51 protein-coding genes and 1 pseudogene (1 of these 52 running past the window's edge) are annotated in these 57,671 nt (G+C 68.7%); 24 read left to right on the forward strand and 28 right to left on the reverse strand.

What is annotated here, in order from left to right; genetic code table 11:
• A partial coding sequence (locus tag AD72_RS09995; RefSeq protein WP_031466168.1) for an Ldh family oxidoreductase occupies positions 1-883 on the forward strand: 883 nt, incomplete at its 5' end.
• 3 nt (positions 884-886) lie between these two features.
• Here the strand turns inward: AD72_RS09995 and AD72_RS10000 are convergent.
• From AD72_RS10000 to AD72_RS10010, 3 genes are read right to left on the reverse strand one after another with little or no spacing between them, the layout of a single operon-like run.
• Positions 887-1,612 carry a sulfite exporter TauE/SafE family protein gene (locus AD72_RS10000; protein ID WP_051898402.1) on the reverse strand — a complete coding sequence of 242 codons (726 nt, stop codon included), beginning with the start codon at positions 1,610-1,612 and terminating at the stop codon, positions 887-889.
• Positions 1,609-3,084: a sodium:solute symporter family protein gene (locus tag AD72_RS10005; protein WP_037345300.1), complete on the reverse strand. Its 1,476-nt coding sequence runs from the start codon at positions 3,082-3,084 to the stop codon at positions 1,609-1,611. Before AD72_RS10005 ends, AD72_RS10000 begins: the two co-directional genes overlap by 4 nt.
• Positions 3,081-3,311 carry a hypothetical protein gene (locus AD72_RS10010; protein ID WP_037345301.1) on the reverse strand — a complete coding sequence of 77 codons (231 nt, stop codon included), beginning with the start codon at positions 3,309-3,311 and terminating at the stop codon, positions 3,081-3,083. Before AD72_RS10010 ends, AD72_RS10005 begins: the two co-directional genes overlap by 4 nt.
• Positions 3,312-3,488: 177 nt before the next feature.
• Between AD72_RS10010 and AD72_RS35535 the strand changes: the two genes are divergently transcribed.
• Entirely contained in the window at positions 3,489-4,001 is a 513-nt protein-coding gene (locus AD72_RS35535) for a SpoIIAA family protein (protein ID WP_082468872.1), read from the forward strand.
• Here the strand turns inward: AD72_RS35535 and AD72_RS10015 are convergent.
• Positions 3,940-4,290, reverse strand: coding sequence for a VOC family protein (locus AD72_RS10015; RefSeq protein WP_031466172.1), 351 nt, complete (start codon positions 4,288-4,290; stop codon positions 3,940-3,942). The two genes, AD72_RS35535 and AD72_RS10015, sit on opposite strands and share 62 nt — an antisense overlap.
• Before the next feature lie 55 nt (positions 4,291-4,345).
• Here AD72_RS10015 and AD72_RS10020 point away from each other — a divergent pair, with 55 nt between their 5' ends.
• Positions 4,346-4,861: a TetR/AcrR family transcriptional regulator gene (locus tag AD72_RS10020; protein WP_037345354.1), complete on the forward strand. Its 516-nt coding sequence runs from the start codon at positions 4,346-4,348 to the stop codon at positions 4,859-4,861.
• Positions 4,862-4,877: 16 nt separating this feature from the next.
• On the opposite strand, the gene AD72_RS10025 is transcribed toward AD72_RS10020, so the two are convergent.
• Positions 4,878-6,041, reverse strand: a complete 1,164-nt coding sequence (locus tag AD72_RS10025) for a hypothetical protein (RefSeq protein WP_031466174.1) — start codon at positions 6,039-6,041, stop codon at positions 4,878-4,880.
• 104 nt (positions 6,042-6,145) lie between these two features.
• Between AD72_RS10025 and AD72_RS10030 the strand changes: the two genes are divergently transcribed.
• Entirely contained in the window at positions 6,146-6,757 is a 612-nt protein-coding gene (locus tag AD72_RS10030; RefSeq protein WP_031466175.1) for a class I SAM-dependent methyltransferase, read from the forward strand.
• Between the two features lie 57 nt (positions 6,758-6,814).
• On the opposite strand, the gene AD72_RS10035 is transcribed toward AD72_RS10030, so the two are convergent.
• Positions 6,815-8,140 (reverse strand): FAD-dependent oxidoreductase, encoded by a 1,326-nt coding sequence (locus AD72_RS10035; protein WP_031466176.1) that lies wholly within the window; start codon positions 8,138-8,140, stop codon positions 6,815-6,817.
• Between the two features lie 196 nt (positions 8,141-8,336).
• Here AD72_RS10035 and AD72_RS10040 point away from each other — a divergent pair, with 196 nt between their 5' ends.
• Complete coding sequence (locus AD72_RS10040; protein ID WP_037345304.1) at positions 8,337-9,806, forward strand: MFS transporter; 1,470 nt, start codon at positions 8,337-8,339, stop codon at positions 9,804-9,806.
• A gap of 10 nt (positions 9,807-9,816) precedes the next feature.
• Here AD72_RS10040 and AD72_RS37535 read toward each other — a convergent pair.
• Positions 9,817-10,071 (reverse strand): annotated as a pseudogene (locus AD72_RS37535) (MerR family transcriptional regulator); the annotation flags it as partial.
• A gap of 211 nt (positions 10,072-10,282) precedes the next feature.
• On the opposite strand from AD72_RS37535, the gene tdh reads away from it, so the two are divergent.
• From tdh to AD72_RS10055, 3 genes are read left to right on the forward strand one after another with little or no spacing between them, the layout of a single operon-like run.
• Entirely contained in the window at positions 10,283-11,311 is a 1,029-nt protein-coding gene (gene tdh / locus AD72_RS10045) for an L-threonine 3-dehydrogenase (RefSeq protein WP_031466178.1), read from the forward strand.
• Positions 11,312-11,324: 13 nt separating this feature from the next.
• Positions 11,325-12,500 carry a glycine C-acetyltransferase gene (locus tag AD72_RS10050; RefSeq protein ID WP_031466179.1) on the forward strand — a complete coding sequence of 392 codons (1,176 nt, stop codon included), beginning with the start codon at positions 11,325-11,327 and terminating at the stop codon, positions 12,498-12,500.
• Between the two features lie 9 nt (positions 12,501-12,509).
• Complete coding sequence (locus AD72_RS10055) at positions 12,510-13,394, forward strand: LysR family transcriptional regulator (protein WP_031466180.1); 885 nt, start codon at positions 12,510-12,512, stop codon at positions 13,392-13,394.
• 85 nt (positions 13,395-13,479) lie between these two features.
• Here AD72_RS10055 and AD72_RS10060 read toward each other — a convergent pair whose 3' ends face one another.
• Together AD72_RS10060 and AD72_RS10065 are read right to left on the reverse strand one after the other, a co-directional pair.
• Positions 13,480-14,910 carry a sugar porter family MFS transporter gene (locus AD72_RS10060; protein WP_031466181.1) on the reverse strand — a complete coding sequence of 477 codons (1,431 nt, stop codon included), beginning with the start codon at positions 14,908-14,910 and terminating at the stop codon, positions 13,480-13,482.
• A 60-nt stretch (positions 14,911-14,970) separates the two neighbouring features.
• A complete protein-coding gene (locus AD72_RS10065) occupies positions 14,971-15,822 on the reverse strand; it encodes a DMT family transporter (protein ID WP_051898405.1) in 852 nt (283 codons plus the stop codon).
• A 79-nt stretch (positions 15,823-15,901) separates the two neighbouring features.
• Between AD72_RS10065 and AD72_RS10070 the strand changes: the two genes are divergently transcribed.
• Positions 15,902-16,753 (forward strand): LysR family transcriptional regulator, encoded by an 852-nt coding sequence (locus AD72_RS10070; RefSeq protein WP_231644776.1) that lies wholly within the window; start codon positions 15,902-15,904, stop codon positions 16,751-16,753.
• Positions 16,754-16,771: 18 nt separating this feature from the next.
• Here the strand turns inward: AD72_RS10070 and AD72_RS10075 are convergent, their stop codons facing one another.
• Complete coding sequence (locus AD72_RS10075; protein ID WP_156365123.1) at positions 16,772-17,962, reverse strand: NAD(P)-binding protein; 1,191 nt, start codon at positions 17,960-17,962, stop codon at positions 16,772-16,774.
• A gap of 159 nt (positions 17,963-18,121) precedes the next feature.
• On the opposite strand from AD72_RS10075, the gene AD72_RS10080 reads away from it, so the two are divergent.
• Entirely contained in the window at positions 18,122-19,546 is a 1,425-nt protein-coding gene (locus AD72_RS10080) for a purine-cytosine permease family protein (RefSeq protein WP_031466185.1), read from the forward strand.
• A 6-nt stretch (positions 19,547-19,552) separates the two neighbouring features.
• Here the strand turns inward: AD72_RS10080 and AD72_RS10085 are convergent, their stop codons facing one another.
• The 5 genes from AD72_RS10085 to AD72_RS10105 are packed head-to-tail and all read right to left on the reverse strand — an operon-like array spanning position 19,553 to position 25,714.
• A complete protein-coding gene (locus AD72_RS10085; protein ID WP_031466186.1) occupies positions 19,553-20,893 on the reverse strand; it encodes an MFS transporter in 1,341 nt (446 codons plus the stop codon).
• A 5-nt stretch (positions 20,894-20,898) separates the two neighbouring features.
• Positions 20,899-21,546: a hypothetical protein gene (locus tag AD72_RS10090; RefSeq protein ID WP_031466187.1), complete on the reverse strand. Its 648-nt coding sequence runs from the start codon at positions 21,544-21,546 to the stop codon at positions 20,899-20,901.
• Entirely contained in the window at positions 21,543-22,514 is a 972-nt protein-coding gene (locus AD72_RS10095; RefSeq protein WP_031466188.1) for a membrane dipeptidase, read from the reverse strand. Before AD72_RS10095 ends, AD72_RS10090 begins: the two co-directional genes overlap by 4 nt.
• 60 nt (positions 22,515-22,574) lie before the next feature.
• A complete protein-coding gene (locus tag AD72_RS10100) occupies positions 22,575-24,236 on the reverse strand; it encodes a hypothetical protein (RefSeq protein WP_031466189.1) in 1,662 nt (553 codons plus the stop codon).
• A complete protein-coding gene (locus AD72_RS10105; protein WP_082468843.1) occupies positions 24,233-25,714 on the reverse strand; it encodes an aldehyde dehydrogenase family protein in 1,482 nt (493 codons plus the stop codon). Before AD72_RS10105 ends, AD72_RS10100 begins: the two co-directional genes overlap by 4 nt.
• A gap of 106 nt (positions 25,715-25,820) precedes the next feature.
• Between AD72_RS10105 and AD72_RS10110 the strand changes: the two genes are divergently transcribed.
• Complete coding sequence (locus AD72_RS10110) at positions 25,821-26,717, forward strand: LysR family transcriptional regulator (RefSeq protein ID WP_031466191.1); 897 nt, start codon at positions 25,821-25,823, stop codon at positions 26,715-26,717.
• Positions 26,718-26,753: 36 nt separating this feature from the next.
• Here AD72_RS10110 and AD72_RS10115 read toward each other — a convergent pair whose 3' ends face one another.
• Positions 26,754-27,179: a DUF1707 SHOCT-like domain-containing protein gene (locus tag AD72_RS10115; RefSeq protein WP_037345306.1), complete on the reverse strand. Its 426-nt coding sequence runs from the start codon at positions 27,177-27,179 to the stop codon at positions 26,754-26,756.
• 229 nt (positions 27,180-27,408) lie between these two features.
• Here AD72_RS10115 and AD72_RS10120 point away from each other — a divergent pair, with 229 nt between their 5' ends.
• Complete coding sequence (locus AD72_RS10120) at positions 27,409-28,920, forward strand: alpha/beta hydrolase (RefSeq protein ID WP_037345309.1); 1,512 nt, start codon at positions 27,409-27,411, stop codon at positions 28,918-28,920.
• 4 nt (positions 28,921-28,924) lie between these two features.
• On the opposite strand, the gene AD72_RS10125 is transcribed toward AD72_RS10120, so the two are convergent.
• A complete protein-coding gene (locus AD72_RS10125) occupies positions 28,925-29,602 on the reverse strand; it encodes a FadR/GntR family transcriptional regulator (protein WP_156365124.1) in 678 nt (225 codons plus the stop codon).
• A 174-nt stretch (positions 29,603-29,776) separates the two neighbouring features.
• Here AD72_RS10125 and AD72_RS10130 point away from each other — a divergent pair, with 174 nt between their 5' ends.
• The 4 genes from AD72_RS10130 (at position 29,777) to car (ending at position 36,352) form a co-directional block, all read left to right on the forward strand.
• Positions 29,777-31,546, forward strand: coding sequence for a 2-isopropylmalate synthase (locus AD72_RS10130; protein WP_031466195.1), 1,770 nt, complete (start codon positions 29,777-29,779; stop codon positions 31,544-31,546).
• Between the two features lie 33 nt (positions 31,547-31,579).
• Positions 31,580-31,999, forward strand: coding sequence for a PPOX class F420-dependent oxidoreductase (locus tag AD72_RS10135; protein ID WP_031466196.1), 420 nt, complete (start codon positions 31,580-31,582; stop codon positions 31,997-31,999).
• Positions 32,000-32,059: 60 nt separating this feature from the next.
• Positions 32,060-32,668: a TetR/AcrR family transcriptional regulator gene (locus tag AD72_RS10140; RefSeq protein WP_031466197.1), complete on the forward strand. Its 609-nt coding sequence runs from the start codon at positions 32,060-32,062 to the stop codon at positions 32,666-32,668.
• 180 nt (positions 32,669-32,848) lie between these two features.
• Complete coding sequence (car, locus tag AD72_RS10145; protein ID WP_031466198.1) at positions 32,849-36,352, forward strand: carboxylic acid reductase; 3,504 nt, start codon at positions 32,849-32,851, stop codon at positions 36,350-36,352.
• Between the two features lie 20 nt (positions 36,353-36,372).
• Here car and AD72_RS10150 read toward each other — a convergent pair whose 3' ends face one another.
• Positions 36,373-37,263, reverse strand: coding sequence for a hypothetical protein (locus tag AD72_RS10150; protein ID WP_031466199.1), 891 nt, complete (start codon positions 37,261-37,263; stop codon positions 36,373-36,375).
• Positions 37,264-37,503: 240 nt separating this feature from the next.
• Positions 37,504-38,586, reverse strand: a complete 1,083-nt coding sequence (locus AD72_RS10155) for an HAD family hydrolase (protein WP_231644777.1) — start codon at positions 38,584-38,586, stop codon at positions 37,504-37,506.
• 194 nt (positions 38,587-38,780) lie between these two features.
• On the opposite strand from AD72_RS10155, the gene AD72_RS10160 reads away from it, so the two are divergent.
• The 4 genes from AD72_RS10160 (at position 38,781) to AD72_RS10175 (ending at position 42,582) form a co-directional block, all read left to right on the forward strand.
• A complete protein-coding gene (locus AD72_RS10160; protein ID WP_231644778.1) occupies positions 38,781-39,350 on the forward strand; it encodes a TetR/AcrR family transcriptional regulator in 570 nt (189 codons plus the stop codon).
• Between the two features lie 67 nt (positions 39,351-39,417).
• Positions 39,418-40,062 (forward strand): RraA family protein, encoded by a 645-nt coding sequence (locus AD72_RS10165; protein ID WP_031466202.1) that lies wholly within the window; start codon positions 39,418-39,420, stop codon positions 40,060-40,062.
• Positions 40,059-41,201 (forward strand): pyridoxal phosphate-dependent aminotransferase, encoded by a 1,143-nt coding sequence (locus tag AD72_RS10170; protein ID WP_031466203.1) that lies wholly within the window; start codon positions 40,059-40,061, stop codon positions 41,199-41,201. Before AD72_RS10165 ends, AD72_RS10170 begins: the two co-directional genes overlap by 4 nt.
• Before the next feature lie 34 nt (positions 41,202-41,235).
• Positions 41,236-42,582, forward strand: a complete 1,347-nt coding sequence (locus AD72_RS10175; protein ID WP_197284917.1) for an MFS transporter — start codon at positions 41,236-41,238, stop codon at positions 42,580-42,582.
• Here AD72_RS10175 and AD72_RS10180 read toward each other — a convergent pair whose 3' ends face one another.
• Complete coding sequence (locus tag AD72_RS10180) at positions 42,583-43,221, reverse strand: O-methyltransferase (RefSeq protein ID WP_031466205.1); 639 nt, start codon at positions 43,219-43,221, stop codon at positions 42,583-42,585.
• Positions 43,222-43,355: 134 nt separating this feature from the next.
• On the opposite strand from AD72_RS10180, the gene AD72_RS10185 reads away from it, so the two are divergent.
• On the forward strand, positions 43,356-44,060 hold the full coding sequence (locus AD72_RS10185) for a helix-turn-helix domain-containing protein (protein WP_231644779.1): 705 nt from the start codon (positions 43,356-43,358) through the stop codon (positions 44,058-44,060).
• Positions 44,061-44,063: 3 nt separating this feature from the next.
• Here the strand turns inward: AD72_RS10185 and AD72_RS10190 are convergent, their stop codons facing one another.
• Complete coding sequence (locus tag AD72_RS10190; protein ID WP_031466207.1) at positions 44,064-45,995, reverse strand: MFS transporter; 1,932 nt, start codon at positions 45,993-45,995, stop codon at positions 44,064-44,066.
• A gap of 57 nt (positions 45,996-46,052) precedes the next feature.
• Here AD72_RS10190 and AD72_RS10195 point away from each other — a divergent pair, with 57 nt between their 5' ends.
• The gene (locus AD72_RS10195) at positions 46,053-46,562 is read left to right on the forward strand and encodes a MarR family winged helix-turn-helix transcriptional regulator (RefSeq protein ID WP_031466208.1); all 510 of its coding nucleotides are present in this window, start codon (positions 46,053-46,055) and stop codon (positions 46,560-46,562) included.
• A gap of 414 nt (positions 46,563-46,976) precedes the next feature.
• Here the strand turns inward: AD72_RS10195 and AD72_RS10200 are convergent, their stop codons facing one another.
• The gene (locus tag AD72_RS10200) at positions 46,977-47,843 is read right to left on the reverse strand and encodes an SAM-dependent methyltransferase (RefSeq protein WP_082468845.1); all 867 of its coding nucleotides are present in this window, start codon (positions 47,841-47,843) and stop codon (positions 46,977-46,979) included.
• A gap of 136 nt (positions 47,844-47,979) precedes the next feature.
• Here AD72_RS10200 and AD72_RS10205 point away from each other — a divergent pair, with 136 nt between their 5' ends.
• Entirely contained in the window at positions 47,980-48,675 is a 696-nt protein-coding gene (locus AD72_RS10205) for a TetR/AcrR family transcriptional regulator (RefSeq protein ID WP_051898412.1), read from the forward strand.
• Positions 48,676-48,681: 6 nt separating this feature from the next.
• On the opposite strand, the gene AD72_RS10210 is transcribed toward AD72_RS10205, so the two are convergent.
• The 6 genes from AD72_RS10210 to AD72_RS10235 form a co-directional block, all read right to left on the reverse strand.
• Entirely contained in the window at positions 48,682-50,799 is a 2,118-nt protein-coding gene (locus tag AD72_RS10210) for a N,N-dimethylformamidase beta subunit family domain-containing protein (RefSeq protein WP_051898415.1), read from the reverse strand.
• A gap of 19 nt (positions 50,800-50,818) precedes the next feature.
• Positions 50,819-52,306 carry a sodium:solute symporter family protein gene (locus AD72_RS10215; RefSeq protein ID WP_051898418.1) on the reverse strand — a complete coding sequence of 496 codons (1,488 nt, stop codon included), beginning with the start codon at positions 52,304-52,306 and terminating at the stop codon, positions 50,819-50,821.
• 3 nt (positions 52,307-52,309) lie between these two features.
• Positions 52,310-53,326, reverse strand: coding sequence for an aminotransferase class IV (locus AD72_RS10220; protein ID WP_031466213.1), 1,017 nt, complete (start codon positions 53,324-53,326; stop codon positions 52,310-52,312).
• 16 nt (positions 53,327-53,342) lie between these two features.
• Entirely contained in the window at positions 53,343-54,848 is a 1,506-nt protein-coding gene (locus AD72_RS10225) for an APC family permease (RefSeq protein ID WP_031466214.1), read from the reverse strand.
• Between the two features lie 110 nt (positions 54,849-54,958).
• A complete protein-coding gene (locus AD72_RS10230) occupies positions 54,959-55,864 on the reverse strand; it encodes a LysR family transcriptional regulator (protein ID WP_037345316.1) in 906 nt (301 codons plus the stop codon).
• A gap of 67 nt (positions 55,865-55,931) precedes the next feature.
• Positions 55,932-56,993: a methyltransferase gene (locus tag AD72_RS10235; protein ID WP_197284918.1), complete on the reverse strand. Its 1,062-nt coding sequence runs from the start codon at positions 56,991-56,993 to the stop codon at positions 55,932-55,934.
• Between the two features lie 279 nt (positions 56,994-57,272).
• On the opposite strand from AD72_RS10235, the gene AD72_RS10240 reads away from it, so the two are divergent.
• Positions 57,273-57,671 carry the beginning of a sialidase family protein gene (locus AD72_RS10240; RefSeq protein WP_031466217.1) on the forward strand. Its footprint extends 1,317 nt past the window's final position, so only the first 399 of its 1,716 coding nucleotides appear in the window; it begins with the start codon at positions 57,273-57,275; the stop codon falls past the right edge of the window.

Genomic DNA, 57,671 nt, shown 5'->3' on the forward strand with positions numbered 1-57,671 from the left:
GCGGCGGCTGCCGTACTACCTGCGCCGCATGCTCGCCGGCGGTTACCCCGCCGATGCCGAGCTGGAGGTCGTCACCGATTCCGGCCCGCTACTCGCACTGCGCGGTGGCGGCGGACTCGGGCACTGGCAGTTGTGGGAGGCCGCGGCGGAACTGACCGACCGTACGGCGCAGTACGGCATCGCGGCGGTCAGCGTGGCCGATTCCGGTCACTGCGGGGCGCTCGGTCTCTACACCGTTCCCGGGCTCCGCCGCGGACAGTTGACCATCGCCTTCTCCAACGGGCCCGCCGTGATGCCCGCCTGGGGCGCCACCGAACCACTGCTGTCCACCTCCCCCATCGCCGCGGGCATCCCCGCGCGGCCTCGTCCATCCATTGTGGACATGGCGACGAGCACGGTCGCGCGGGGGAAGATCGCCGCCCGCGCCGCCTCGGGTACCGAATTGCCGGAAGGCTGGGCACTCGATGCCGAAGGCAGGCCGACCACCGATCCGACCGCCGCGCTGCACGGCCTACTCTCCCCGCTCGGCGGCGCGAAGGGGTTCGCCCTCGCCTTGCTCGTCGAAGCGTTCGCCGGCGGTGTCGCGGGGCCGAATCTCTCCGCCGAGGTCCCCGATATGTTCGCTCCGGAGGATTCGGCGCAGCCGCAACGGATCGGGCACATGTTGATCGCCGTCGACCCGGCACGGTTCGGCGGCCCGGAGGCGGCTCTACGGCTCGACCGGCTGGCCGCATCGGTACAAGCGAGCGGTGGCAGGCTGCCGGGCGGATCCCGTGTCCTCCCCGAGGAACTGGCCGAGCGAACCCCGTTGGAACTGGCCGAGAACACGGCAGCGGAGTTGTCCGCATGGGCACGGCGGCTCGGCGTGGCGATACCCGCCTGAGCCTCAGAACGCCCCGATGACCGTCACCAGACCGGAAACCACGATCAGCGCCACCACGAGCCTGCGGAACAGCACCGGTGGCAGCCGTTCGCCGACGAATCCGCCGAGCAGATTGCCGAGCACCGCGGCCCCCGTGAGGACGGGCAGCGCGGGCAACAGCACCTCGGCGGGAACCGCGCCCTGAAAGGCCAGCACCGCGAGGGAGATCGCGTTGCAGCAGACGAAGAAACCCGCGAGATCGGCGAGGAAGTTCCGCTGCGGCACATCGGATGCGGTCAACAGCAAAGCGGGCGGTATCCCGTTCAGCGAAGTGGTCGTGGACAGGTAACCGCCGATCACACCTGCCACGACCGGACGCACCCGCCCGCCGCCTGCCCGGGCGGGCATCCTGATCAGCATTCGCAGTCCCGCCAGCACCACGAGTACGCCCGCGGCGATCTTGAGGTACCGGGCCGGAACCAGGTGCACGGTCAGCGCGCCAATGCACGCGCCCGGCAGACTCGCCACGCCGAGCAGCGCCACCCTCGGCCAGTTCACCGAACCACGCAGCCGCACGAGCACGGCGAGCCTTGTCACGAGGGTGGCCGTCAGGTTCAGCGGAACCACCTGCGGCAGGGCGAATCCGGCGAGCAGCAGCAGTGGCGTGGACACCAGGGAACTGCCGAAGCCGGTCGCCCCACCGAGCACAGCGGCGAATCCCATCAGGACCGCGGCGAGCGTGAGGTTCACGCCGACTCCGCGGCCATCTCCTCGACCGTATCCGCGAACCGCTGTGTGTTCGGCGAAGGCGCGGTCAGCAGGCTCACCACCACGAACACCACGATGTTCGCGGCCAGCGCAATCAGCCCGGCGTTGATCCCGAACACCGGATCGTTCCCGCTCAACAGCAGCACTCCACAGAGCACCCAGCCGGTGAGCAGACCGGCGAGCATGCCCTGTTTGCTCGCCCGCCGCCAGAAGATCCCGCCGATCACGACGCCCGGGAACAGCTGGGTCACCAGGGCATACGCCACCAGTAGCACGTTCACGATCAGCGATGGCGCGAGCATGGTCAGCACCAGCGCGGCCCCGGTCAGCGGAAACACCAGCACCTTGGTCAGCCAGAACACCGAACGATCAGTGGTCGCCGGGCGCAGGACCTGCACCACATTGCGGGAAAGCAGGCTCGCCGAGGTCATCACGATCGGCCCGGCGGGCACGATGGCCGAGAGCATCGCGGCGACCACGATCAGCACCAGCGCCCAGTCCGGGAACAACTCCCGCATGATCCGCATGACCACATCGTTTCCGGCAAGGCCCGTGCCGAACGCGAGCACCGCGGCGAATCCGACCGTCAGCACCGCGACCTTCACGATCTGGTAGAAGGGCATCAGGACCGCCTGCCGCTTCAGCGTGCGCGGTGTCGCGGCGGTGAACGCGGTACCGAACCACTGCGGCCACATCCACTGCCCCATTCCGGTCATCAGCACCGTGGTGATCAACCACAACGGGCCGAGATCCTTCGCGGTCGCCGAGGGAAGCTCGAAGTAGTGCGGGATCTTCGTGCTGAACGCGGTGAACATGTCTCCGAAACCGCCGAAGAAATGCACCGGCACCACCACGAAGACCGCGACCACCGCGGCGAACATCAGCAGGTCCTTGGCCACCGACTGGATCGCGTTTCCCCGGATCCCGCCGATGAATATCGCGCACGCGAGCACCGCGAAGGCCAGTACATTGCCGACGATCGGTGATATCGAACCGTCCCCGAGAACTCGGAAAATGGCGGCGAGACCGGTGATGTTCAGATCGATGTAGGCGATCATGATCAACGCGGTGGACAGCGCGACGAAAACACCGAGCGCCTTGCTGTTGTAACGGTGCGCGACGAAATCCGCCTGCGTCACATAGCCGTACTTCTTGCCGAGCACCCAGATACAGGGCAGGACCAGGAACGCGATCGCGTAGGCCACGTCGTTCTGCGCGACGTTGTAGAACCCGGCGGCGCCCTTCGTGTACGAATACCCGGCGAGTCCCTGGAACGTGAAGGCCGTGTAGATCTCACTGCCGAGCAGGAACCACAGCAACACCGAACCCATGCCCCGGTGATCGACGAGCCAGCCTTCCAGATTGTCGGTCTTGCGCCGCCCCGCGTAACCACCGGCGACCAGCACGCCGAACGTCAGCACCAGACCGAGCAGCAGAATCAGCAGTGGGCTCATCGTGCACCCCCACGCCGCACCGCGCGCATCAGTCTGCGATCGACCAGATACAGCATCGCCATCAAGCCGGGGATCGTGATCGGCAGGAGGGTGAACCAGAACAACATCTCGGGCATCCCGAGAATCCGTCCCGCACCGTCGTTGAACAGCAACGGCGGGATCACCGTGTACAACACGAGCACGACAACGTTCAGCACAAGCCAGGCGCCGACGATCTTCAGGCTCATCCGACCTCCACATTGAGGACTGAGGTCTGACCTCTTTTGATCAACGTATCCGCCGTCGAAGGTCCGGGTCAAGGTCTGCCGCGGCGCGACAAGCTACTCGAGAAGATACCGGCGAGCCGAGACACGCGTAGAATGATCCGCCTGGCTCCACTCGATCGCTGGCGGAGGGAGACCGTGATGCTGCAGCGACTGAGCGAACTTCCCCACGGGGTACAGGCCCTGGACGCGCTCGGGGTGGTCACCGGACACGACTACGACGAAGTCTTCACACCCCTGGTCGACCAGGTGACCGGCACGGGAACGCGGCTACGCCTACTGTACCGCTGTGGGCCGGAATTCCGGCGGCTGACCGCGGGAGCTCTGTGGGCGGATGCCCGGCTGGGCCTGCGCTATCTGCCGATTCTCGACGGCTGCGCGGTCGTCACCGACAAGGGGTGGATACGCGGGTCCACCCGCGGTATCGGTTCGTGGATGCCGTGCCCCGTCCGCGTTTTCCCCGACGAGGAAACCGAACGGGCCCTGGACTGGCTCGGCTCGTTGCCGGCGCGAAGCGGTACCACACCCCGCGCCATCGTCAGGGCGTACATCGGTGGCGTGACAGCCGGGATCGGCGGCTTCGCGGCAACTGCTATTCGGATCCGGCGGCCGTCTGATCGAAAAGATGCACGGCGTTGCCCGCCGGGTCCATGAAAGTCGCCCCGTTGCCGTCCGGTATCTCGATCTCGCCCCGCCAGTCGAGTTCGGGATGTTCCCGCCGGAAAGCGTCCACGCTCTCGACCGCATAGAAGCCGCCCGCTTTCCACTGCGGCCCGGAATCCGGTGGCACATCGAGCATCAGCTCGATCTCCGACCCCGGAAGCTTGAACGCGGCGGTCGTCTCGCCCTCACGCCAGGATTCTTCCAGCCCGAGGGTGTCGCGGTAGAAGGCGACCGATTCCTTGAGGTCCTTCACGGGGTGATACAGGAACGTCAGCTTCATACGATCGCACCGTAAACCGATTACGGAATCCCGTCAACAGGTTATGCTGAGGTCCATGCGCGAATGGGTTCCGGTTCCGGGCTCGGCGAAGGCCCGGCTCATCGAGGCGGCCATCCATCAGTTCGAGCTCACCGGCTACGAGGACGTCAATGTCGTCGAACTGGCCGGTAAGGCGAGCGTGACCACCGGCGCGCTGTACCACCACTTCGGTTCGAAGCTCGGGCTCTACCTCACGGTCCGTGAGGACATGGAGAAGCGGATCGTAGAACGCATGGAAGGTGCCGCAGCGGCGGTGGAAGGCCGCGGACACGCCGCGGTACGCGCCGCACTCCTGGTTGCCTTCGACGCCGCGAACCGGTTCACCGTGTGCCGGATCCTGGGTGAGCAGCCGCCGGTCGAGCGCACGGACCCGATCGCCGCCGCGCTGCGCCCGCTGCTCCCCCCGCGCAAGACGTCCGCCGCGGACATCCTGGCCGCGGCCTGGCGCGCCGCGCTCCTGTCCGTGGCCACGGATGTCTCATCCACGGCTGCCCGGGCATCGCTGGCCTATGTCCTCGGTTCCGACCGCTGAGCCCTCGCGCCCCGACTCATCCGCCCTTGGGTGCTCCCCAGCGGGCGAGATAGGCGTCGCGGGCGGCCACGCTGACCGCCATGTGTTCGCGTAACGGATCGAAGAAGGTGCTGCGGTAGAGCGCATCGGTCGCGGTGGAGGCGACGAAGTAGAGCGCGGAGAAGGCAGCGATGAACAGGGACACGTCGAGCAGTTCGTTGGATATCCCGGTGTGGATGCCGAACAGTTTTCCCTCGGTCGGCGGGTGCCCGCCCCACTGTTCCATGACCTTGGGTTTGACGGCTGCGGTTCCGAACAGCACGAAGAACACGAACATCAGCGCGCCGAGGTAGATCGCCTGCATGGCCTGGGTGACGGCGAGCACGAGCACCATGTTGATCCGCTCCCCGCGCCGCAACGGAATCCGCTCGCCGCGACGTTCGTGCCCGGCGAACGGGGTGCCGTGCAGCCGGTCGTCGCGGTCGGCGATGGCCTGCGAGTCGAGCAATGCGTGCAATTCCTTGGGCAGCATGGAAATCAGGAACAGCACCCCGACCGCCGCGAACAGCCCGACGACCCGCCACATCTCCGCGCGGCTCAGCGATCCGGCCATCTGCCACACCTCGTTGTTCAGGAAGCCCAGCACGTTGAACAACAGCAGCAGCGGCAGCGCCCGCGTGGTGAGCGTGCCGAGGGTCTTGGTCTGGCGCACGGCCGCCCGGGATGCCCAGGCGAGCACCGAACCCGCACCGAGCAGGCACAGCCCCGCGATCACCGCAGCGAGCACGAGCTGGATCCCGAAGCCGTACCCGATGTCACGGGGACTGTCGAGCAGCAGCATGAACGGGACCGCGAGCACGAACAGCACCAGTGCCGCGATGGCGACCGGAATCCCGCCACCGCGCAGAATCCGGGCCCGCACCCAGCCGGACACCAGCCAGGAGCCGAGTAACGGCAGGACCGGAAGGCACAGCAGCAGGAGCGCGTAGAGCAAGACGAACCAGTCGTCTTCCATGCGCTCGGCGAAGTCCGATCCCGCGGTCAGCCCCAGCACGATGAGCAGTATTTCGAGGAGCCCGACGCACACCAGCCCGGGAACCAGGCGCACCAGCAGACCGCCGGCCTTGCCGCGCACGATCGACGGCAGTCCGCGACGGCGGAACCACAGCTCGGCCTCCCGACGATCCAGCTCGTGCCCCATGTCCCTGCCCCATCATGTCCCAGCCCCTCGGCCGTATTCCCAGGGAGCAGCCTACGGGATATCCCCCGATGCGCCCACCGGACGCAGACCGGGATGATCGGGGCATGAGAAAAATCCACGTCGGCCTGCTCGCCGGTGCCGCAGCGGCCGGTGCCGCCGCTTGGTGGTTCGGCGACCGCGCTCCCTACCCGTACGCGCAACGCTGGCTGCTCGATCTGCCGCTGCCCATGCTCGGTGCCAAACAGCTGGATGCCGTGCTCGATCCGCGCCCCGGGGAGCGCATCCTGGAGATCGGCCCGGGAACGGGATTGCAGGCGCTGCACGTGGCACCCGCGCTCGGCCCGCGCGGCGGGCTGGACATCGTGGACATCCAGCAGGACATGCTCGATCACGTGCAACGGCGCGCGCAGGACCGGGGTATCGACAACATCACCGCGACCCGGGCCGATGCGCGCGAGCTGCCTTTCGCCGACGGCTGCTTCGACGCGGTCTACCTCGTCACCGCGCTCGGCGAGATCCCCGATCAGCACGCCGTCCTCGGCGAGGCGGCCCGGGTACTCACCCCGCAGGGCAGGCTGGTCGTCGGCGAATTCTTCGACCGGCACTGGATTCCGCGTTCCCGGCTGCGCCGGATGGCCGATTCCCACGGGCTGCGGATGACCACGCATCGCGGCCCCAGCCTCGCCTATCTCGCCCGGTTCACGGCCGGGGGCTGACATGCGTGATGGTGCGGGCCATCGGCACCGCACCACCCCGCGCGCGAACAGGTGTTGCTACGGGCGCAGTGTTTGGGAGACCCGCACCATCTCCGCCCGTTCGACGACTTTGATCCGTTCCCTTCCCCTGGCCGCGCCGAGCTCGCGTTCGTGCCCGTCGAGCTGGCGCCAGCCGTCCCAGGTGGTGTACTCGCATCCCTTGGCGAGCAGGAACTGTTCCACCGCATCGGGATCCGGTTCCTCGGCCGGGACGAGACCCTGCCGGTCCTCGAGCAGACTGGTGATCGTCTCGAGCGCGTCCCCCTTGGTGTGCCCGATCAGCCCGACCGGTCCGCGTTTGATCCAGCCGGTCGTGTACACCCCGCGCAGCTGCTGGCCGTCCATGTCGAGCACCCTGCCCCGCTCGTGCGGAATGGTCCCGTTCCGGTGGTCGAAAGGAATCTCGGGCAGGTGCGCGGAAAGGTACCCGACCGCGCGGTACACCTGGCCGACCTGCCATTCCCGGTAGCGCCCGGTGCCGCGCACGTTCCCGGTGCCATCCAGTTCCATCCGCTCGGTGCGCAGACCGGTCACCCGGTCACCGCCGAGCACCTCGTCCGGGGCGTGCAGGAAGTGCAGGTACAGCCGGTTCGGCCGGTCCCCCGGTTCCCGGATCGCCCACTCCTGCAGGGTTTTCGTGACCATCTCGGCCTGCCGGTTCGAGCGCAGTTCGGCCACCGATCCGTCGTCGAACTCGATGTCCTCGGGATCCACGATCACCTCGACGTTCGGCGAGTGATCGAGCTCGCGCAGTTCGAGCGGGGTGAACTTGGCCTGCGCCGGGCCGCGCCTGCCGAACACGTGCACCTCCCGCACCTTGCTCGCGGCGAGCCCCTGGTAGACGTTGTACGGAATCTCGGTGTACAGCAACTCGTCCGCGGTCTTGGCGAGGATCCGCGCCACGTCCAGCGCGACGTTTCCCGCGCCGATCACCGCGACCGATTCGGCCTCCAGCGGCCATTCCCTGGATACGTCCGGGTGCCCGTCGTACCAGGAGACGAAGTCCGCGGCGCCGTAGCTGCCGGGCAGTTCGATCCCGGGGATCTCCAGCGCGCGATCGGCGTCCGCACCGGTCGAGAAGATCACCGCATCGTAGAAGGAGCGGAGGTCCTCGAGCTTGATGTCCGCGCCGAACTCGACATTGCCGAACAACCGCACCCCGGGCTTGTCCAGCACGTTGTGCAGCGCGTTCACGATTCCCTTGATACGCGGGTGATCCGGCGCGACCCCGTAGCGGACGAGGCCGAACGGGGCGGGCAACCGCTCGAACAGGTCGACTTCGCAGCTGGTCTCGGCTTTGAGCAGGTTGTCGGCCGCGTAGATGCCCGCGGGACCGGCTCCCACCACGGCGACGCGAAGAGAACGTTCCATGCTCGATATATTAGGTAAGCCTAACTTAAGAAGATACGTGATCTCGCGCACCCGTCACGCCTTGACTTCAAGCGCACTTGAACTGGCAGCCTGAGCGCGTCCCGAAATGACCCGCTCCCACCACGGGCGACCACCACACTCGGTTCACGTTCTGCGAAGGAATTCCGTAGTGCGCATCTGGCTGCCCTTGATCGCGACCTGCCTCGGCACCTTTCTGCTGCTGGTCTATTCCACCATCGTCACGGTCGCCATGCCGGACATCGGTACCGCGCTCGGTGCGGATTTCGGTTCCCTGCAATGGGTTGTGGATGTGTACACGCTCGCGCTCGCCGGTCTGCTGCTCGGCATGGGCTCGCTCGGGGATGTGCTCGGCCGCAACCGGCTCTATCTCGCCGGGCTCGGCCTGTTCGCGCTCGCCTCGCTCGGCTGCGGGCTCGCCGGGAACGTGACGGTGCTGATCCTCGCCCGCGCGGTGCAGGGAATCGCGGGGGCGGCCATGTTCGCCACCCTGGTACCACTGATCGGGAGCGTGTATTCGGGGCACCGCAAGGGAATCGCCTTCGCGGTGTGGGGCGCGGTCGCCGGCGCCGCCGCGGGGCTCGGCAATATCGCGGGCGGGGTGCTCACCCAGTTCCTCTCCTGGCCGTGGATGTTCTACGGCGGGGCCCCGCTCGCGTTGCTCACCCTCGCCCTCTCCGCCGCGGTCCTGCCCGCCGAACAGCGCGGCCGTTCCGCGGTCGACTATCCGGGAATCCTCACCTTCTCCCTCGCCGCGACCGGGTTCACCTTCGGCATCATCAGCGGCGGGGAACAGGGCTGGGGTTCGATGCGTGCCCTCTGCGGGTTCGCCGCTGGAATCCTCGCCCTGCTCGCTTTCCGGTACACCCAGCGGCGCAGCGCGCATCCGATGTTCGATCTCGGCCTGTTGCGCAAACCCGGCTTCAACGGCACCCTGCTCGCCGCGTTCGGCTACTACCTCGCCGGGTTCGGCGGGCTCCCGGTGCTGTCCCTGTGGCTGGAGGGCAGCGCCCGGCTCGATGCGCTGTCCACCGCCCTGGTGCTCACGGTGCAACCGCTCGTCTTCTTCGCCACCTCCGGGCTGCTCGGCAGCAGACTGCACCAGCTCGCCCCGCGCCTGAGCCTCGGCGGCGGCACGGTCCTCGTCGGGATCGGCGCGCTCGCCTGGATGTTCGCCAGGGACGGCTCCTGGCCGAGCCTGCTCGCCGGACTGATCCTGACCGGCGCGGGCGCGGGCCTGGTCTCTCCGGTCCTGCCCGCCATCGCCATGGCCGCCGCGCCCGCCTCGCGCAGCGGGGTCGCCTCCGCCGCGGCCAACTGCGCCCGGCAGATCGGGCTCACCCTCGGCATCGCCGTACTCACCTCGGTGTTCCACCAGTACGGCGCGGAACGGACCACGGGACTGCACGCGGCGGCCCTGCTCGCCGGGCTCATCGGCCTCGGCGCCGGGGCGCTCGCCTGCCGGTTGCTGCGCCCGCGCGCTACGGGCCCGTCTTCCGGTCCACGATCGCCTGCAGGTGGTCCTCCCACCACGCGCAGCGCATCGGGAACTCCGCCGAACACGTCAGGTGGTGCTCGATGGTCGCTTTCGCCTCGGTGGCGCGCGCGATCTGCTCGGTGAGCCGGTCCCGATGCTCGGTGAGCACCTCGTGGAACCGTTCGCTGCTGTCCTCGCTGTCCAGGATCTCCTTGATCTGGCGCAGGGTGAGCCCGCTGTCCGCGTACACCTGGATGAGCGCCAGCCTGCGCAGCAGCGTGTCGTCGTAGTAGCGCCTGCCACCCCTGCGCACCGGTGCGGAAAGCAGCCCGAGTTCCTCGTAGTAGCGCAAAGTCGAGCCACGGACCCCGAACTGTTCGGCGACCTTTCCGATCGGAAGCAGGCGCATGCCACAAGCCTAGGAGTAATGGGCCGGATGCGCGCGGCCGAGTGCAGAATTTTCTCTGCAGCCGTTCCTCTGCAGACCTTTCTCTGCAGAGAGGGCTCGGCAACCACGCTCCGCTGTACAGCCCCGCTTACCAGGCTATACAGAACATCGTGATGGACGCGCGGTGCGCACCCGGACAGACTCGGCAGCAACACGAGGGAACGGAGTCGCGGTGCGCGCACTGCTGAAAGCGGAGGCCGGGCCTGGCCTGGAGCTGACCGAGGTACCGGATCCGGAACCAGGGCCCGGTGAGGTGCTGGTCCGGGTCATGCGGACCGGGATCTGCGGCACGGATCTGCACATCGACGCCTGGGACGACTGGGCGGCGCGGACGGTGCAGGCTCCCCTGGTGCTCGGCCACGAGTTCTGCGGGACGGTCGAGGCGATCGGCGCCGGGGTCACCAAGACCGCGGTCGGCGACTTCGTCAGCGGCGAAGGGCACCTGGTCTGCGGGACCTGCCGCAACTGCCTCGCCGGACGCAGGCATCTGTGCGCGAACACGATCGGCCTCGGGGTGCAGCGCCAGGGGGCCTTCGCCGAACTCACCGTGCTTCCCGAGCAGAACATCTGGGTGCACCGCCAGCAGGTCGATCCGGACGTCGCCGCGATCTTCGACCCGTTCGGCAATGCGGTGCACACCGCGCTGAGTTTCCCGGTCGTCGGCGAGGACGTGCTGATCACCGGGGCCGGACCGATCGGGCTGATGGCGGCGGCCGTCGCGCGGCACGCGGGCGCGCGCAATGTGGTGATCACCGATATCAGCGAGCACCGGCTCGAACTCGCGCACAAGGTCGGCGTGGACCTCGCGGTGAACGTGGCCGAGACGACCGTGGCCGAGGCGCAGCGCGAGCTCGGCATGCGCGAGGGCTTCGACGTGGCCATGGAGATCTCCGGGCAGCCCTCCGCGGTGCGCGAGATCATCGTGAACTGCTCGCACGGCGGGCGGGTGGCGATGCTGGGCCTTCCCGCGGCCGAGTTCGCGATCGACTGGAGCGCGGTGGTGCTCAAAATGCTGACCATCAAAGGAATCTACGGCCGCGAGATGTTCGAGACCTGGTACTCCATGTCGGTGCTGCTGCAGTCCGGGCTCGATCTCTCACCGGTGATCACGCACCGCTTCGACCACACCGAATACGCCGAGGCGTTCGAGACCGCGCGCGGCGGGCACTGTGGCAAGGTCATCCTCGACTGGACACGCTAGGAGGAGCATTTCCATGTACGCGAACGCCGATGTGGTGCGCGCCGAACTCGCCGAGATCCGCGAAGGCGGGCTGTACAAAGACGAGCGGGTGCTCGATTCCCCGCAGCGCGCGCTGATCGGGGTCGGCAAGGCCGAGGTGCTGAACTTCTGCGCGAACAACTACCTCGGCCTCGCCGATCATCCCGCGCTGATCGAGGCCGCGAAATCCGCGCTCGACGAGTGGGGTTTCGGCATGGCCTCGGTGCGGTTCATCTGCGGAACCCAGGCCCCGCACAAGGAATTGGAGCGGCGTCTTTCGGCGTGGCTCGGCACCGAGGACACGATCCTGTACAGCTCCTGCTTCGACGCGAACGGCGGGCTGTTCGAGACCCTGCTCTCCGAACAGGACGTGGTGATCTCCGATGAGCTCAACCACGCGAGCATCATCGACGGTGTGCGGCTGTGCAAGGCGCGCCGCGCCCGCTACCGCAACCGGGACATGGCCGACCTGGAGCGCCTGCTCACCGAGCACGCCGATGCGCGGACCCGCCTGATCGTGACCGACGGCGTGTTCTCCATGGACGGTTATCTCGCCCCGCTGGACGAGATCTGCGCACTGGCCGAGAAACACGGCGCGCTGGTGATGGTCGACGATTCGCACGCGGTCGGGTTCACCGGGGAGACCGGGGCGGGCACCCCGGAGCTGTTCGGCGTGACCGAGAAGGTCGACATCCTCAGCGGCACCCTCGGCAAGGCCCTCGGCGGGGCCAGCGGTGGCTACATCTCCGCACACGCCGAGATCGTGGAGCTGCTGCGCCAGCGTTCCCGGCCGTACCTGTTCTCGAACTCGCTCGCCCCCTCGATCACCGCGGCCGCGCTCGCCGCGCTCGACCTGATCTCCTCTTCCGAAGACCTACGGAAACGCTTGCGGGACAACAGCTCCCACTTCCGTTCCCGGATGGCCGAAGAGGGCTTCGACCTGCTGCCCGGTGAACACCCGATCATCCCGGTGATGATCGGGGACGCCGCCGAGGCCGCGCGGATGGCCGATCTGCTGCTCGCCGAGGGCGTGTACGTGATCGGGTTCTCCTATCCGGTCGTGCCGAAGGGCAAGGCGCGCATCCGTACCCAGATGTCGGCCGCGCACACCGAGGCGGACATCGAGCGCGCGGTCGCCGCCTTCGTCGCGGCGCGCAACAAGATGACATAACATCCCGGGGTGATCGACCCCCGACGGCTCCAGGTGCTGCGCGCCCTCGCCGACCACGGCACGGTGCGCGCGGCCGCCGAGGCGCTGCATCTGACCCCGTCCGCGGTGTCCCAGCAGCTCGGCGCGCTGGAACACGAGGCGGGGCAGGCGCTGCTGTCCAGGCACGGGCGGCGGGTGCAGCTGACCGCGGCCGGGGAACTGCTCGCCGAACACGCCAAGGCGGTGCTGGCCGAACTGGAACGCGCCGAGGCGACGCTCGCCGCCTGCGCCGAGGGCACCATCGGCACCGTGCACCTCGCCTCGTTCGCCTCCGCGATCACCCAGGTCGTGGCCAACGCCATCGGCACACTGCGCCAGCACTCCCCCGGGGTGCGGATCGTGGTGCACGATGCCGAGGCGCACACCAGCCTGCTGCAACTGCTCTCCGGGGAGATCGATATCGCGATCTCCATGGAATACCGGGCCACCGCGCAGATCGACAGCGCCCGGCTGACCAGATTCCCGCTCTACGCCGAACCGTTCGACGCCGTGCTCCCGCCGGGGCACCCGCTCGCGGCCGGAGAGCGGATCGCCGTCGAGGCGCTGCGCGAGGAGGAATGGATCGCCCCGCTACCGGACAACCCGTGCCGCGCTGTCGCCCAGACCTGTTGCGAGCACGCGGGTTTCCTCCCGCGGATCACCCACTCCTGCGACGATTTCCACGCGGTCACCGCGCTCGTCGCCGCGGGAGCCGGGGTCGCGCTCGTGCCCCGCACCGCGATCGGCACCGATTACCCGGTCGCGGTGCTCCCGGTCTCCCCCAATCCGCCGGAGCGCCGGGTGTTCGCCGCCGTGGAGCGTGGCCGCGAAGGGCATCCGCTGATCCGCACCGTGCTCGACGCACTGCGCGCCTGACCCGATCCCGCACCTCGAAGCGAAAGGCTGAATGGCACGCGGCCGACGTCATAGCGCAGCAGGCCACGGCATTGTCAGACGCGCCCTAGCCTGCACGCTGGTAGGTCTCGCCGGTCATGGACTCGAGCTCGCGCTGCTTGGTCTCCGGAACCTTGCGCAGCACGAAGAAGAACGAGAGCAGGGCGAAGAAGGCGAACGCGCCGTAGAGCCAGGAAAGGCCGACCTCGCTGGTCATCGGCTCGAAGGCGAAGGTGACGATGAAGTTGAAGATCCAGTTCGCCGCGGTCCCGATCGCCAGGGCCATGGCACGCATCCGGTTCGGGAACATCTCGGCGAGCATGATCCACAGGATCGGGCCCCAGGAGAGCGCGAAGAACACCACGAAGGCGTTGGCCCCGATGAGCGCGAGCGGTCCGGCGGCACCGGGCAGCGAGACATCGGAGCCGCTGCCCATCTGCTGGGAGAAGGCGATCGCGGTGAGCAGCAGCGAGGCGAACATACCGAGCGAACCGATGGTGAGCAGTTTCCGCCGCCCGATCCGGTCCACGAAGAGCATGGAGACCACGGTCATCACCACGTTCACGCCCGCGGTGATCACCGAGGTGGTGAACGAGTCGGATTCGCTGAACCCGACCGATTTCCACAGCGTGGTGGAGTAGTAGAAGATCGCGTTGATACCGACGAGCTGCTGGAACGCGGCCATGATGATGCCGACCCAGACCAGCGGGTGCAGGCCGAACCGGGGGCCGCGAATGTCGCGGAAGGTGCTGCGGTGTTCGTTGCGCAGCGTTTCGGCGATCTCCTCGGCCTTCGCGTCCGGATCGGCTTCCCCGGTGACCCTGCCGAGCACCGTGGCGGCTTCACCGAGCTTGCCCTTGAGCACGAGGAACCGGGGTGATTCCGGGATCAGGTAGGCGAGCACCCCGTACACGAGGGCGGGAACCACGCCGACGAGGAACATCCAGCGCCAGGCGGGCATGCCGAGCCACAGTTCCCGGGAGGCACCACCCGCCGCGCCCGCGAGCCCCTTGTTGGAGCTGAGCACCACGAGCTGGCCGATGGTGATCGCCAGCTGCTGCAGCGAACCGAGCGCCCCGCGACCGGCCGCGGGTGCCACCTCGGAGATGTAGGCGGGCGCGATCACCGAGGCGATCCCGATACCGAGTCCGCCGATAACCCGCCACACCAGCAGATCGGGCACCGAGAACGCGAGCGCCGAACCGACCGAGCTGATCACGAACATGGCGGCGCCGAGCACCATCACCCGCCGCCTGCCCCAGCTGTCCGCGAGCCGCCCCGCGTACCAAGCGCCGACCGCGCAGCCGAGCAGGGCGATCGAGACCACGAATCCGGAGAGGAACGAGCCGAGCTGGAAGTGCGCACCGAGCGCATCGACAGCCCCGTTGATCACCGAGGAATCGAAACCGAAGAGAAAACCACCGACCGCGGCGGCTATCGAGATACCGATGGCCTTTCCGCGACGTCCGGTTCCTCCTTTTTGGACCGTCTCAACCATCGACGTATCCACCCCTTCGCGTCGTCGTGCCCCCACAGGTCTACACCAAGCTCCGATCCGTCAGCGCAGCGCCCCGGCCCGCACCTCACCAGCGACGCAGCCGAGGACCAGCGCGGCACCGGCGAGCACGAGGGGATGGAAGGGCTCGCCGAGCACCAGCACCCCGGCCGCGTAACCCACCAGCGGAACCACATAGGCGTAGGTGCTGACCAGCGATACCGGAGCGGTCCGCAGCAGCCGGTTGTACAGCGCGAACCCGGCGAGCGAGTCCACGAGCACCAGGTAGAGCGGGGCGAGCAGGTCCCCGGCGCCCACTCCGGGCAGGGCGGCCGGTTCCCCGCAAACACAGCCGAGCACCAGCAGCGCGATCCCGCCGGTGAGCAGTTGCAGGACGGTGGCCGCGAGCGGACCCACGGACGTGCTCGCGGCGAGCACCGTGCCGCCCGCCCAGGCCACCGCGGCCGCCAGCACGAGCAGGGTCCAGGCGGACACTCCGGAACCGGTGCCCTGGCTCGTGTACAGCACGACACCGACCCCGGCGAAACCGAGCAGCAAGCGGGCCAGGCCCGCGCGCCCCGTCCGGTGCCCGCGGAGCAGGCCGAACACCGCCACCCACAGCGGGATCGCCGCGACGAGCAGGGCCGCGCTGCTGGCCGGAACCTCCTGCTCGGCGACCGCCACCGCGCCCTGCGCGCCGAGCAGCAGCAGTCCGGTCACCGCACACCTGCCGAGTGCCCGGGCCCCGATTCCGCGCAGCGCGCCCGGTCGCGCGGCGAGCAGCACCAGCGCCGCGGTCGAGAACACCGCGCCCATGCCGAGCAGCACGGGAACCGTGCCCGCCAGTACCCGCATCGCAGGCAGCGAGGTACCCCAGCACAACCACAGTCCGGCGAGACCGGCGAACACACGCACACCGGGCAGCCTCGCCGGGCAGCGCGCCGGTGTCCAAGGAATCCTCGTCATACCCGGCATGCGCTGCGATCATGACCGAGTGGACGTCACCATCGCGCACATCCGGGCGCTGCTCGCGGTGGCCGAGCACGGCAGCTTCACCCGGGCCGCCGAGGCACTGCATCTGAGCCAGTCCGGGGTGAGCAGGACCATCGCCGCGTTCGAACGCCGGCTCGGTGCCCCGCTGCTGCACCGCGGGGCCGAGGGGGCCGAGCTCACCGCGCTCGGGCACACCGTCGCCGGGCACGGCGAGACGGTCCTGCGCGGGCTGCGCGCCATCCAGGAACTCCGCCCGGATGCGGCGGAACCGCCGTTGCGGGCCGGTGCCGTCGCGAGTGCGCACCCCCGGCTGCTGCCCGCCGCGCTCGCCGAACTGCACAGGCGCGCGCCGCACCGGGAGATCCTCACGGTGCGCGGGGAGGACGACGAACTCGCCGAGTGGCTGGCCGCCGACACCATCGACCTCGCGGTCAGCACCGTCCCGATCGGACCACAGCCACGGGTCATCACCGACCGGTTTCTCGCCGCCGTCCCGGAGCGCCATCCGCTGGCCGCGTGTTCCGGGATTCCCGCCGAACGGCTGGAGTCCGCAGGGATCGCCGATCCCGGTGGCACCTGTGGCCCGCTGCTCGCCGCCTGGTTCGCCGAGGGTGGCGCGCGCTGGCATCCCGAACACACCGTGCGCGACATCCCGACCGTGCTGACCATGGTCGCCGCGGGCATCACGGCCGCGATCGTCCCCGCCCTCGCGGTGCCCGCACGGCCGCCGGACGGGATCGCGCTGCGCCCGCTTCTCCCGCCGCTGCACCGAAAGCTCTACATCCAGTGCCGTCCGCGGGCGGCCGAACTCGCCGGACTGCTCGCCGAGACCGCGGATTCCCCGGATCACTGAAGAGATCACCGAGGGGGATCACTGTCCGGCTGCTGGGATCCACGGATACAGGTAGTGCGCGGTGCCGTCGAGCACCGAGCTCATCCAGGCCGCGTAGTCCGGTGCCGTCATCCGGTCCCACGCCGGGGGATGCTCCACCTGACGCCGACCGAGCCTGCGGCCGAGCGCGACGAGCCGGGCCGCCTCGGGATTGCGCACCCACCGGTACCGCGCGGCCAGCTCAGGCCAGTCCGGGTACGCGGCTGCCAGATCTTCGATGGCGAGCGCGTCCCGCAGCGCCTTGCCCGCCCCGCTCGCGGCGTGCGGGCGGACCAGGGCAGCGGCGTCCCCGGCGAGCAGCACGTCCCCGGTGTCCTCGGCAGGTGGCAGATCGGCGACCGGGTGCACGGAAAGCTCCGCCTCGCCGGTTCGCTCGACGAGCGTGGCCCACAGCGGCGGCAGATGCCGTCCGGCGAGCTGGTGCAGGAATCCGGCCGCGCTCCCGGGAAGGCCGCCGAACCCGGATTGTGCCGTGGACATCCCGGGCGCCCGCGGACCGTAGACGACCCAGTCGAGCCGCGTCCCCTCGACGCCGGGCACGAGGGCGAACACGCCGTGCCCGAACGGGAAACAGGTGGTGACGTAGGCCCCGTCGAGCAGCCCGAGGTCGAGATCGGCGATCCGGCCCGTGCCGTAGCTTCCGCGCCAGGCAACGTAATCCGCGTACTCGTGCCGGACCGTGCGGAACACCGAACGGTGCCCGTCCGCGGCGATGATCCGCGTGGCGGGGCGGATCCCGCCGTCACCGAACCGCAGCACCGTGTGCTTCCCGTCCCGCTCCATCCCGTACACCGCGCTGTCCCCGCGGTATTCGGACTCGGTGAGCCTGTCGCGCAGGGCGTGCCAGAGAAACCACCAGCCGGTCAGGGCAGCCTCGCTCGAATGGCTCCACGCGATGCGCCCGCGCGCGTCACCCCGCTCCGGGACGAGCCAGATTCTCCGGTGTACCAGTCGTTTCGGGGTATCCGGGCGCAGATAGCCGCGCGCCGTCAGGGATTCCCAGAGCGGTACCGGCAGCACCACCCCCATGCCGCGTTCGGTGAGCTCCGCCGCTCCGCGTTCGAACACGGTCGGCCGGTATCCGTTGCGGCGCACCGCGATCGCCGCGGCGCACCCCGCGATACTGCCGCCGACGATGGCGACATCCCGATCCTGGTTCATGTCCGTCATATCCTGTTCCGCACACTCGGCGACGACAAGCTCGCGTTCCGTGCCACGGAACACCAATCCCGGTCTGGTATCCGAGACTGCTTCGGAATCCGGGCACTGGCAGACCGGTGCACCGCATCCGATGCTGTGGCGGGGATCGAGCGACCAACGGAGGTGCGGATGACCGAGGCCACGAGCGAAGCGGGCGCAGTGCGTTCCGGTGGACTGGTCGAACGGCGCTCGATCGGGGTGGTCCCGGACGCCGAACGACACGGTCGGCCGGTGAACCAGTTCACCCTGTGGTTCGGCACGAATCTGCAGATCACCACGGTGGTCACCGGGGCACTCGCGGTGGTGTTCGGCTCCGGGGCGTTCTGGGCGGTGCTCGGTCTGCTGATCGGCAACGCGCTCGGCGGTGCGGTGATGGCGCTGCATTCGGCGCAGGGACCGAAACTCGGCCTGCCGCAGATGATCTCCAGCCGCGCGCAGTTCGGTGTCTTCGGTGCGGCGGTCCCGCTGGTGCTCGTGGTGCTGATGTACATCGGGTTCTTCGCCAGCGGGGCGGTGCTCGCCGGTCAGGCGCTGGCCAGCCTGCTCGGGGCACCGGACGTGCTCGGCATCGTGCTGTTCGCGGTGATCACCGCGGTGGTGACGGTGATCGGCTACCGGCTGATCCATGCGGTGGGCCGGATCGCGAGCGTGGTGGGCGCGCTGGCCTTCCTCTATCTGGTGGTGCGGCTGTGCACCAGCGTGGATGTGCCCGCCATCCTGCATCCGGGCGGATTCGATTTCCCGCTGTTCCTGCTCGCCATCTCGCTCGCCGCTTCCTGGCAGCTCGCCTTCGGCCCCTATGTCGCGGACTATTCGCGCTATCTGCCCCGGGCCACCTCCGCGCGGGCGACGTTCTGGTGGACCTTCGGCGGTTCGGTGCTCGGCGCGCAGTGGGCGATGACCTTCGGCGCGGTGGCCGCGGCCGCCGCGGGTGGCGCGTTCACCGGCCACGAGGTGAGCTACATCGTCGGACTCGGCGGGGCCGGGGCGATGGCGGGCGTGCTGTACTTCGTGATCGCCTTCGGCAAGCTGACGGTCAGCGTGCTCGACGGCTACGGCGGGTTCATGACGATCACCACGATCATCAGCGGATTCCGCGGCCAGCGCGAGGTTTCGAAGTTCGCGCGGGCCGCGTGGATCGCCGCGATCATGGCCGCGGGCACCGTGCTCGCCCTCGCCGGGCGCGGCGATTTCCTGGACTCCTTCTCCACGTTCCTGTTGTTCCTGCTGACCTTCTTCACGCCGTGGAGCGCGGTGAACCTGGTCGACTACTACCTGATCGCGAAGGAGCGCTACGACCTGCCCGCGCTCTCCGATCCGGGCGGGCGCTACGGACGCTGGCGGATGCCCGCGCTCACCGCCTACATCCTCGGTGTGCTCGCCCAGCTGCCGTTCCTGTCCACGGCGTTCTACACCGGTCCGCTCGTGGAACCGCTCGGTGGCGCGGACATCTCCTGGATCATCGGGCTGGTCGTTCCCGCGGTGCTGTACTGGGTGCTGACCAAGCGCACCGGTTCGGTGGCTCCCGCGGAGACGATCCTTCCGCCCGGCTGAGCGGTTTCAGCCCAGCGAAGCGGTCTCGTCCAGATCCCTTCCCTTGGTCTCCGGGGCCATGAGCAGGCTGGCCAGCGCCCCGGAAAGGGCAATCCCCGCCGCGATGTACATCGTGGCCGAGAGGCCGAGATTGGCCAGCGCCCACGGGGTGGCGAAGGTGCCGACCGCGGCCCCGATCCGGCTGATCCCGGTGCACAGTCCGACAGCGGTGGCCCGCACCTGGGTGGGGAACAGCTCGTTCGGGTAGATCCACTCCAAAATGGATGGTCCGCCGTTGAACACCGCGTACGCGGCGAACGCCACGACCACGAGCAGGGTGCTCGCATCGGGTGCGATCGCGAGATAGAGCAGCCCGGCCCCGGAGACCAGGAATCCGCCGATCAGCACCGGGCGCCTGCCGATCCGGTCCACGAGCAGCAGCGCGAGCACATTGCCGACCAGGAAGAACACGTTGATCAGCCCCGATCCGAGGTTGGCCTCGTTACCGTCCTCGAGCCGGAACAGGGAAAGGATCTGCGGTCCGAAGGCGTAGATCGCGAACAGCGGGACCACGGTCGCGGTCCAGAACAGCGAGATGAACACGACCCGGGACAGATAGCCCTTGCTGAGCACGGCGCGCACCGAACCGCCGCTCGGCTGGTCCTCGGGCAGATCGTCGAGCCGCGCGTCCGGGCCGATGGTCTTGCGCAGTACGGCGCGCGCCTCCTCGGTGCGCCCCTTGGCCGCGAGCCAGCGCGGTGATTCGGGGATGCTGGTGCGCGCGATGACGATCAGCACCGCGGGAACCGCGGAGGAGAGCAGCATCCATTTCCAGCCGTCCTCGACGTGCAGCAGCGCATAGCCGACGAACGCGGCCACCGTGGCCCCGACGAACCACATCGCGTTGAGCCCGCCGACCAGGCGCGCCCGCCAGGCCTTCGGGGCGAACTCCGCGACGAGCGCGGTGGCGATCGGGTAGTCGGCGCCGACCGCGATCCCGATCAGCAGCCGCAGCACGAACAGTTCCACCTCATTGGTGACGAAGAACTGCGCGACCGAGCACAGGATGATCGCGGCGAGGTCGATGGTGTACATCAGCTTGCGGCCGATCCGGTCGGTCACGCTGCCGAAAACCGCGCCACCGAGGAAAAGCCCGATCAGCGCCGAGGCTCCGATGAGCCCGGACCACAACGCGCTCATCCCGAAGGCGGGCTGGATCTGCACGAGCGCGATCCCGATGATGGACAGGATGTAGCCGTCCAGGAACGGCCCGCCCGAGGAAAACAGGGCCAGCCGTTTGTGGAAGCCGTTGAGTTCCGCATTGTCCAGGGAACCGTGGGTCCCGGTGTTCCGGGTTTCGAGAGTCATGATGGTCATCCAACCGCGTTGTCGGGTGTGTTCTCCGGGACGAGAAATCGGCTCGCCGCCTCCGTCGCCGCGCGCCATTCCGCGGCGTTCACGTGCATTCCCCCTGCCGGGCCCGGGGATATTCGTGCGCCGTCCGGGATCTCGTCCGGGACCGTGAGCACGAGTCCGCGCTCGATTCCGTGCGGCGCCGGCGATCCGTGCACCGGGACGCGCAGTAGCGTGCCGTCCGGGCCCGCCGCGATCCGCTCGGTGACCACACCACCGGTGACCGTGGCGACGGCGAACGGGCTCGCGTGGGTGCGCGCGGTCCACTGTGCCAGGGCCGGGCCGATCCCGGTTTCCCGCAGTATCACGGGCTTTCCGGTACCCAGCGCGAGTTCGGCGGCGAGCGGGCCGAGCAGCAGCGGCCCGCGCCCGGCCTCGTCGGCGAGCACCGCGTACTCCTCATCCCGGACCAGCCCGACCGCGGCGGCATCGGCCGGGAGACACGAGATTTCCCGCAGCAGCAGGGAAAGACCCGCGCCCTCGAGCAGTTCGGCGGCAAGTACCAGTTCGGCCGCGGCCACCGCTTCCCCGTGCGAGACCGCGCGGGCCCGCAGCGCGCGGTAGGCGGCCTCGCGCAGTTCACGGTCCGCGATCCTGGTGGTGTTCATCCTTGCCGCCCGGCGAACACGGTGTCGAAGAGCCGCAGCCAGTTCCCGCCGAGCACCCCGGCCACCGTCTTCTCGTCCAGCCCTGCCGCGAGCAGTCCCTCGGTGAGGGAGGGGAAATCGGCCGGTCCGGCGAACCAGTCCGGCCAGGCGGGCCATTGCGGGCGGGCGCCACGCGGTGGCTGCCAGCGGCCGTTGCGCAGCCAGCCGACGAAATCCTCCGGCTGGTTGCGGGTGCAGTCGCTGCCGATGCCGACGTGTTCCGGGCCGATCTCGTCCACCAAGCGCGCGACCATGGCACAGAACCGGTCCCGCGGGGTTCGCTCCCCGCCGAGGACGTTCGGGTACAGGCAGCAGCCGACGACCCCGCCGCGCGCCGCGACCGCCTCGATGACCTCCGCCGGTTTGTTCCGCGGATGATCGAGGTACCAGGTCGGGTTGGCGTGGGTGATCGCCACCGGAAGCGCGGAGGCGTCCACCGCGTCCCGGCTCGTGCGGTTACCCACGTGGGAGAGGTCGATCAGCATCCCGACCCGGTTCATCTCCTCAACGATGTAACCGCCGAACCTGGTCAGCCCGGAGTCCTGCGGGTCGTAACAGGCCCCACCGACCAGGTTCTGGATGTTGTAGGTCAGCTGCGCGACACGCACCCCGAGCCGGTGGAACACCTCCACCATGCGGTAGTCGTCCCCGAACGGCGAGGTGTTCTGGAAACCGAGCAGCACCGCGACCTTGTCCTCTTCGCGGGCGCGCCGGATGTCCGGGGTGTGCTCCGCGAGCAGGGCCAGGTCCGCGTTGTCCGCGGCGAGCCGGTACCAGGAACCGATCGCGCGCAGCGTCTCCTCGGGTCCCTCCCACACGGCGCAGGTCGCGTTGACACCGGTCACCCCGCCGGTGCGCAGTTCGAGGAGCACATCGCGGTCCCAGTTGTTGATCTGCAACCCGTCCACGACGAGCTGTCGTTCGGCCATTTTCGGCTCCCTTTCAGGGTTTCGAGGGGCTGAGGTTTCCCGGGCTAGGGTTTCCGGGGGCTAGGGTTTCCGGGGATAGAGCCAGTCGTCCGCCGCGCTGGTCAGCTCGTCCGCGCGCGGGGCACCGGAGAACAGCACCACCCGCAGCCAGTCCGTGGACTGCGGGTCGTAGTGCTCCATCCCGTATCGGGCGAGCTGGAAACGCTGAATGTGCAACGGAAGGAAGTCCGCGGCGAGGAAATTCGCGCGCACCTCCGTGTAGGGCAACCCGTGCAGCGAACCCGCCCGCGCGATGATGCCGCGGTGCCGGGGATACGCGAGCAGGAACTCCGCGAGCGGCTGGCCGTCCGGTGCCGTGTCCAGATCGGCGCGCAGCGCGGCCACCTGGGCGGCGATATCGAGCGGGTACTCGACAGAGTCCCCCGGATCGGTTCCCCGCCGCCCTCGGCGCGGTTCCTCGTTGTTCGCCGAGCTGAACCAGAAATACGTCCGGTCGCCGTGCTCGATCCGGTCTGCCCAACGGTAATCGGAGTCGAGCACCGAACGCAGCCTGGCACAGTCCCATTCGACCGGAACCCGCAGCGTTTCCGCGCACCACAACGATTTCTCGATCTCCGCGTCGAGTTCCGGGTACGGCTCGACGAGCACCGGTTCCAGGGCCCCGCAGGCCTCGGGGCCGTGCCCGCGCGCGGCGCGGTACAGCGCATCCCAGGCATGTTCGGTGGCGCGCCCGGACATCGTGCCCGCCCGGATGTATTCGGCGAGCAGCCCGGCGAGCTCGTCCAGCTGCGCGGCGAGCTCCGGGTACGGCAGATACGGGGCGGTATCCAGGTCCGCCCGCTCGCGGAAGTACTCCCGTGCGCGGTCGAGCAGTTCCCGGACCCGTTCGGTGTCCGCCCCGTCCGGCCGGGTTCGCCTGCCGCGCGCATGGGCGAGCGGGCGTTCCCGGGCGGTGCACCACGCATCGAGTACCCGCGGATGGTTCACCACATAGGGCACCATGCCGAGCCCGGTCGCGTTGCCCAGCCCCAGATAACGGCGCCAGCGTTCGTCGAGCCGCGCCGCGCCGGGAACACGGGCGGCCGCACAGTGCTCGGCGAGTTCGCAGCTGAACTCGCGCAGCAGCCAGGCGGCGAGCATCTGTGCCCGGTACGGTGCGCCGAGCGGGTGCTCCGCGCCGAGCTCGGTGAACCCGGCCATGCCGAACTTGCCGTTGCTGTAGAAGGCCGTGCTGCGCAGGATGTAGGCGGTGTCCCCGAGAACCGCGGTCTCCGGCTGGCCCCCGGACGCGAGCCGATCCACCACATAGTCGAAGAACCGCCTGCTGCGATTGGCTCGCGTCCACACCAGTGTCCGCGTATCGGCCCGGCCCCGCTCCTGGTGCGGTACCTGCTCGCGCAGTGCGGCGAGCCGGGAGCGGTCCACCTCGCCCTCGACAAGGCAGGCCGTTACATCCCAGTTCCCGGCGATGACCCGGTCGGTGCGTTCGTGCTCGGCGACCCGGGTGGCGAACACCGCGAAGCCGAACACCCGGCCCGCGGCGCGAATCCGGTACACGGCCTCGCCGCGGCCCGCACCGTCGAGTTCCCAGTGCGCGGTCTCCACCGTCCAGCCACCCTCGGCCGCGGCGCGCAGGAAGGAGCGCGCGAAACTGTGCCGGGTACCGCGGGCCGCGCCGAGTTCTTCGGGGGCGAGCGCGATATCCGCGGGGCGGGTGTTCACGCCGGGGTCCCGGTGCGCAGGTAGGCGGTCTTGCTCCAGGTGAAGAATTCCGCGCTGCTCTCGGCGTTCTGCTCGCGTGGCGCGGGGAACGAGGACTCCTTCAGCCCGCCGAAGGGTGCGTGCAGTTCCGATCCGGTGTTCGGCGCGTTCACCTTCACCAGACCAGCGTCGAGTTCGGCGACGCAGCGGCGCACGACTCGCTCATCGCAGCTGAACACCGCCGCGGTGAGCCCGAACCGGGTGCCGTTCGCGATCTCGATGGCCTCGTCCAGCGAGTCCGCGCGCAGCAGGGTGACGACCGGGCCGAACACCTCCTCCTGGCAGATGGTGAGCCCGGTTTCCCCTTCGAGCACCGTCGGCTCCACGAAGTGCCCGTTCTCCGGCGGCCGCTGATCCGGGCGCGCGAGTACCCGGGCCCCTTCGCGTTCGGCCTGCGCAACCGCCGCGGTCACCTCCTCCCGCGCCCGCGCCGAGACCAGCGGACCGATCCGGCTCGGCTCCGCGCACCCATCGCCGACGACCAGGGCGCGTACCCGGGACACCAGTTCCGGCACCAGCGCGTCATAGGCCTCGCCGACCGCGATCACCCGCCGGGTCGCGGTGCACTTCTGCCCGGTGCTGGACATCGCCCCGGCCACGATCGCCTCGGCCGCCTCGCCCTTGTCCACATCCGGGAGCACGATCGCCGCGTTGTGCCCGCCCAGTTCCAGTTGCACCTTCGCGCCGCGCGGCAGCACCGCCGCCTGGATCGAGCGGCCGACCGGCACCGAGCCGGTGAAGGTCACACCGTCGATTTCGGGGCGTGCCACCAGATCCGCACCGAGCTCGCCCGGACCGAGCAGCAGGTTCAGCACCCCGTCCGGCAGCCCGGCCTCGGCGAGCACCTCCGCGAAGGCCACGGCGACCGCGACCGTCTCGCTCGCCGGTTTCCACACCGCCGTGTTGCCGCACAGCAGCGCCGGGGCCAGCTTCCACGCCGGGATCTGCAACGGGAAGTTCCACGGGGTGATCGCCGCGACCACCCCGAGCGGACGGCGAACCGTGCGGATGAGCTCATCGGGGTGCCCGGACGGATAGCTCACGCCGTCCGCCGACCGGCCCTGTCCCGCGTGGTAGTGCAGTGTTTCCACGCTGAGCTCCACCTCGGCGCGGGACTCCGGAAGGGTCTTGCCCTCCTCGCGGGTCATCAGCAGCGCCACCGATTCGGCCCGCTCGGCGAGCAACCCGGCCGCCTTGCGCAGCACCCGGCCACGGGCGATCGCCCCGGCCGCGGCCCACTCCCGCGCGGCCCCCTGCGCCGCCGCGACCGCCTCGTCGAGCAGCGCGTCCCCCGCGATCCGGTACCGGGCGACGACCTCGTCCGGCCGGGCCGGGTTGGTGCTCTCCCGTTGCGCACCGTCGCCCGCGCGCCAGGCGCCGCCGACGAGGTGGCGCAGTTCGGCGGTCTCGTTCGCCGTCGTGGTCAGGGATTCCGTCACCGGCTCGCTCCTTCGCGTTCGTTCGATGAGGCTCACGCTAAGCAACGAGGCGCCGATATGGAATTATCTATTGTCAACACACTGATAAGCACGGAGTATTAATCACGTGGAGTTACGACAACTGCGCTACTTCGTGGCCGTCGCCGAGGAGCACAGCTTCCGGCGCGCCGCCGATCGCCTGCACATCGCCCAGCCCGCGCTGAGCCAGCAGATCGGCAAGTTCGAGAAGGAACTGGGCACCGCGCTGTTCCACCGCACGACCCGGCGCGTGGAACTCACCACCTCCGGACAGGTGCTGCTCACCGAGGGTCGCCGAGTGCTCGCCGAGGCCGATCACGCCGCCTCGGCCGTCGCGCAGGCGGTGCACGGCGAGACCGGCCTGCTGCGCCTCGGATTCGTCAGCTCCGCGGCACTGCGCCTCATCCCGGAACTGGTGCTCGCGCTGCGCCGATCCTGGCCCGGACTGAGCATCGACCTGAGCGAATCCACCACCGATCCGCAGCTGCACGCACTCGGCGAGGGCAGGCTGGACATCGGCCTCGTCCGCGAGGTCCGCGCCGCGCCCGGGCTGACCGTGCACCCACTGCTGCGCGAACGGCTACTCGTGGCCGTGCACGAATCCCACCGGTTCGCCGAGCGCGCCGAAGTGCGGCTGGCCGAGCTCGCCGAGGAACGGTTCCTCACCTTCCCGCGCGGTCAGGTCTCCCGGCTCTACGACCACATCGCCGCGCTCTGCCATCGCGCCGGATTCCGTCTGCACGCCGCACAGGAAGCCGTTCAGTTCCCCACCCTGCTCGGCCTCGCCGCGGCGGATACCGGGATCACGATCGTGCCCGAATCGCTGCGCGCGCTGCGGTTGCCGAGCCTGCGCTACATCCCGCTCACCGATGCGGACGCCTTCTCCACCGTCTCGCTGGCCGTGCGTCCCGACCGGGAACGCACCCCGCTGATCGGCAACGTGATCCGGACACTCGGCACGCTCGACCTCGATCCCCGTTTCTGAAAACCCTTGTCTGAAATCGTTGTGCCGCACCGGAATTCAGCGGCTGGCCAGCCACCAGCAGATGGCCAGCACCGCACCGCTTGGTCCGATCGCCCACAGTGGCCACCAACCGGCGAGCTCACCGGCCACCGCGCTGAGCACGCCCCAGCCGGCCAGCAGCAACAGGCTGCCCAACAACCAGCAGGAGGTCAGCACCCGCAAATCCTGGAACCGCGCGGACCGCCGTAACGCGCGATCGGGCGCCTGGAACCGTTCGGGCATCGGTTCCTCGGGCAGATCGACGGTCAGCGCCAGGAGTTCGCCGCGGGTGCGGGCCACATAGGCCGCGCCGGTCCGCTCGGCGAATTCGGTGAGGGTCAGACTGCCCCGATCCGCGGCCTGTTCCAGGAACGCGGCTGTCGCGGCCCGATCGGCGTCGGTGGCGCGAACCTGGCCGGGTGGGATCCGTGGGATGGTCGACATCGAATTCACCACCTTCCCTACAGCGGCACCAGCGCGGAAGTACCGCACAGTGGCCGATTTGTTCGGGATTCACCGTTATTATCGACCCGCCGTCCGATGCGCCCCACCGATACGAGGCCCCCGTCACGCGTGACCGGCGACACAGCTCTACGCGTCGGAGTGAGCGGGTACCACCGGACAGCGGGATGTGGTACTACGGGGACCTCGCCGAAACATGGGGGTGGCCCGAATGACCCGGAACCGGTTGAAACACGGCGCGATCCTGGCCGGGATCCTCGCCGCGGTGAGCATGACACCGGCCCTCGGCGCCGAGGCTCCCGCCGCGGACGGACTGCGCTGGGGGCCGTGCCCTGCGGACACCGGCCCCGGCGCGGAGCAGCTGCGCTGTTCGACCGTGCGGGTACCGCTGGATTACCGCGATCCGGGCGGCAAGAGCATCGATATCGCGGTGTCCAAGCTGGCGAGCAGCGCACCGGCGAAACGGCGCGGTGTCCTGCTGATGAATCCGGGCGGGCCCGGTGGATCCGGGCTCGGTATGCCCGCCACGCTGGCGCAGCTCGGTATGCCGGCTAGTGTGCGGCAGAGCTATGACCTGATCGGGTTCGATCCGCGCGGAATCGGGCAATCCGCCCCGGTGCACTGCGGGCTGCGTCCCGGGCAACCGGCGGTGGTTCCGGAATATCCGCTGAATCCCGCGGATGTGGCCGCCACGGCGAAGGAATCGAAGGCGGTCGCCCAGCAGTGCGCGGCTTCCGCGAGCGGACCGGACCTGCGGCACATCACGACCGCGAACACGGTGCGGGACATGGACCGGATCCGTGCCGCGCTCGGTGAACCCAAGATCTCCTACTACGGCGTTTCCTACGGCGCCTCGCTCGGCGCGGCCTTCGCCTCGGCGAAACCCGCCCGCACCGACCGGTTCGTACTGGACAGCAATCCCGGCGACACCACGCTGAGCCGGGATGTCCTTCGCCGGTTCGGTCTCGGCATGGAGCAGCGGTTCCCGGACTTCGCGGCATGGGCCGCCGCCCGGAACACCACCTACCACCTGGGCGCGACACCCGGGCAGGTGCGGGACAACTACTTCGCACTCGCCGCCCGGCTCGACAAGCAGCCCGTCGAGGAGGTGACCGGGAAACAGTTCCGCGCCTTCGTGTTCAGCAAGCTGTACCGGAACGCGACCTTCCCGGACCTCGCGGCACAGTGGCAGGAGCTGGCGAGCGGGAACGGCGCCGCGGTCCGTGCCGCGCAGCAACAGGACAATCCCCTGGACAACGAGCAGAGCGCGCAACTGGCGATCAGCTGCGGGGATGTGCAATGGCCGCACCGGGTTGCGCAGTACCAGCACGACGTGGCCCAGGACCGGGACCGGTTCCCGATGTTCGGCGCGGCCGCGGCCAGCATCAACCCGTGTGCCTACTGGCCGAAACCCGCCGAGCCACCGATCCGGATGACGAACACCGGGCCGAACCTGTTGCTGTTGCAGAATCTTCGCGATCCGGCCACCCCGTATGTCGGCGGACGGCTCGCCCGCGCCAAACTCGGCGACCGGGCCCGGCTGGTCAACGTGGACGAGGGCGGGCACGGCGCCTACCTGTGGCGGCAGAACCCGTGCGCGAACGGGCTCGCCACCGACTACCTCGTGCACGGCAGCTTCCCGCGCGATGACGTGTCCTGCGCGGCCGCACCGGAGAACGCCAAGCAGCGCACCGCGAACGTGTCACTGCCGCGCTGGTGGTAGTGCCCTAATCTCCGGCCGGGCCCAACCTCTCGGCCATCAGGCCGAGATGCGCACGCGCCGCGGTCCAGGCACCGTCCGGATCGCGCGCGCGGATCGCGGCGACGATCGCGGCATGCGCCTCGTGGTCGTGCGGGGTCTCGCCGCCGTCGATGCGCAGCAGCTCGGTCATCGCCTGCCGGATCCGCGGCGTGACGGTGTGGAACAGCTCGCCGAGCGCCGGATTGTGCGCCGCGGTGACGATCGCGCCGTGGAACGCGATGTCCGCGTCGATGTACGCGGCCTGCCGCCCCCGGGCACTGTCCCGCGCGGACAAGGTCTTGTTCAGTGCGCGCAGATCGGCGGGTGTGCGCCGGGAAGCGGCGAGCAGGGCCGCCTCGCACTCGATGGCCATCCGCACCTCGACGATGTGCGCGATGTTCGCCTTGCGCAGCACGGTTTCCCAGTCCTGCGCGAGTTCGGCCGATGCGACGTACACGCCCGCGCCCTGTCTGCTGTGCAGTACTCCTTTTCCGGCGAGCTCTCGGATCGCCTCGCGGACCGTGGATCGCCCGACACCGAGCTCGCCGGCCAGTGTGGTCTCTCCGGGAATCCGCGCACCGACCGGCCATTCTCCCGCGGTGATCCGTTCGAGCAGGACTTCGACGGCCTGTTCGGCGAGCGGGTGCCGGCGCAGTGTGGTCACCGGCTCAGCATATCAGCTTGTCTGAGGAGTTGATTTCTTCTAGGCTTGCGGTCATGTCGTGGAGCGCGCTGCTTCTTGGTCGCCACGGCGGGGTCTGATCGACTGGCGCCCCGCCGTGGGGCTTCTGCGCGCCGGTCCTTTCCTTGCGGACCAACAGAAAGCGACCACCCGGCAATGACCAATCCATCCTTCCCCACCGTGCGCACCCCGTCCGGCGAGATCGCCGTGCACCAGCCCTCCTGGAATCGGCAACGCCCCTCCGCGATGCCCTCGCAGCGCTACCGGGATGTACACGCACGCGTCGAACTGCCCCTGACCGGGCGCACCTGGCCGGCCAACCGCATCAGCACCGCGCCGCTGTGGGTGCCGGTGGACCTGCGGGACGGGAACCAGGCGCTGGCCGAACCGATGGACCCGGAACGCAAGCGCCGGTTCTTCGAACTGATGACGGCCATGGGATACAAGGAGATCGAGGTCGGTTACCCCTCCGCCTCGCAGACCGACTACGACTTCGTCCGGCTGCTCGCCGAAACCGGACTGGCCCCGGACGATCTGACGATCGTGGTGTTCACCCCCGCACGCCACGACCTGATCGAACGCACCATCGATTCGGTGCGCGGCATCCCCAACGACATCGTCGTGCACATGTACACGCCGACCGCGCCCACCTGGCGCGAGGTGGTGCTCGGCGCGGACACCGAACAGCTCACGAAGATCATCACCGAGGGCGCGGCCGACATCCGCGAACTGGCCGGGGACGATCCGCGGATCCGGTTCGAATTCTCCCCCGAGGTGTTCAACCTGACCGAACCCGATTTCGTCCTGGACATCTGCGCGCGCATCACCACCATGTGGGACGCCTCGCCCGAACGACCGGTGATCCTGAACCTGCCCGCCACGGTCGAGGTCGCCACCCCGAACATCTACGCGGACCAGATCGAGTACATGCACCGCAATCTGGACCGCCGGAACGGCGTGATCCTCTCCGTGCATCCGCACAACGACCGCGGGACCGGGGTCGCCTGCGCGGAACTCGCGGTGCTCGCCGGGGCGCAGCGGGTGGAGGGCTGCCTGTTCGGCAACGGGGAACGAACCGGGAACGTCGACCTGGTCACCCTCGCGCTGAACCTGCACGCCCAGGGGGTCGATCCGATGATCGACTTCTCGGACATCGACGAGATCCGCCGCACGGTCGAGCACTGTAACCGCATCGGCGTGCACGAACGGCACCCCTACGTCGGGGATTTCGTGCACACCGCCTATTCCGGAACCCACCAGGACGCGATCAACAAAGGACTCGCGCACCACCGCGCCCGCGCCGCGGAAGCCGGGATCGAGGCTGCCGCCGCACCCTGGCAGGTGCCCTATCTGCCGATCGACCCGGCCGACATCGGCCGCAGCTATGCCGCGGTGATCCGGGTGAACAGCCAGTCCGGCAAGGGCGGGATCGCCTACCTGCTGCGCACCGGGTACGGCATCGAACTCCCCCGCAGGCTGCAGATCGACTTCGCCCGCCATGTGCAGCGGCACACCGACGGCAGCGGGGCCGAGATCACGGCCGCCGAACTTTACCGGCTGTTCCTGGAAACCTACGCGAGCACTGAGGGGCGGCTGCGGCTCATCGCCTGGCAGACGACCCAGGCCCCGGAGGACAACAGCCAGCTGAGCGTACGGCTCACCGTCGACGGCCAGGAGAACGGCTACGCGGCGACCGGGACCGGACCGGTCGACGCGCTGACGAAGATCCTCGGCTCGCTCGGCTACCCGGTGCGGATCCTCGGCCTCAACCAGCAATCGACCGCGCAGGGCAGTGCAAGCCCGGCCGTCACCCTGCTCGAATACCGCACGGACAACGGGATCGGCTGGGCGGCCGGTGCCGGTGATTCGGTGCTCACCGCGAGCCTGCGCGCCGTGCTCACCGCGGCGGAACGCACCGCGCATTGACCTGAACAGCGCTCGAGGTCTTATGCTCCGCGCATGTTCACCGATGCCGAACGCGCCTATCTGCGCGGACAGGAACTTGGCAGGCTGGCCACGATCGGCCCGGACGGCAGGCCGCAGATCAGTCCGCTGGGCTTCCGGCTGAACCCGGACGACACCATCGACATCGGCGGGCCGAAGCTGACCTCGACCCGGCGCTATCGCAATGTGCTCGCCGATCCACGGCTTTCCTTCGTCGTGGACGACATGACCCCGGACGAACCGGGGGCGATCAAGCCGGGAATGGGCCGTGGCGTGGAAATCCGCGGCACGGCCGAGACGCTGTGGGTCGAGGAACCGCCGGTGAACCCCGAGTGGTTCGAGCACGAGGTGATCCGTATCCACCCGGACCGGATCATCAGCTGGCACCTCGATCCACAGCAGCCCGGCGGCCACTCCCGCGATATCACGCGGTGACGCCGCCGGGGGAATCTACAATGGACCGATCGTGGACACACCTCGACCGGGGAGCGGGAGATGGCTGAGCTGGCCGACCGGCGGCCACCGATGGGCCGGCCGCGCACGCCCGGGGTGGACGAGGCGGTCATCAGGGCGACCATCCGGCGGTTCATCGAGGACGGCTACACGGGAATGTCGCTGGCGAAGGTGGCCGCGGACGCCGGAACCACCCGCCCTAGCGTCTATCTTCGCTGGCCGACCAAACAGGCGCTGGTGGTCGCCGCGGTCCGTTCCACGCTGACCCAGGAGGACGAGCTGGTCCCGGAGAACCTGCTCGAGCTGCAGCCCAAGAAGCGGTTGCTGCGCCTGCTCCGGCACCTGCGGCCGAGCGAGGACCACCAGCACCGCACGCTCTACGCCACCCTGCTCGCGGAGAGCAGGCGGATCCCGGAACTGCTCGACCTGATCAACGAGGAGCTGGTCGAACCGCGCACCCGGGCGATCAGCACGCTGCTGGAGTCGATGAAAGAGCGCGGCGAGATCCGGGCCGGAGTGAACACCGAGCACGCCGCGACGATGCTCTACGGTGTGCGGTTCGTGGACAGCCTGCGCCCGCGGCCCGGCACGGCCGATCCCGACCGGGAGAGCGTCGAGCTGCTCTGGCCCGCGATAGCCGCGCAGCCCTGAGCGCGAGGGCGCGGATGGTATTACCGCCCCACGCCGCAGTCAATGCCTGGTTGACAAGAAGGCGATAAGCTGATTGTCACATGCCCATCACCGTGCGCACTGCTTTACTTGACAGTACAGTCAATTAGCGTAAGGCAACTAAATGTGGGGGACGCGCGGCGAGGGAAGCTGGTGATAGCTGTGGGCACAGCACCGAAAGCAGAGGACGAACGAGCGGCGCGACTCCGGGCCACGCTGATGGAAAGCGATGCGCAGTTCCGCGCGGCGATGCCGAGCAGGCAGGTCAGCGAGTTCGCCAGGGAACCGGGGCTGGGCCTCGGGCAGACGATCGCGCGGATCATGCAGGGCTACGCGGACCGGCCGGCGACCGCCGAGCGCGCCACCGAACTGGTGGCCGATCCGGTCTCGGGGCGGCGGAGCCTGCGGCTGCTCCCGGAGTTCCGCACCCGTACCTACGGGCAGCTGTGGGCGGACGCGACCGCGATCGCCACCGAATGGGCCGGATCCGGGATCGGCGCGGGTGATTTCATCGCCACCATCGGATTCACCAGTTCCAACTATGTGGTCCTCGATCTGACCGCGGTCTATCTGGGCGCCGTTTCGGTGCCGCTGCAACCGAGTTCGGCGGTGCCGCAACTGCAGGCGATCGTGGACGAGACCACGCCCGCACTTTTCGCGGCCAGCCCCGGATACCTGGACAAGGCAGTGGAACTCATCCTGGCCTCGGGCTCGAAACCGCGCCAGCTGATGGTGTTCGACTACCACGACGAGGTGGACGAGGAGCGGGAAGGGTTCGAGTCCGCGGTCGCCCGGCTCTCCGCGGCCGGCGTCGAGGTCCGCACCCTCGAGGATGTGCTCGAGCACGGGAAAGCCAAACCGGCGGCGAAGCAGTTCGTCCCCGCGCCCGGCGAGGATCCGCTGACCATGTTGATCTACACCTCGGGTAGCACCGGGGCACCCAAGGGCGCGATGTACCCGGAGCACACCATGCTCCGCTACTGGTGCGGGGAACTGCCGGTAGAGGACCAGTCCCCCGCGTTCACGCTCAGCTTCATGCCGATGAGCCACATGTTCGGCCGGGTGACCATTGCGAGCACCCTCGGCCGTGGCGGGACCAACTACTTCGCCGCGAAGGCGGATCTTTCCACCCTGTTCGAGGATCTGGCGCTGGCCCGGCCGACCGAACTGTTCGCCGTCCCGCGCATCTTCGACATGCTTTTCCAGGAATACCAAGGAGAACTGGATCGGCGCGAGGCCGAGTTCAGCGATCCGGCCGAACTCGACGCCGCGGTTAAGGCGGATCTGCACACCCGGTTCCTCGGTGGCCGGGTGCTGACCGCCATGGTGGGCAGCGCGCCGATCTCCGCCGAGATCAAGGCGTTCGCCGAAGCCTGCCTGCAGATTCCGCTGCACGACGGCTACGGGGCCACCGAGTTCGGTGTGGTCCTGTTCGACGGCGAGATCCAGCGTCCTCCGGTGCGCGAGTACAAGCTCATCGACGTTCCCGAGCTCGGCTACTTCCACACCGACCGGCCGCATCCGCGCGGCGAGCTGCTACTCAAGACCGACACCATCTTCCCCGGCTACTACAACCGCCCCGAGGTCACCGCCTCGATGTTCGACGAGGACGGTTTCTACAAGACCGGTGACGTCATGGCCGAGACCGGACCGGACCGGCTGGTGTACGTGGACCGGCGCAACAACGTGCAGAAGCTCTCCCAGGGCGAGTTCGTCACGCTGTCCAAAGTGGAATCGGTGTTCACCGCGAACCCGTTGATCCGCCAGATCTTCGCCTACGGCAGCAGCGAACGGCCCTATCTGCTCGCCGTCGTGGTGCCGAGCGAACAGGCACTCGCCGAGGCGGGCAGCGCCGAGGCGGTCAAACCGAAACTCGCCGAGGCGATCGGGCAGACCGCGAAGGAGGCCGGGCTGGAAGCCTTCGAGATCCCGCGCGATTTCCTGGTGGAGCCCGAGCCGTTCAGCATGGCCAACGGATTGCTCTCGGACATCCGGAAACTGCTGCGCCCGCGGCTGCGGGAACGCTACGGCGAACAGCTCGAGGCGCTCTACGCCGAACTGGCGCACGGGCAGACCGATGAACTGCGCGCGCTGCGCCGCGGCGGTCCCGGCCAGCCGGTGTACGAAACCCTCGCCCGCGCGGCGCGCGCCCTGCTCGGCTGCGCGGAATCCGAGATACACGAACACGCCCGGTTCACCGAGCTGGGCGGGGATTCGCTCTCCGCGCTGTCGTTCGCCAAACTGCTCGGCGAGATCTTCGAGGTGGATGTCCTGGTCGGCGTGGTGATCAGCCCGGCGACCGATCTGCGCGCGATCGCCGACTACGTCACCGCACAGCGCTCCGGGGAAGGACAGCGGCCCAGCTTCGCCTCGGTCCATGGTGCGGATGCCACCGAGATCCGGGCGAGCGAGCTGACGCTGGAGAAGTTCATCGACCCGGCCACGATCGCGGCGGCAACTGGTCTGCCCGGTCCCGCGGCCACTCCGCGCACGGTGCTGCTGACCGGCGCGACCGGGTACCTCGGCCGGTTCATGTGCCTCGACTGGCTGGAGCGGCTCGCCGAGAACGGCGGCAAACTCGTCTGCCTCGTGCGCGGTACCGACGATGCGGCCGCCCGCGAGCGGCTGGACGCCACCTTCGACACCGGGGATGCCGAACTGCTGCGCCACTACCGGGAACTGGCCGAGGACCATCTCGAGGTGCTCGCCGGGGACATCGGCGAGGCCGACCTCGGGCTGGACGGCGCGGTCTGGCAGCGGCTCGCCGGAGAGGTCGACACGATCATGCATCCCGGCGCGCTGGTCAACCACGTGCTCCCGTACGAGCAGTTGTTCGGGCCGAACGTGGTCGGCACCGCCGAGCTGATCCGACTGGCGATCACCGGCCGCATCAAGCCGTTCACCAACGTGTCCACCATCGGCGTCGCCGACCAGATCGAACCCGGCCGGTTCGACGAGGTCACCGATATCCGCGAACTCAGTTCCGTCCGGCAGATCAACGACGACTACGCCAACGGCTACGGAATGAGCAAGTGGGCGGGCGAGGTCCTGTTGCGCGAGGCGCACGACTCCTGTGGGCTCCCGGTCAGCGTGTTCCGCTCGGACATGATCCTCACGCACAGCCGCTACACCGGCCAGCTCAACCTCCCGGACATGTTCACCCGGCTGATGCTGAGCCTGGTGGCCACCGGAATCGCGCCGGAGTCCTTCTACCGCACCGATTCGGCGCACGCACACTACGACGGGCTCCCGGTCGACTTCAGTGCCGAGGCGATCGACACCATCGGCGGCGGCAACACCGAGGGATACCACACCTACCACGTGTTCAACCCGCACGATGACGGTATTTCCCTGGACACCTTCATCGGCTGGCTGATCGAGGCCGGTTACCGGATCGAGCGGGTGCCCGGCTACCAGGACTGGCTCACCCGGTTCAGCACCGCGTTGCGCGGACTCCCGGAGAACCAGCGCCAGCACTCCGTGCTCCCGCTACTGCACTCCTACGCCGAACCGGGCGAACCGGTCAGCGGTGGGCTCGTTCCCGCCGACCAGTTCCGGAAAGCCGTGCAGGAAGCCAAGATCGGCGCGGACCACGACATCCCGCACATCACGAAGGAACTGATCGTCAAGTACATCACCGATCTGGAACAGCTCGAACTGCTCTGAGCGAGCGGCCCGTTCGCCGGTCAGCCGAGGAATCCGTTGCCACGCAACACCGACAGCGCGCCGACGGTGGTGTAACCGCGCCACTCCAGGGCCGCCGCGGCCGAGTAGCTGTGGAAGTCGGCCCGCCAGCCACCGTCGGCCTGCTGTCCCTCGGCCAGCCGGTGCAGATCGGCCTCGACCGCGACCGGGTCGAGCAGGTTCCGCGCGGGCTGCCCGGGAAGCGGGGCGAAATCGAGCGGGCGCATCAGTTCGTCCTCGGCTCCCCCTTCCACGTGCAGCCGCCCGTCGCGGGGCACGAAGGCAGCCAAGCGGTCCAGCAGCGGCAGCGCCTCCGGGCGGGTTCCGGCGAGCACGTTGAGCAGCCGCACCGCGAAGGCGAGCACCAGGGCGTGCGGCCGCTGCTCGAGGCCACCGATCGCGGAAAGGCAGTAGTCGGTGACCGTGGCGAGCCAGGGATGCGCGGCCACGGCCGGATCGTGCGCGGCGACCCGGTGCGCGTTCTCCGCGACGATCGCCGAGATCTGCAGGGACGGTTCCGCCGGATCGGCACCGGACCAGAACGGCGCGCACCCGGTGGCATCGGTGACCGGCAGCGCGAACGGCAGCCCGCCACCCGGCAGCGTCACCGAGTCCAGCCAGTCGCACAGCTGCCCGGCCCGCTCGGTGGTGTGCGGCCCGATCTCGGCGAACACCTCGAAGGCGTGCAATGCCGCTCCGGTCTGGCTCTCCGGCGAACGCAGATCGGGTTCCAGGCCCCAGCCGTAGCCACCGTCCGGATTGCGGTACGCCTCGAGCGCGGCGAGCACCGGCTCCGGACCGGCCGCGCCGGTCAGCCGCCGATAGCGCTGCCGGTCGAGCAACCGGGCATGCGCGGTGAGAAAGGCCGAGGCGGTGGAGAGGTCGACAGTCATGGGCTCACCGTAGGGCGGCCGCGGCGCCTCGTCTTGGACGATTCGGACTCAGGGCGCACCCGGCAACCCCGTAGCCTGCCGCGCTGCGACGTCGGCGGCGTGCCATATCGTTGCCCCGTCGCGAAGGTGCGCCATCACCATGGCCCAATCCTCCGCCCTGCCGATCTCGGGCGCGGGCGTCCCGCGGGGCACTGCCACGCTGGCTCCCGCCGGCAACGGCAGTGGATCGTCGGATGCTCCCTAGTGGCTGAGCTCGTCCTGTTTCGCACGCACCCAGGCGCGGTCGGCCTCCGCGGGCACCCCGGCCGCTCGCTGCTGGGAAAGGCGTTGCCGTTGTTCCGCGCGGAACCGGTCGTCGTATTTGTCGCGGTCGACCCACACCCGGGCACCGGTTCGCCCGCTGTCCACGTCGAAGAGCATCGGCCAGTCGCTCGGCGAATCCCCCGCGGCGAGGATCGGCTTGGCATAGTGCGAGATGTAGTCCTCGATCGCCGCTTTCTTGCCCTGATACCAGGTCTGCGGCGACCACGGGTACGGCGTCACGCGCATGGCCATGTGCTTGGCCAGCGGATACCGCGCGTCCAGGAAATGCCCTTCCCGGATCTGTTTCCGCGCGGTGGTGAGCATTCCGGTTTCCGGATCACGCAGCAGCGTGCTGACCCCGATCACGTTCCGCGGCGGAATACCCAACCCGTATTTCGGATCGGAGACGACCATGCGCGCCAATTCCTCGTGGGCGGCGCTGACCACGTAGACCTCGATGCCGTGCGCGCGCAGCGCCTCGATGAGTTCGCGCTGTGCGGGGAAAATGCGCGGCGGCGTGACCTCGTCGTGTTTCACCGTCTCCCCGGAGTAGTAGCTGACCGGGATCGGCTCCTTGCGCGCCATGAGCGCATCGACGCTGCGTTTGAGTTCGGCGAGGGAATGCCCGGCGAACACCTGCGCGGCCCACGGATAGCAGACCTTGTCGTCGATCTCGCACAACCGCTGATAGTAGGAGTACAGGCTTTCGTTCGCCTTGAACGGAATCAGTTTCAGCGAGGGATCGAGGCTCGCCGGGCTCAGCTCGCCGTGCATTTCCATGAACGGGATCAGCGCTTCCTCGAGGTCGTGATTCCAGATCGTGTTGTCCGCATCGAAGGTCGCGTAACGCCCCTGATCGGTGTTCGCCGAGATCGTGCGGGCCAGCGCCTCGGCTGCGGGCTTCGGCCAGTGCGTCAGCCGCACCGCCTGCCCGGCATCCCGGGCACCACCCGCGCCACAGCCCGCGACGACGAGCCCGGCCACCACCAGAACGGACACCAGCCAGTGCGATCGACGCACGGAAACTCCCCTCGAGACCAGGTTGTGTACATTTGTACTGATAGCGCAGTGAACACGCGGCGGCCCGGAAAGTCAACACTCGCCCGGGATGACCAGGGCGCCCGCCTTGTTAGGGTTCGAGCGTTGACCGGCCACAGAGGTTGAAGGTGAGTGCTCTGGATTCGCGGGGTGGACGTCGCCTCCGCAAGGACACGGTGCGCAATCGGCGCCGCCTCCTGGAAGCGGCGAGCGAACTGGTGCGCGAGGCGCCGGGCGAGGCCTCCATGCACGCGATCGCCGCGCGCGCGGAGATCGCCCCGGCGACGGCGTACCGCTATTTCGCCGGGGTCGAGGAGCTGTTCAGCGCGTACCAGTTCGACGTGCTCGCGGAGCTGCGCGCACACAGCGAGGCGGCCACGGGCACCGGGCGGGCACTGTTCGAGGACGTGGTGCGCGAGTGGATCAGGCTGATCGGGGCGCATGGGCCGGTCATGGTGCAACTGCGCTCCCGCCGCGGTTTCCTCGAACGGCTGCATGCCGGTGATCCGGTGATCACGGAGGGCTCCATCGCCTGGGACCGTCCGTTGCGCGAACTGCTTACCGAGCTGGGGCTGCCCGAAGACCTCCGCTTCGAGGCCCGGTTCCTGAGCAACATCCTGTTCGACCCGCGCGAAGTACTCGACCTGACCAGCGAATTCGACGGTGACACCGAAGCCGTGCAGCGCAGGCTGGTCGGCGCCTTCCTCGGGGCCTTGCACGGCTGGCAGGACAGCACGCGCGATTGACTCGCCCATCAAAGTGAGGTATCTGTCTTAAGTTAGACGGCTATCTCACTTCAGTGGAGGCGTGCTCATGTTCATCGATGCCCCGGCGGACAGCTGCCGGGTGGCGCCCGCATGGCCCCGGCCGGACGCGGAGACCCTGGCCGCGTTCGCCGCGTTCCCCACCGCGAACATCGGCGATGCCCAGGACCGGCTCGGCCTGGTCAACGGCACGGTGCGGGCGCAGTGGCCGGGCGCGCGGTGCACCGGAGCGGCGCTGCCGGTGCTGACCAGGGAAGGCGACAATCTCGCCATCCACCGCGCGCTGGACGAGGCGGTGCCCGGTGATGTGCTCGTGGTGAACGCGCTCGGCGAGAACTCCCGCGCGGTGTTCGGGGATCTGCTCGCCGAGATCTGCCGGACCCGCGGGGTGCGCGGGGTGGTGCTGGACGGTGCGACCCGGGACGCGACCGCGATCGCCGAGCTCGGCCTGCCGCTGTGGGCGCGGGCGAGCAGCCCGGCCGGGCCGACGAAGAACGGGCCCGGGGTGATCGGTGAACCGGTCGCGATCGGTGGCGTCGTGGTCAGTCCGGGAGACATCGTGGTCGCCGACGCCGATGGGGTCGCCGTGGTCTCCCCGCAGCGGGCCGCGGAGCTGCTGGACCGCCTCGAGACGATCGAACACTACGAAACCGGTCTGCGGCAACGGATCCGCGCGGAAGGTGCCGCGGCATGACCACGTTCGAACCCGCCGCGGCGGTCACCAGGGTGGCCCGGCATTCGCTGCGCCCCAACCTCGCCGGGGCCAGCGGGAACGCCGTCTCGCTCGCGATCGGCGAGCCGGACTTCGACACCCCGGATGTGATCGTCGAGTCCGCGATCGAGGCGCTGCGCGGCGCGGAAACCCATTACGCGAACCAGAACGGGCTCCCCGAGCTGCGCGAGGCGGTGGCCGGTGCGCTGTCCCGGATCGCGGGTGACCCGTTCACCGCGGACCAGGTGCTGATCACGCACGGGGCGACGGCCGCGCTCGCCGCCGCGGTACTGGGCATCGTGGACCCCGGGGACCGGGTGGTGATCCCGGAGCCGTGCTATTCGCTCTACCCGGATCTGGTGCGGCTGGCCGGTGGGGAACCGGTGCCCGTGGCTCCCGCGGCGGATTTCCACTGGGACCTGGACGCGCTGCGCGAAGCGGTCCGCGGTGCCCGGCTGGTGGTCTTCGCCAATCCGGCGAACCCGACCGGAGTGGTACACCGCGAAGAGGAACTGCGCGCGCTCGGGGAATTCCTCGCCGGAACCGGCACCCTGGTGCTCGCCGACGAGGCCTACGACGCGATCGTGTACCCGCCGAACCGCTTCCACTCCGCGCTGAGCATCGAATCGCTGCGGGATCGCGTGGTGTACGCGCAGACCCTGTCCAAGACCTATGCCATGACCGGCTGGCGGGTGGGCTATCTCGGTGGCCCCGCCGAGGTGGTGCAGGCGGCGAGCCGGATCCACCGCACGGTCAACGGTTCGCTCAACACCGCGGTACAGCGTGCCGCGTGCACCGCGCTCGCGAACGGTCCCGTGCTCGCCGAGCCGATGCTCGCCGAATACCGCGAACGGCGCACCGCGCTCTGCGAACGGCTCACGGAGATCCCCGGACTGAGCGCGAACCCGCCGGAAGGCACCTTCTACCTGTTCGCGCGCTACGCACCCGGGGTGTCCTCGGTGGAATTCGCCGCGCGGTTGCGCGAATCCGGGGTGCTGGTGCGCCCGGGAAGCGAATACGGCGCCAGCGGCGAAGGACATGTGCGGTTCTCCTTCGCCACCGGCACCGACCGGATCCACCTCGCGATGGACCGGGTCGCCGCCTGCCTGCGCGACTGGTGAGCGCACCCGGACCGATACGGCAAAGGAGCCGATCTTGACCACCGAGCGAGCGTCCCGTGTGGACACCGAGCGGACCACGATCCGCAGGCTCAGCAGGCGATTCCTTCCGGTGATCCTGCTCGCCTACTTCGTCGCCTATATCGACAGGGTCAACATCGGGATGATCAAACCCGAGCTGTCCGCCGATATCGGGCTCACCGACATCGGGTTCGGCCTGGCAAGCGGATTGATCTTCATCGGGCTGATCTTCTTCGAGATCCCGAGCAACAAGCTCGCCGCGCGGTTCGGTACCCGGCGCTGGATCACCCGCATCATGCTCACCTGGGGCGTGGTGGTCATGGCCGGTTCGCTCGTGCAGAACCCTTGGCAGCTCTACGTTCTGCGCATCGCGCTGGGAATCGCCGAGGCGGGCATGGCTCCTGCGGTGTTCCTGTTCCTCGCCCAGTGGTTCCCCGGCAAACACCGCGCGCGGGCGCTGAGCCTGTTCTTCCTCTCGGTGCCGATCGCCATGGTGCTCGGCAGCCCGATCACCGGTTCGATCCTGCAGTCCGCGCACGAACTGCTCGGCCTCGCCGGGTGGCGGTGGGTGTTCCTGATCGAGGGGGTCGCCGCGATCCTGGTCGCCCCGCTGGTGCTGCGCAGGCTCAGCGACACCCCCGCGAAGGCGAGCTGGCTGCCCGCGCCCGAACGCGCCTGGCTCACCGAGACCTTCGCCGCGGAACAGGCGCGGCGGGAGGGAAACACCCCGGGAACGTTCCGCCGTTCGCTGACCGATGGCCGGGTCTGGCTGTTCTCCATCACCTACCTGCTGCTCGGTTACGGGGCCAACGCGCTCGTGTACTGGATGCCCACGATCATCCGGAAATCCACCACGGCACTGAATCCGCTCCAGATCGGGATCATCTCCGCGATCCCGTTCGCCACCGCCGCCGTCGGAATCTACGTGACCGGCAGGCTCGCCGAACGCACCGAGGCGCGCAAGTGGCACGTGCTTGCCCCGGTACTGGTCTCGGTCGCCGGATTCGGCGCCACCGTGGCGGGTATGGACAACGCGGTCCTGGCCATCGCGATGACCAGTGTCGCGCTCGCCGGTGCCTACGCCGCCCAGCCACAGTTCTGGACCATGCCGAGCGCCTATCTCGGCGGGGCCGCGGCCGCGGGCGGGTTCGCGCTCATCAATGCCGTGAACAACATCGGTGGTTTCGCCGCGCCCTACAGTTTCGGCTGGCTCGAACAACTCGACGGGGCGGGCAGCATGCTGCCCTTCCTCGTCATCACGGTCACCCAGCTGCTCGCCGGGGCCTGTGTGCTGCTCGCCGACCGCCAGCGCCGCAGGACCGAGACCGAGGCGGGCGTCCGCGGCCTCTCGGCCCGGATCTGATCAGCCCGCCACCTTGACGCACAGCTCGGTGCCACCGTGCAGCGGCAGGCTCAGCGAGAGGAAACCGTTGGCCGGATCGCGGATGTAGTCGAGGAAATCGGGCTCGGCATTGTCGTTCAGCACATAGCCGCCGACCCGCACCTGGGGCGCGAGGAATTCGATGACCTCCCTGGCGAGCGAGGGTTCGCTGCCCAGCCAGCCGTCGATCAGCGCGAAATCGACCGGGCCATCGAGGTCGCGCAGGGTCTCGCGGGCATCGCCCTCGCGGATCTCGGCGTATTCCGCCAATCCCGCCTCGGCGAGATTGCGCTGCGCGGCCGCGATCTTCGCGGGCACGATCTCCGATCCGATCACCGTCCCTCCTCCGTTGTCCCGCACGGCCGCGGCGAAGTAGAGCGTCGACATACCGACCGAGGTGGCGAACTCCACGATCCGCTTCGCTCCTGATCCACGGCACAACAGGTACAGCAGATCGCCCTGTTCCGGGAGGATCGAGAAACCGTACTCGCCGTATTCGTGCGGATCCCGCGGCATGCCCGAACGCGGATCCGCGGGCGGGTACTGCTGTGCCGCGGCGAGCCGTTCGAGCACCGCGTTGACTCGTTCGTCGCGCAGCGGGCGGTGGACACTGTCCAGCATTCGGATCTCCTCTTTCCGGGGGTGACACACTTACTAAGGCGACCCTAAGCTGTGTGGTGGCCGTCAGGTGGCCGAGCAGGACCGCGCACCGGCCACGTTCACCGCGCGCGAGGGGAGGGATCCCGGTGCTGAATGTGCGGCACTCACAGGTCGATCGGAACACCCGGCTGGCCGCGCACCGTCATCGGCACCACTTGATCGTGGGGGCGGCGAGCGCGACCGTCACCGTGCGCACCGGCGACCGGGACCGGCTCGTGCCGCCCGCCCACGCACTCTGGCTGCCGTCCGGAACCTCGCACGCCGTGGCGGTACTGCACCCGGGAGACTCCTACGTCGTCGCCGTCGACACCGAACGATGCCCGATCGACTGGCCCGATCCGACCGGGATCCGCATCACCGGGCTGATCCGGGAACTGATCGCCTACCTCGGTGGCGAGACCTGCCCGGAGCACACCCGCGCCGGTGCCGAATCGGTGCTGCTCGACCTGCTCGAACCGGCGAGCGGAGCGAGTCCGCCCGCGCCGCTGCCGAGCGATCCGCGCATCCGGGCCATCGCCGACGCGCTGCTCGCCAACCCCGCCGATCAGCGCGATCTCGCCACCTGGGGCCACGAAGTCGGCGCGGGGGTGCGCACCCTGACCCGGCTGTTCGCCGCCGAGACCGGGATGAGCTTCGCCCGCTGGCGCACCCACGTCCGGATCCGCGCGGCGTTTCCCCGCCTCGCGAAAGGTGCCTCGGTCGGCGCCACCGCCCGCGCGGTCGGCTACCGCAAACCGGGTGCGTTCAGCGAAGCGTTCTTCCGGGTCACCGGCCAGTCCCCGAGCGACTACCGGCCCTGAGCCTCACCCACTGGTGACCTCGAGGACCGGGTCGTGGCGCGCGTGCTCCCCGCCGGAGAGCCGGACCTTGCTGACGTTCGGCGCGTAACTGGTGGCCACCAGGGTGTACCGGCCGGGTGTCAGATCCTCGAGCAGGTAACTTCCGTCCACCCCGGTCACCGCGCTGTGCAGCACCCTGCCGTCGTGATCGAGCAGGCTGACACAGACATCCGGAACCGGTCCGTGCGCCGCATGGACCCGCCCGGTCAGCCGTGCGGTGCTCTCCAGCACCGTGTCCACGGTGACCGGTTCCCCGGCCACCTCGACCCATCGCGCCACAGGGCGCCGGTCGATCGCGGTGATCAGCATCAGGAACCGGCCCGGTCCCGGATCCACGCCGAACCGCCCCTGCTCATCGGTCTCCGCCTTCGCCAGCTGTGTGCCGTCCGGCGCGGTGAGGGTCACCGTGGCCGCGACGGCCGTGCCCGCGCCATCGGTCGTGGTGCCGGTGATCGCCGCGACCCGCGCGGTTGTTCGCCTGCGCCGCCGCCTCCTGGACAGCACGATGTCCGCGACCCCCACCAGGAGCGCGAGGATCACCAGGCCCGCCGAGCCGAACAGCCCGTGTGCCGCGGAATCGTGGAAATCCCCGTGCGAGGCGGAAAGCTGGCTGAAGAACAGCGACCCGCCGATCGCGGTACCCACGGCGGAACCGATGCGCTGCCCGGTCTGCAGCACCCCCGCCGCGGTACCGCCCTCCGCGGGCGGCACCTCCTCGAGGGCCAGTGTGGAGTTCGGCGCGATCACCAGTCCGCTGCCGAACCCGGCGACCAGCAGCGGCGCGGCGAGCAGGAATCCGGAGCCGCCGGTGGTCAGCACCAGCACCGCCGTGGTGGACAGGCCGATGGCCACCAGCAGGATGCCGATCACCACCATCGGCCTGCCGTACCGGTGCACGATGCGCCCGCCGATGGTCGGGGAAATCGCCGAGCCGAGCGCGAAGGGCAGCGAGGCCAGCCCGGACTGCAGCGGCGAATAGCCGAGCCCCTGCTGGAAAAACAGCGTGATCACCAGGAAAATCCCGGTGAAACCGGCGAAATAGACCAGTCCGAGCAAACTGCCCATGGCGTAGCTGCGCACGGTCAGCAGCCGGAGATTGACCAGCGGATGCCGTCCCCTACTGCCCAGGAATCGTTCCCACAGCAGGAAAAGCACCAGCAACGCGGCGCCGATCCCCATCAGCCACCACTGCGGAGTGCCCGTGGCTTCCTCGGCCTCGACCAGCGGCAGCATCACGGTGACCACCGCGGCGCCGAGCAGCACGGTGCCGAGCAGATCCGGGGCCCGCTTCGCCGCGCGCACCCGGTCCTTGGGCAGCAGCCAGAGCCCGAACAGGACGGCCGCGATCCCGATCGGCAGGTTCACATAGAAGACGAACCGCCAGCCCTCGATCGCCCCGAAGCCCTGGATCAGCAGGCCGCCCAGCAGCGGGCCGACTGCGGTCGAGAGACCCACCGTCGCACCGAACCAGCCGAACGCCTTGCCGCGCTCCTTACCGGTGAACAGCTGCTGGATCATGCCGATCACCTGCGGGTTCAGGATCCCGCCCGCGATGCCCTGCAGCAGCCGCGCGACCACCAGCCAGGTCGCGTCCTGCGCGGCACCGGCCAGCGCACTGGTCGCCACGAACAACAGCAGGCCGATCAGGAACATCCGCTTGCGCCCGAAGTCGTCGCCGAGCCGTCCCGCGGGAACCAGCGCAAGGCCGAACGTCAGCGCATAACCCGAGACCACCCAGGAGACATCGGACGGGGTCGCGCCGATACCGCGTTCCATCGACGGCAGCGCGACATTGACGATGCTGACATCGAGCAGCGTCATGAATCCGGCGATCAGGCAGATCCACAGCGCCCGCCAGCGACGCGGATCGACTTCGGGCGGCACCCCCGCGGTCAACGCATACCCTCCATTCTCATACCGGTAAGATAATTACCGGTGTTAGAGTAGCGCGACATGGCGACCCAGCGCGATCAAGTCGACGAGATCATGACGGAGATCCCAGATCTCGACGCACACGAACAGGCCAGCAAGGCGCTGAGCTTCCGGCTGCGCAGGATCGCCGATCACCTCGAGACCGACCTGCGCCGGGAACTGGCCGCCTTCGGTATCGAACTGTGGGAGATGGAACTGCTCGGCACCCTCAAACGGGCCGGTCCGCCCTACCGGCTCTCCGCCGGGGCGCTGCAGGAGCGGATGCGGCTGACCTCCGGCGGCGTCACCAAACGCGTCACCGGACTCGAACGCCGCGGCTGGGTGCGCCGGGACATCGACCGGGACGATCGACGGCAGATCCTGGTCAGCCTCACCGAGGACGGGCTGACCCGTGCCCGTGCGGTGTTCAGCGCCAAGACCCAGACCGAGACGAACCGGCTCTCCGCCCTTCCCCTTGCCGCACAAGAGGAATTGAACGATCAACTGCGCACCCTGCTGATCAGCCTGGAGGGGCCGGGCAGGCAGGCATAGCAACAGTTTCGTGTGGTTCGCGCCGGTGGGGCGGCGATCCTGGAAACGGTTGCGCTGTTGGAGCAGCGTGGTACTCCGGTGGAATTGGCTCGGTTTTCCGGATGGTGGCCGATATCGCCCGTATCGGGGTCACCGAATCACGCCGGATCGCCGCACGCTCCCGCGCGCTGCACGGTGGCCTCGGCATCAGCGGCGAACCGATTCCCGCCACGATGCCGAACCTGGCCGAAGCTTATGCGGCAGGGGAAGTCAGCAGCGAACACATGGACAAGGTGCACCGGTTCGCCGATGATCCACCACACCGACTGGCAGGTCCGCATCCACAACGGCAGACCCGAATTCACCCCGCCCGGATACCGCGCCGAAATTGCCGAGGTGACTCCGCCAGCCATGGCGGCATGAGTCGAGCAATCCCTAGCCGCGCTCCGGTTTCCGGGCCAGACCGGCGAGCATCTTGCTGCGCGCCGGATCGGACTGCTGCGAGCTGGCCGCCTCGAAGTCCGGATCGGCGTGCCACAGTGGCGCCCAGACCACGCCGGGGTCGACCAGCGGCCAGTCGCCGAACAGGCCGGTGATCTCGTCCCGCGTCCGGAAGTACACCGGGTTGGCGGTCGAGGCATAGTTCCGCACCGCCTCGGCGGCCGCGTCGTCGGGCAGTTCGTCGTTGGTGACGTGGGAGAGCGCGAGCATGCTGCCGGGGGCGAGCTGGTCGGCGTAGTAGGCGAGCGTCTGCCGCGGCTCGGCCTCCGGGGACATGAAGTGCAGCAGTGCCACGGCCAGCAGGCACACCGGCTCGGCGGGGTCGATGTAGCCGCTGTCCACGATCCGGCTCCACAGTCCTTCGCGGTCGAAGAAATCCGCGTCCAGGGCCAGATGCCGCTGTGCGTCGGCATTGTCCGCCAGCAGAATCCGCGCGTGCGCGTGCGCGATCGGCTCGTTGTCGATGTACACCACGCGGCAGGAGCGATCCGGATCGGCCTGGTCCGCGATCTCGTGCACATTGCCCGCGCTCGGCAGCCCGGAACCGATGTCGATGAACTGGCGGATCCCGGCCGCGACGGCGAACCGCACCGCGCGCCCGAGGAACTGCCGGTTCGTGGTCATGGCCAGCCGGATGTCCGGGAACACGTCGAGCTGTTTGCGCGCGAACTCGCGGTCCACGGAATAGTTGTGGCCACCGCCGAGAATGTAGTCGTACACCCGCGCCGCGCTCGGCCGGTCGATGCTGCTCCGCACCAACTCACGCGCCTGTTCCACCGACCGTTCCTCGAAGCCGCTCACGACTCACCACCGTCCTGCTTGGCCTGCTCAGCGTTACGCACACGCTACCGCACCTTCGGTCACCGGATCCGGTGACGATCAACGGACGGAGCCGTATCCGAGGCTAGTCTCGAATACGCCCTGATATCGTGCCCGCATGGCGGACAGTCGGCAGCGAACCCGCAGGCCACGCAGCGATGCGATCCGCAACCGCGCGGCCATCCTGGAACACGCGCGGCAGGCGTTCGCCGAACACGGCATCGGTGCCTCGCTCGACAACATCGCCCGCGGCGCCGGGGTGGCCATCGGAACCCTCTACCGCAACTTCCCGAACCGTGCCGAACTGGTCGGCGCCGTGTACGCGGAACCGTTCGACGGGCTGCTGAGCACCGGAAAGCGCGCCACCGCCCGCGAGGACCGCTGGTCGGGGCTGTGCGAATTCCTGGAGTCCACCTGCGCGGCGACGGCGGGTGACCGGGGCATGAGCGAACTGCTCTCCATCCCCGTTCCCGAACCGGAACTCGCGGCCAGACAACAGCTGCTCCGCAGGCTCGGTACCCGCGCCGTCAAGCGGGCGCAGCAGGCGGGGGTGGTCCGCGGCGACCTCTCCCCCACCGACATCCTGCTGCTGTTCTGGTCGCACGCCAAGATCGCCGAGACGACCGAGCAGACCGCCCCGGGACTGTGGCGCCGCCACCTGCACATCCTGCTCGACGCCTACCGCGCGGACGCGGCGCACCCGCTGCCGGCACCGGCCATGACGCCCGCGCAGCTGCGCCGCACCAGTGACCGGATCCGGGCCAGTGCCTCGGACGGGCGCAATCCGCTGTTCCCGGAACAGATCGCGACCTGAGCCGGGTCACCGGGAGAACCGCCGTAGCACGTTCTCACTGATCCGCGCGACGTTGTTGACATACCCGTTCCAGGCAAGGCTGCCCGCCCAGCAGATGGAGCCGACCGAGAACACCGCGCCGCCGCCGCTGATCTCCCGCAGCGTCATGTCCGCACGGACCCGTTCGTTCTCCGTCCCGCCCTGTCCCGGCGCGGTGACCAGTAGCTCTTCCTGGGTTAGCTGGTAGTGATCATCGAGCGCGACCGAGGTGGCCAGGCGCAGTGTCCCGTCCGGGGTGCCCAGTTCCGGCGCGTAACGGTCCACCTCGTCCCCGGCCGCACCGCCGAGCACATGACCGAACCCGCCGATCAGTTCATCGGAACCGATCCCGTCGAACACAAAGGCGGCGCGCTCGTCGTGACTGTCCGGCAGCCGCCGATACGCCGAGGCGGGTCCCCAGCCCTGGGCGGCCATGCCGACGCCGACACTCGCGTGCGGTGGGTAGCCGTTGAACGCCCAGAGGCCGCCCGGATGCGCGGTCGCACTGTGCACGCTCTCCCCCGGCGGGGAATCCCAGCTGCGGCTGCCGTTGTTCCCGCGGCGCACCTCGATCAGGTGCGGGCGATCGGCGAAAACGCTTGTCACCCAGTAGAAGCCATTGCCACCCAGATACATCAGCCGTCCGCCGTGCTCGAGGTAGTGGTGCAGGGCCTGCTGCATCGGACGGGTCCAGTACTCGGGATGGGATCCGGTGACGACCACCCGGTGCCGCTCGAGCAGGGCGCTCCCTTCGTGGTGCAGATCCTCATCGGTGGCCACATCGTGCTCGATCCCGATGCGCCCGAGCCAGTCGAGGATGTAGAGGTCGGCGCTGAGGTGCCGGACATAACCGTTGAGCCAGTTGTGCCGATAGGGACGCAGATTGAGCACCGGGCGCAGGCGGGAGGAATAGGCGACCCCGGATCCATCGGAGTGCAGATCGTACACGGATTTGCCGAGTTCCTCGTGTTCCAGGATGTGGCGTTCGTGCCGGGACAGCTCCGGATCCTGGGCCATGAACTGCAGATTGCCGCCCGCAGTGTACAAGTGCTCGTTGGCGTAGGCGAGATAGGTGAAGGTGGGGGCGAGGAAGAGCACCGGGCACTCGCGACGCCCGTCGCGCACGAAGAACGGGACGATGTCCACGTCCGCTCCGTTGTCCAGGCGGAACCCGTACACCCCAGGGGAAAGCTCGGGAACCGTCCAGCTCCGGTCCTCGGGCCAGCCCGCGTCCTCGAGGTCGTCGTCGTGGAAGTGTACCGCGGCGTAGTGCCCAGGATCGGTGCGGAAATCGCTCGTCGTGCCGTCCCAGCGGCTTCCGGTGACCGCGCGCTGCGGTGACTGGTGCAGGATGCCGTGCCGTCCGGCAGCCGAACCGTCGTGCAGTGTCGTGCTCTCGAAGTCTCTCCCGAACTCGTAGGCCGCGATCAGTTCACCCTTGCCCGGCAAGCCATTCCAGAACACGGGATTCTCGATCTTGCCGTTGAACCCGTACTCCGGCAGGGATGGTTCGGCGGCGCACGGCGCGGCGGCGAGCGTCGTCCACCGCACGTCGGCCTCCGGCGCCGTGCACGCCACCGAAACCGTGCTCTCGGCTGATTGCCCGTGCACGGCATGCAGCCGCAGCTCCAGCCGCCCGCCGTCCAGCCCGAGCGTGCCCTCGTACCAGCGATGGGCCGCGAGTTCGGGCGCGCAAGCGATTTCGGCACCGCCCAGGCGGGCACCGAGCATGCCGTCCGCACCGATGACGAGGGCCAGCAGCGTCCTGCCCGCGGTGTCCCCGGTGTACAGCAGCACCTGCTCACGGCCGAGCACCGGAGTGGTCGGTTCGAACCGCAGCGTCACGGTGAATCCCTGGCCACGCAACCAGTCCCGGGGCAGCGGCAGGCTCGCGAAGGAACCGGTTCCGGTACGGCGCCGCGCACCGTCGGTGTGCCGTGCCACGGTGCCGGGGAGCTGCTCGGTCTCGGCGCACTCGTTCTCGTGGATCGGGCCGTGTAACCGGACGACAGCGGATTCGTACCCGGACCGTTCGCTGTGCACATGCAGACCGAGGCGCTGCCCCGGCCGGACCGTCCAGCGATCGGTGTAGCCGTAGATCGTCAACGGATCCGCGGAAGCTGAATTACTGATGACTGCTCTCCTTCACCGTGCTCCCTGGACCGCGCTGCCCGGAAGCGTGGGCGAGCGCGAAGAACTCGTCGACCGCTTCCGGAGTCTCCCGGACCCGCCGGGCCAGCGAGACCGTGACACCCACGACCGCGCTCAACGCCACCCCGACCGGGCTGATCAGGTAGTAGGGCAACTCCGCGAGCAGGGCGATGGTCACGTAGACCGCACCGGCCAGTAGCGAACCGAACGCGGCGGCGGTGGAGAACCGCTTCCAGAACAGGCCCGCCAGGATCGGGAAAGCCAGCAGCGCGAGATACACCGAGATGTAGGTCAGCGCCAGCAGGATGCTTCCGACCATGGTCAGCGAAAGGACGAGGGTGGTCGCCCCGATGGCCACGAAGAGCAGCCGCCCGATCCGCACGTAGAAGATGCTCGGCCGGTCCTTGGCGAGATACCGCCGGATCACGTCATTGGTGGCGATCGAGACCGCCGCGTTCCACATGGCCATCATGGTGCTCTTGCCCACCAGCAGCAGGGTCACCAGAATCAGGCCCTGCAGGATCGCGGGAGTGTAGTTGAGCACCATCCGCGGCAGGGCTTCCTCCGGTCGCGCCAGATGCGGCATCAGCACCCGGCTGAGCATCGTGGTCACGGCGACGAGCCCGTACAGCACGGTGATCGCCACGGTGTTGATGACCATGCCACGGTAGGCGATGCGCTCCGAGCGTGCGGAGAACATCCGCTGCCCGTACCAGGGCGCGGCGATATAAGCCAGGATGTTCTGGAAACACCAGGCGAGCACGGAGGCGAACCCATAGCGGTCGAGATCCCACACCGGCTCGAAGGACAGGAACCGCGCCTGGAACACATCCCCGAGATGGCTCAGCCCGCCCGCCTTGACGAGCCCGACCGCGAACAGCACCGGGACGAAAATCAGGATCATCGCGTAACTGAGCACGTCGAAGGAGATCGCGGTCACCAGTCCACCGGTGATCGCCAGCACCAGGCAGAAGACCACAACGACGACGACCGTGGTGATCGGATCCACGCCCAGCAGCACGGAGGCCACGACCGAGATACCGGCGAGATAGGTCGCGGGCGCGAGCCAGGTGAAGCTCAGGGTGATCAAGCTGGCCAGCAACCGGGTCGGCTCGGCGAGCCGGCCGGTGAACCGCCGCTCGAAATACTCCGCGATGGTGGAGATCCGCAGCCTCCGGTACGGCTTCGCGACCGTGCCCGCGTAGATGCCGAACACGAACACGAAGATGAAGGCCGTGTAGTAGAGCCCGACCGTTCCGTACTGGTAGGCCACCGAGGCCCCGCCGATGAGCGTCGCGGTGTTGAACTCCGCCGCACCGAGGGTGCCGACCAGCGGGAGCAGCCCGGTCCGCCGCCCCGCGAGGTCAAACTCGTCGTGGGTCCGCGCCCTTCGCCATGACCGGTACGCCAGGTAGATCAGGACCAGGGCGAAAAGCGCGGTGAGGGTGTATTTCTCGACCATGCTCTAGTAGTCGATGGCCTCGATCAGGGACGAGGGTTCGTCCATCAGCGCCCAGAACCGGTCCCGGATCGCCACGGTGATCGGGCCGGGCTCGCCGTTGCCGACCTGTTCCCCGTCCAGCGAGGTGATCGGGGTGACCCCGCCCGCGGTGGTCACCGCCATGAGCTCATCGGCCTCGTAGAGCTCGCTGCTGGTGACATCGCGCAGCATCGTCTCGATTCCCTTGGCCGCGGCGATCTCGTACACCGTCTTGCGGGTGATCCCGGGCAGGGCGTTGCGCGAGGGGGAAACCAGCGCGCCGTCCTTGACCAGGACAACGTTGAAGCCGGGCCCCTCGGCCACGCAGTTGTCCGCGTCCAGCAGCACCGCCGAGCGCGCGCCGCGATCCTTGGCCTCGAAACTGGCCGCGGTGAGATCGCCCCACTGGTAGTTCTTGATCGTCGGATCGATCGTGTTGCGCCCGGCCCGGCGCACGTGCCGGGGAACGATGACGCTGGTGCCGAAGATCTGCTCCTCGGGCGGGAAGGCCCACAGGTACGGGATCGCGTAGACGTAGACCTGGTGGGTCAGCTTGGTGAGGTCCTTCTCGCCGCGCTTCTTCCCGTAGCCGCGGGTGATGGTGATGTTCACGTACGCCTCGCGCAGCTGGGAAAGGCTCACACAGCGTTTGGCGATCCCGGCCAGTTCCTCCCTGCTCATCCCGGTCTCGAGCTTCAGCCGGGCCGCGCCGTGCAGCAACCGGTCCAGGTGGTCCTCCAGCCGGAAGATGTTGCCGTGCCAGACGTGCGCGACGGTGTAGGTGAGATCGGAGTGCCCGAACCCGGTGTCGAAGATCGAGATCCGCGCCTCGTCCGCCGGGACGTACTCCCCCTCGATCCAGGCGACCCCACCGGCGAGCGGCTGGCTGCGGTCCAGCTCGTACTCGCTGTACTGGATCACCGAACCGGGCGGGGTCGGTTCCCGGATGGCTCCCGGCTCGACCGCGACGAGGTTGCTGTTGGCGAATTCGGTTGTGGTCATCGATTTCCCTTTCAGACTAGCGAATTTCGGTTTTCGCGTATTCGGGTCCCGCCTGCCCCGCGCGGAGTTTGCCGCGCAGCCGGGCGAGCCACCACAGCCCGCCGACCGCGACCACGCCGAGGAAGACCCAGCCGTTCCCGGCGAACTGCGGCAGGAAGATCAGGGCGAGGGCGACGATCACGAACACCGCGAGCGCGATGAGGTAGAGCGGCAGGCGGAACCGGCCCAGATCGAAGGTTCCGGGTTCGGCGCGCGGGATGGTGCCTTTCCGGTACCCGAACACCAGCCCGATCGTCTGGAGCAGATAGACGCAGAACATCAGCAGCGAGGAGAGCCCGATGAAGTAGGTCAGGGCTTTCTCGTTGATCAGCGCGGACAGCAACAGCAGACCGGAAAGGCAGCCGAGGCCGACGACCGCGTTGGCCGGGGTACGCCTTCCCGGCGAGACCCGCCGCCAGAACCGGGAGAACGGCAGCATGTTGTCCCTGGCCATCGAATAGGTCAGCCGGGTGGCGACCAGAATGTTCGCCAGCAGGCAGGCCAGGATGTTGGTCAGCGCGAAGGCCACCACGATCTTCGTCACCACCGGCCCGGCCTGCTGGTTGATGATCTCCTCGATCGGGGCGCTGGAGTGGGCGTTCACCGCGGCCGGATCACGGATCGCGAGCACGTAGACGATGTACATGCCGAGCTCGATCACGATCGAAGTGGCCAGCGCGTAGAACATCGTGCGCGGTATGACGAACCGCGCCGCGCGGGTCTCCTCGGCGACATCCGCGCTCGCCTCCACCCCGATCAGGCCGAAGAACGGGCCGAGCGTGGCCGCGAGCCAGGCGATGGCGTAGCTGCCACCGGCCCCGTCCGGCTGGCTGCCCACGAACAGGGTGCGCAGCGGCTGGTGGTGCTCGGGAACGAGGAATGCGATGACCGCGACCAGGATCGTCGCGCCGACCGTCACCACGAGTTCCAGGCTGACCCCGATGTTGTTCACCAGCGTGGCGAACCGGACCCCGTAGAGATTGATCAGCACACACGCGAACACCACGCCGATCGCCACCAGGATCTGCTGCGTCTGCGTGAAGCTCACCCCGAACAGGCTGCCGATGTACCCGGAGAGGGTGTAGCCGACGCCGGTCATGCCACTGATCCAGCCCATCAGCGCGATGAATCCGGTGAACCAGCCGAGGCTCGGCCCGTTGATCCGGCTCGTCCACTGGTACGCGTATCCGGCCAGCGGCAGCTTCGCGGTCAGATCGGCGGCGATGAACGCCCACACCACGAACACGGCTCCGGCGATCAGCAGGGTCCAGACGAAGGGACCGCCCGCGGTGAAGTACCCGGTGCCGAAACTGGTGAACACGGCGGTGGTCGCGCTGATCGTGGCGAACCCGATCGCGAACGAGGCGAGTTTGCCCACGCTGCGGTCGAGTTTCTGGGTGTAGCCGAACTTGGCCAGCTGGGCGTCCTCGGCGTCGGGCACCGGCGCCGTCGAATCGGCTCGGGCCACCGTTTCCTCCGCCATCTCCGCTCCCGTTCCGAACCTCGTTGATCGTGCGAGTCGTTGAACAGGAGACGTCACCGGCAGGTGTTCGCGGAAGTTCCGGTTCCCGATGTATTGATAACGTGGATTTATCAGCGCTGGGCCGGGGGCACTTCGGTGGGTTCGACCGCACCGAGATTCGGCCGCTCCCGCATGAACCGGATCAGTGCGTCGGCCTCCGGGCTCAGCGCGGTGGGATCCCAGGCCAGCGCGGTGTAGCTCGGTGAACGATCCACGATCGGCACGTACACCACGCCCGGGCGCGCGTAGAACCGCTCGACCGAGGACGTGGTGAAGCTGATGCCGAGACCGCGCGCGATCATGGTCGTCTCCGCCTCGTAGGTGGCGGCGACCCCGGCGATCCTCGGCGGCTTCGTGCCCCTGGCGTCCATCGCCATCCAGTAGTCCCGCCAGGTGCCAGCCGAGGGCGGGGCGCAGACGATCGGATCATCGAGCAGCTCGCCGATCTCCACCTCCGCGCGGTCCGCGAGCCGGTGATCCCGCGGCAGACAGGCCACCCAGGACTCCGAGTCCAGGATCAGCATCCGGTGCCCGGGAAGATCCACCGGTGGCCGGATGATCGCCACCTCGGTGCTGCGCTCGCCGAGACCTGCGGTGGGGTCGGCGAAATCGAACTCGATCGGTTCGGTCGCGATCTCCGGATGCGCACTGGCGAAATCGCGCACGATACGGGAGAGGAGATCCGCGCCGGTTCCGATGAAATACCCGATCCGCAACCGGCCGCGCTGCCTTCCGGACAGCGTGAGCAGATTCCGGATCACCGTGTCGACGCCGCCGAGCGCCTGCTGCACCTGGGGCAGCCACGCCGCGCCCAGTTCGGTCAGCGCGACCTGCCGGGTACTGCGGGTGATCAGCTTGACCCCGAACTGCCGCTCGAGCTGCTTGATCGCCGTCGACAGCGCGGGCTGGGTGATGAACAACCGCTCCGCGGCGCGGCGGTAACTCAGTTCCTCGCCCAGCACAGCGAAATAGCGCAACTGCCGGAGCGTGATGTCACCTTCCGTGACGACCTCTCCAAACCTGGTTCCCGATACGGTTCCCGGATCATAACCGCTGGTTGCGTGCCATCACGACCCCGTTGGCTCCCGCCGACTCGAAGCGCAGTACCCGTGCGCCGGTGAATCCGGCCTCGCCGAGCCAGGTCAGGTACTCGGTCTCCGAGTAGTTCCGGCCGCCGGTGGTCTCCACGATCATGTTCACCCCCATCAGCGCGGCACCCCGCGGTCCGGTGCGTTCCGGATTGAGCATCTGTTCGCTGATGATGATCGTGCCGCCGGGAACCAGTGCCTTCCGGCATTTGCCGAGCAGGGCGCGACCGGTTTCCTCGTCCCAGTCGTGCAGGATCATCGACAACAGCAGCACATCGTATCCGTCCGGCAGGGCTTCGTCGTTCAGGAAATCCCCGGCAACGGTGCCCACCCGGAGGTTCAGCCCCGCCTCGGCGGCCTTGCCCTCGGCGATCCGGCACACGTGCGGCAGATCGAAAACCGTGGCCCGCAGTCCGGGAAACATACGGCACAGCTCGATCGGATACGTTCCCCCTCCGCCGCCCACATCCAGCAGCCGCCGGTGTTTGCCGAAATCGTAGTGCCGGCCGAGGGTGCGGGCCGTGGAACTGGAAATCGAATCCATCCCATCCCAGAACAATTCCAGCATCTGCGTGTCCTCGGCGGAGAACAGTGAATCCTGTGTTTCCGGGTCCCAGGTCACCGGGCGGTTCTCGGCGAGCGCGTCGAGAAGCCGGTGCCAGGACGGATATTCGCGACGATCGGCATAGCGCACCCAGCCGCCGAAGTACCCGGGACGGCCTTCGACGAGAAAGGCTTCGGAAAGGGCTGAATTGCGATAGCCCTCGCCCTCCTTTTCCAGCAGCCCCAGCGAGGCGCAACCGGCAAGCAGCATGTCGACCGGCCGTTCGTCCCAGCTCAGATCGCCCGCGAGTTCGCCGACGGTGACCGCCCGGCCGCCCGCCAACCGGCTGAACAGACCCAGTTCGACCGCCGCCGCCAGCGTTTTGAACGCCCAGAACGAACCGGTCAATTCCATGAGCGGGGCCGCGGAAAGTTCCTCCGTGGGACCGATGGCCTCCGGTACCGGGATCGCCATGTCAAACCTCCGATTTTCCGCGCGGGATACGCGCAGCGGGCGCGGAGAGTCGACGGTATAGCGGGCAAGGCGGACAGGCGAGTACCGGTTCCGCCGTACGGAACGCGAGCCCGCTCAGCGGTCGGCGGCATCCCCCTCCTGGCCGTGCCTGTGACCCAGGTCATCGGCGCGCCGTGTAATTCCTCGCGCCGGACTCACGATGAACGGCTCGGAAACATTCACCATCGGAGGCACTGGGGGGTACGGCCGGCCGTGTCACGTCTGCCGTTTCGAAGAACCATGGCCGCGCTGGCCGCTGCAGTTTTCGTGCTGTGGACGGGATCCGCGGCCCAAGCCGATGCTCCGGACGGCACGATCGGCTTCGACGATCAGCCGCTCGGGCAGGTTCCGCGGGGATGCGTCACCCCGCAGGGCGCCGCGGCGGGCACCGTCAGCGATGCGCGCGGCTACCTGAGCCGGAAGTCGCTGCGCATCCAGGACACCCGTGGCGACGCGATGACCAAGGTCGACTGTCCCGGCGCCGCACACGGCACGGACAATCTGGCGCTGCAGGTGTTCCCCGCCGCGATCCGCGGTGGTCTGCTGATCGATTTCACCGGCCGGTTCGAGGGAATAGCCCAACGCAGGCAGGTTTTCCATCTCGCCGTGTTCGGCGATGGGCGTATCGCCTGGTACGAC

The organism is Sciscionella sediminilitoris, from assembly GCF_000737195.2.
Taxonomy (GTDB): domain Bacteria; phylum Actinomycetota; class Actinomycetes; order Mycobacteriales; family Pseudonocardiaceae; genus Sciscionella; species Sciscionella sediminilitoris.

Coding starts and splice junctions, on each gene's coding strand:
- AD72_RS10135 (WP_031466196.1), top strand. CDS start 31,580: ATGTTCACCGATGCCGAACGCGCCTATCTGCGCGGACAGGAACTTGGC.
- AD72_RS10090 (WP_031466187.1), bottom strand. CDS start 21,546: ATGAACACCACCAGGATCGCGGACCGTGAACTGCGCGAGGCCGCCTAC.
- AD72_RS10225 (WP_031466214.1), bottom strand. CDS start 54,848: ATGGCGGAGGAAACGGTGGCCCGAGCCGATTCGACGGCGCCGGTGCCC.
- AD72_RS10150 (WP_031466199.1), bottom strand. CDS start 37,263: ATGACTGTCGACCTCTCCACCGCCTCGGCCTTTCTCACCGCGCATGCC.
- AD72_RS10020 (WP_037345354.1), top strand. CDS start 4,346: ATGCGCGAATGGGTTCCGGTTCCGGGCTCGGCGAAGGCCCGGCTCATC.
- AD72_RS35535 (WP_082468872.1), top strand. CDS start 3,489: ATGCTGCAGCGACTGAGCGAACTTCCCCACGGGGTACAGGCCCTGGAC.
- AD72_RS10180 (WP_031466205.1), bottom strand. CDS start 43,221: ATGCTGGACAGTGTCCACCGCCCGCTGCGCGACGAACGAGTCAACGCG.
- AD72_RS10195 (WP_031466208.1), top strand. CDS start 46,053: ATGGCGACCCAGCGCGATCAAGTCGACGAGATCATGACGGAGATCCCA.
- AD72_RS10060 (WP_031466181.1), bottom strand. CDS start 14,910: ATGGTTGAGACGGTCCAAAAAGGAGGAACCGGACGTCGCGGAAAGGCC.
- AD72_RS10235 (WP_197284918.1), bottom strand. CDS start 56,993: ATGGCGATCCCGGTACCGGAGGCCATCGGTCCCACGGAGGAACTTTCC.
- AD72_RS10010 (WP_037345301.1), bottom strand. CDS start 3,311: ATGAGCCTGAAGATCGTCGGCGCCTGGCTTGTGCTGAACGTTGTCGTG.
- AD72_RS10005 (WP_037345300.1), bottom strand. CDS start 3,084: ATGAGCCCACTGCTGATTCTGCTGCTCGGTCTGGTGCTGACGTTCGGC.
- AD72_RS10140 (WP_031466197.1), top strand. CDS start 32,060: ATGGCTGAGCTGGCCGACCGGCGGCCACCGATGGGCCGGCCGCGCACG.
- AD72_RS10120 (WP_037345309.1), top strand. CDS start 27,409: ATGACCCGGAACCGGTTGAAACACGGCGCGATCCTGGCCGGGATCCTC.
- AD72_RS10165 (WP_031466202.1), top strand. CDS start 39,418: ATGTTCATCGATGCCCCGGCGGACAGCTGCCGGGTGGCGCCCGCATGG.
- AD72_RS10085 (WP_031466186.1), bottom strand. CDS start 20,893: ATGACTCTCGAAACCCGGAACACCGGGACCCACGGTTCCCTGGACAAT.
- AD72_RS10130 (WP_031466195.1), top strand. CDS start 29,777: ATGACCAATCCATCCTTCCCCACCGTGCGCACCCCGTCCGGCGAGATC.
- AD72_RS10220 (WP_031466213.1), bottom strand. CDS start 53,326: ATGACCACAACCGAATTCGCCAACAGCAACCTCGTCGCGGTCGAGCCG.
- AD72_RS10215 (WP_051898418.1), bottom strand. CDS start 52,306: ATGGTCGAGAAATACACCCTCACCGCGCTTTTCGCCCTGGTCCTGATC.
- AD72_RS10115 (WP_037345306.1), bottom strand. CDS start 27,179: ATGTCGACCATCCCACGGATCCCACCCGGCCAGGTTCGCGCCACCGAC.
- AD72_RS10080 (WP_031466185.1), top strand. CDS start 18,122: ATGACCGAGGCCACGAGCGAAGCGGGCGCAGTGCGTTCCGGTGGACTG.
- AD72_RS10170 (WP_031466203.1), top strand. CDS start 40,059: ATGACCACGTTCGAACCCGCCGCGGCGGTCACCAGGGTGGCCCGGCAT.
- AD72_RS10095 (WP_031466188.1), bottom strand. CDS start 22,514: ATGGCCGAACGACAGCTCGTCGTGGACGGGTTGCAGATCAACAACTGG.
- AD72_RS10015 (WP_031466172.1), bottom strand. CDS start 4,290: ATGAAGCTGACGTTCCTGTATCACCCCGTGAAGGACCTCAAGGAATCG.
- AD72_RS10025 (WP_031466174.1), bottom strand. CDS start 6,041: ATGGGGCACGAGCTGGATCGTCGGGAGGCCGAGCTGTGGTTCCGCCGT.
- AD72_RS10205 (WP_051898412.1), top strand. CDS start 47,980: ATGGCGGACAGTCGGCAGCGAACCCGCAGGCCACGCAGCGATGCGATC.
- AD72_RS10075 (WP_156365123.1), bottom strand. CDS start 17,962: ATGACGGACATGAACCAGGATCGGGATGTCGCCATCGTCGGCGGCAGT.
- AD72_RS10030 (WP_031466175.1), top strand. CDS start 6,146: ATGAGAAAAATCCACGTCGGCCTGCTCGCCGGTGCCGCAGCGGCCGGT.
- AD72_RS10050 (WP_031466179.1), top strand. CDS start 11,325: ATGTACGCGAACGCCGATGTGGTGCGCGCCGAACTCGCCGAGATCCGC.